The following is a 54,453-nucleotide window of genomic DNA, read 5'->3' as shown; positions in this document are numbered from 1 at the left end:
TCGATTAAGATAAGGAGAAGTTGGGAAGATGAAATCAGAGTTGCCTCGCTGGATTTATTATAAACAAGTGTTTTATTCAAAATTTCAGGCGGGTTGTCTAAAAGCAAAGATTGAAGATAATTGGCATAACGGCTATGAAATAGGTCCGCTCGTAGAGATCAAGAAACTCAAATCAAATAAGTATGTGGTTCGTTACACGTATGATGAAACGATTTAGCGCTTCCTTTTACACGCAAGCTGTCTATACTTTTGAAAAACTAATAAACTCTCTTTTAAGTATTCCATTTCTTCTGAACTGACAGCTAACGTTTGTTCATTTTCAGTGGTAATTGTCGATTTATGATTCGGTTGACTAATATCTGTTCTTCCAAGAAGGTAGTCAACAGAAATATCAAACGTATCAGCGATTAAGTACAAAATACCAATATCGGGCTTTCGAATGCCATTCTCGTAGCCTGATATGGTTGAAGCGGCTAGATTGACTCTCACTCCAAGTTCTTTCATCGTTAAATTATGCTTTAATCGTTGTTCTCTAAGGCGAGATGAAAACATAGGGAAAGATCTCTCCATTTCATTGTTGTGTCACTTTATTATACTTTGCAAAACGCAAAGTGCCAATTATTATTAATTTACTATTCGTAATGAATTGACGATTATGCAAAATGAATTATAATCATGTAAGGTATATAACAATGATGTGAGGGTCAGGGTGTGAACGAGATGAGCTTAGTAAAAAAAGCTAGACAAAACCTTGGATACAGTTTGGAAGTTTCTGCTCAGGAAATAGGGATTTCTGCTGGATATTTGTCACAAATTGAAAGTGGAAAACGACAAATTAGTGCTGAAAGGGCAAAGCGTATTGCCAAAGTGTATAACGTAGATTTAGAAGATATTTTTACGCCAACAAGGTATGGAAGAAAAGAATTGACGAGTCAAGATGAAGTAGACATACAAAAGACAGGCGGGAACTAATTCCCAGCCTGTCTTTTGTACGTTAAAGCCTTTATTTCGGATGGATCATGTTCTCAGGACGCACGGCTGCTTCGAATTCTTCTTCCGTTAATAAACCTGAGCTAATTGCTGCTTCTTTTAATGTTGTACGCTCAGCGTGTGCTTGTTTAGCGATTTTCGCTGCATTTTCATACCCAATGTGAGGGTTGAGGGCCGTAACAAGCATAAGTGATTCATTTAAATACTGAGTCATCTTTTCTTCATCAGGCTCAAGTCCAACTAAACATTTGTCATTAAAGTTTTGTAGACCGTCTGAGAGGAGACGAAGAGATTGAAGTACGTTAAAGATAATAACAGGTTTAAATACATTCAGTTGGAAATGACCTTGGCTTGCAGCAAACCCAACGGATGCATCATTTCCAAATACTTGAGTAGCTACCATCGTAAGTGCCTCACTTTGAGTAGGGTTCACCTTACCTGGCATAATAGAGCTTCCTGGCTCATTTGCAGGGATGATTACCTCTCCAATACCGCAACGCGGGCCACTTGCTAGCAGACGAATGTCATTGGCGATCTTGAATGCATCTGCAGCCAATGCTTTTAAAGCACTATGAAGATGGACAAGCTCATCATGACTTGTTAACGCGTGGAACTTGTTTGCTGCGGATTTAAACGTCGCACCTGTTTGTTTAGAAATTTGTGCAGATACTTGCTCAGAGAATTCTGGAGGTGCGTTAAGTCCTGTTCCTACTGCGGTACCGCCAATGGCTAATTCTCTTACATGATCAGTGCTTTGCTCGATCATTACCTTGCACTTCTCAAGCATACGCTTCCAGCCACTAATTTCTTGACCGAATGTTAAAGGCGTTGCATCTTGAAGATGAGTGCGACCAATTTTAATCACATGCTCAAATGCTTTTTCTTTTTCTGCAAGTGTTTCTGTAAATGTTTTTACTGCTGGCAGAAGATGCTGTTCTACATATAGAACCGTTGCTACGTGCATCGCCGTAGGAAATGTATCATTTGAACTTTGAGAACGGTTTACGTCATCATTTGGGTGAACCTTAAGGTCGTGACCGTTTTCCGTCAGCCATTGGTTTGCTATGTAGGCAATCACTTCGTTCACATTCATATTGGACTGTGTTCCACTACCTGTTTGCCAAACGACTAATGGGAAGTGATCATCATGCTTTCCATCAAGGATTTGGTCAGCAGCGTATGTAATGGCGTCTACTTTTTCTTTTTCTAATCCTTTTAATGAACCGTTTACAATAGCGGCTGCTTTTTTTAGATGAACAAAGGCGTAGACTACTTCTAATGGAATTTTCTCTTCACCGATTTTAAAGTTCTCTAAACTGCGTTGTGTTTGAGCTCCCCAAAAACGGTCTGCAGGTACTTGAATTTCACCAATCGTGTCTTTTTCTGTTCGTGTTTGCAACATGCCTCACCCTTTTTCACTTATTTTCAACACTCATATCATAACAGATAATTAAATTTCCTTAAATGAAAACGTTATATTTAAAAATATAAGACACTAATTTACGATCCGATAAAAAAGACGAATGCCTGTATAAGAGGACATTCGTCTTTATCGAAATGATTTATTCATCAAAAAGTTTAAGGTAAAGCTCGTATCCTTCATTTTTCAATTCGCTTTTTGGAACAAAACGGAGAGCGGCAGAGTTAATGCAATATCTTAATCCGTTTGGTCCTGGTCCGTCATTAAACACGTGACCAAGGTGAGAATCGGCATCCTTACTACGAACTTCGGTACGTACCATGAAGTGGCTGCGATCTTCTTTTTCAAGAATTTCTTCTTCTACAATTGGCTTGGTAAAGCTTGGCCAACCGCATCCAGCGTCATATTTATCTGTTGAGCTGAAGAGAGGTTTACCTGAGACAATATCAACGTAAATGCCTTCCTCTACGTGGTCATGGTATTCATTACGAAAAGGCTGCTCTGTTCCATTGTTTTGAGTAACATCATATTGAATTGGAGTCAGCTTCGCTTTTAATTCCTCTTTTGAAGGTTTTTGTGACATTATTTATTCCCCCAGGTTGACTTAGTAAATGCTTCTCGCCCAGATCCTTTTTGATACATCTTATAGCGGATTGGGTTCTTTTTATAATAATCTTGATGATACTCTTCAGCAGGATAAAAGGGACTCGCAGGAAGAATATCCGTCACAATCGGCTTCTCAAATCGTCCACTTGCCTGAAGGCGTTCTTTTGATGCGAACGCAGCTTCTTTTTGAGCGTCATTGTGGTAAAAGATGGCTGTTTTGTATGAATGTCCACGATCATAGAATTGTCCACCTGGATCTGTAGGATCAATCTGTTGCCAGAATACATCTAACAACAGTTCATAGGAAAATTCATCTGGATTAAATGTAATTTGAACAGCTTCATAGTGGCCAGTTGATTCACTACAAACTTCCTCATACGTAGGATTTACCGTTGTTCCACCTGTATAGCCAGATACGACAGACTCAATACCTTTGTACGAATCAAACGGTTTAACCATACACCAGAAGCAACCTCCAGCGAACGTAGCTTGTTGAAATGCGGATTCGGTCAATGGATACTCATCCCTTTCTTGACTTATCATGTAGTGGAAAGTCTACTATATCATATTGTGTACAAATCTCAGAAGAATACGCTTAAAACCCTCTCCCGGTTCTAGGGAGAGGGTCAAACTCAGTTGGAGCTTATGATAGCTTGGTTGGCAAGGCCTCAACGGCTTCAGTCACTTTATCTAACTTTCTCTCTAAACGATTAAGTAGATAAAGGGTAACCATAATCGGGAAACCATATTCACTAATGAGAGGCACCCAGAGTTCAACTCCGTTCATGATTAGCTTCCTAATGGAATAGATGTGACTTCATTATGGACCAATCTAGCCCCTTTAATCGCGGTTAGTTTTCCACCTGAGGCCAGAAACACATCTTCAGCGAGAATGGTTTCCATCACTGATTGAACAAGCTGCGCATCCACCGGTTCAATTGGATGATCAACAGATACAATGACTTGTTTACCCATCTGGTCTTCAAATAATAAGTCGAGTTTTTTGCTCATTGTCTTCCTCCTTTTTGTTTTTGTTAATTATGTCTTAGTCAAGGATGTACGTGTTCTGACGAGAGACAGTGAGAAGTGGGTATTGCTGCAAACTGACGAGTGCGTGAGCAGTTGTTGTCATTGCTTCATCACTGGCTTCCCCATCAATATTTTGAAAGGATTTTGAAGTCAGTAGGTCCTTTCCATCATTCCCTCGACCAATAACAAACTGAAGAATTAGTCTTGTACGTTGATTCATCTTATCACCTCCTATATGTTATAAATCGCAAATCATCTTATAAAAAGGGGGAAGGAATTTATAAATTATTTCGTAAGTAGTTTTATTCCATAGTTGAGAGGGGAAAGGAATATAGATTAGATCTTTTAAAAAAGGAGAGGATTTGTATATATGGAAGAATCGAAACAATCAACATCATTGTCTAAAAATGTGTTATACATCTCTACGAGTATAATTGTTTTGTTAATTTTATGGGGAGCTCTTTCACCAAGTTCGCTCGGAAACGCCTCTGGTGTAGCACTAGATTGGATTATTGAAACCTTCGGATGGTTTTACATGCTCTTATTATCAGCATTTGTTTTAATTGGACTTGGATTAGCGGTGTCGCCCTTTGGAAAGATTCGTCTAGGAAAAGAAGGGGAGAGACCAGAGCATTCATGGTTGTCCTGGATTGGAATGCTTTTTGCATCTGGGCTTGGAGTTGGATTTGTATTTTTTGGAGTGGCAGAACCACTTCTTTATTACCTGGATACGCCAGTTGGGATAGAGCCATCAACAGTTGACTCAGCTGAGGCAGGCATTCGGTATGGTGTGTTTCACTGGGGTCTACATGCTTGGGGAGCATTTTCGATTGTCGGCTTAACGCTTGCATACGTTCAATTTCGAAAGGGACGTCCAGCTTTAATCAGTTCAGCATTTTATCCTTTAATCGGGAACAAGGTGAATGGATGGATCGGACAGCTTATTGATACCCTTGCTGTTATTGCAACGTGCGCAGGAGTGGCAACAACATTTGGTCTTAGCGCTATGCAAATTAGTGGTGGACTTTCATATGTAACCTCTTTACCTAACACAATTTACATACAACTTGCCGTTATCTTGATTGTGACCATTTTATTTATTTTTTCCGCCGTTAAAGGAATTGATAAAGGGATTAAACGCTTAAGTAATATCAATCTAGTTCTTGCAGGTTTACTTTTACTGTTTGTTCTTTTCTCAGGACCGACTTTATTCATGTTGGAGAACATGGTAAATACGTTTGGTGGGTATCTCTCAAATATTATATCAATGTCATTTACAATGACTCCTTATAGTGAAAGTGAATGGTTAGGAACGAACACCATCTTTTTCTGGGCCTGGCATGTATCTTGGTCTCCTTTTGTTGGATTGTTCATAGCGCGAATTTCTAAAGGAAGAACTGTTCGTGAGTTTATGGCAGGTGTGTTAGTCGTCCCAACCGTTCTAGCAATTATATGGTTCAGTATCTTTGGTGGGGGAGGCTTATTCTTCGAAATGTATCAAGGCGCTGGCTTGGCAGATGTAGTATCGAACAATGTCGAGGATGCGATGTTTGTGTTATTAGAACAACTACCACTTACTGCCTTTATAAGTGGGGTAGCGATTTTGCTTATTCTAATCTTCTTTATTACGTCAGCTGATTCCGCTTCATTTGTACTTGGGTCTATGACTTCAAACGGTCATTTAAATCCATCAATAAAACTAAAAGTCATCTGGGGTGTGTTGATTGCTGGTACCGCATCCGTATTATTAATAAGTGGGGACGGCGGACTAGACGCCTTACAAACCGCTGCACTTACAGCAGCCTTGCCATTTGCCTGTATTCTTATCTTAATGATTGTCTCCGTGTTTATTATGATGGGGCGAGATCTAGGCTATGAAAAACGAAAAAAACGTTCAGAGCAGCTTGAGGTCATTAAGTCTGAGGTGAAAGACGAAATCAAAGAGGATCTATACGAGGAATTAAAAGAGGAAGTGTACGATGAAGTAAGACAGGAATTACAAGAATCAGAACGAAAAAAAGAAGATTAGATTATCCAATCAAAAAGTAAGCGAAGACGAAGGAACTAGTAGTTGATCCTTCGTCTTCGCTTCGTTTTTGTTTAGTTTAAGGAACGTTGATTGAGAGCAAAGTGTTTTAATTCATCAATCACGTCATTTTTTTCTTTGTCAGTAAGTAAAAGCTCAAGTCCATACTGATACTCACCCGCTACCGGTTTCATCCACTGGACTGATCCTTTTAGACAAAGAGGTTGATCCTCCAAAGTAAATCGAACCTCTAACAGAATTGAATAAGAAGTTGGATCCGGTAACTTGTACTTCGATTTAATGCGAATGCCCCCTGGACTAAGGTTAAGAATAGAAAGCTCACCTTCTGCTATTTGAACCTCTTGCTCATTCAATGTATTGATGTGAAATGTTCCACTTATTGATGGCTCAAACGTATATCGAAAGCTTTCATCACGCTTATAACGCACAGTGTGACTCCTCCTCCATCAACCATATAGTTTCATTATCGGTAATGGTTTCTAGGAAATCAAGTAGTATAATTGAATTCCGAAATGAATAGAGAAAAAAGCAAGCATCGTTGCAGCAACAATGTTTAACCCTTTTAATACCTTTGCCTTCATTAAAAATGAAGAGAAATGAGTTAGAAAAGACAGATTTAGATTCCACAGTAAAATCCCGAAGAAAATGAGCAAACTGTACCATAAAATAAACAACCCGTTTGATTTTTCTACAATCTCACTTAGCACGGAGCCATAAATTCCAAACCAAAACATGATATTAATTGGATTGATGAGGGCAATAATTAACCCAGTATAAAAACAATTCCAAAAGATTGATTTTTTGGGGCGAATCAAGTGTCGATCCTTCCATAAAGATTGAGGAGCCTTCTTAAAGGTTCGAATACTTAAATAAGCCAGAAATAAACATCCGCACAAATAAAGGATCGCTTGCGTTGTGACATGGGTCAGTAAAGAGCCTAAACCAAAGTAAATCGTAGTCATAAACAGGGCGTCTGCTGTCATCCCACCGATTCCAACAGCGATTCCACCTAAAAAACCATTCCGAAGCGTTCGATTAATAATTTCCAAACAAATTGGGCCAACAGGAGCAGCAAGAGAAATCCCCAAAACGATAGCTGAAATCGCAGTGATCAAAGAACTCCTTCCTTTCCATCCGTTCATTTTGTCTTTTACTAATACATGTCCAAGTTTGTGAAAATAGACATGTTATTTTTTGGGTACTTTGTAGAAATGTAAAGAGATCTATAAATTCGATGTGAAAGCGATTACGAAACAGTGAGGCGGGAAAAGAAGAGTAAGCAAGAGAACATAACAAAATCACTGAAGGAGGAAATCATAATGAGCAAAAAATTGATGTATAGTATGATGGCGGGTATCTTTTCAGTAGGGATGTTAGCGGCTTGCGGAGATGGTGAGACGGATGGTACAGATCCGATGGAACCGGCTGATCCGGGTCAAGATGAAATGCAAGATGATGGAATGAATGATGGTATGGGTGACGACTCAGATATGTAATCGTCGAATAATAAGATAGGTTTAAAAAGAAAGTGGGTAATCCTGTTTAACAGGATGCCTTTTTTCTTTGGTAAGAAACGACAGAATTAAGCCTTGTTCTATGTTTATTTCATCTTCAGGCATGTTAAAATAAGACCGATGACAAGGAGATGAAGGAACGTATGAGATTTAAAATTGGCTATCGCACAATTAAAACAGCAATTGGCGTTTTAGTTGCAACAGCCATTTCACAAGCATTACAGCTAGATTCATTTGGATCGGCTGCCGTCATTACGATATTATGTATTTCGGTTACAAGAAAGAATTCATTAAGAGTATCCTGGCACCGCTTTGCTGCCTGTCTTTTAGGAATGATTCTTAGTATGGGTATCTTTGAATTACTTGGTTATACGCCTCTTGTTCTCGGATTATTTATGTTGTTATTTATACCATTTGTTGTGGCACTTCGTTTAAGTTTAGGGATCGTTACAAGTTCGGTCATCGTGCTTCATATTTATACCCATGCGAATGCAACAGTGGATTTGTTTATGAATGAACTTCTTTTAGTCGTCATTGGGATTGGAACGGCCTTACTTATGAACTTGTATATGCCAAGCAGTGAACGTCAGTTACGAATCTTTAAAAAACAAATCGAGCAAAACTTTAGCTTAATCCTTTATGAATTTTCTACTTATATTCGTAAAGGAGACAGTGAATGGACTGGCGCTGAAATTTCAGACACGGTTCGATTATTAGATGAGAGTAAGAACTTGGCAATTCGTGAGAGAAATAACCAAATCCTTAAAGAAGAGGATCAGTACTTTCATTATTTTCAAATGAGGGAAAAACAATTTGAAATTCTTGAACGCTTGATGCCATTTATTACCACGATTCATGGGTCCGTTTCGCAAAGTGAAAACCTTGCAGACTTTCTTGAAGAGCTAAGCAAGGCAGTGAGTCCGACCAATCATGTGCCTTATTTTTTAGGTCAACTAGAAAAGATGCGTGAAACCTTTAAAGAAATGGAGCTTCCGACATCGAGAGAAGAGTTTGAAGTTCGATCTGCACTTGCATATATTATGCATGAGCTACAACAGTACTTATTAATTAAAGACTCTTTATGGAATGAAAAAAAGGATACAAACGTTAAAAAAAGAGCATTCTAACACTAGAAAAGGAGGGGTTTCTAGTGTTTAACATGCTTATTGCGATTCTCATGATTGTGGCTTCTCCCATTTGGCCGATTGGGGAGAATCCAATAAGTGGGGATCCTTTTTTAATTGTGAACGTTTCTACACATCAACTTGCTTTTATTCATGACAATGTAGTAAAAGACGTACTGCCTGCTGCAACGGGCAAGCAGGAAAGTCAGACACCACTTGGTTTGTTTACGGTTACGGTTAAGGCGAATAATCCATATTATCGCAAGAAGAATATCTCAGGTGGAGACAAAAATAACCCTTTAGGAAGTAGATGGATTGGTTTTGATGCACTAGATACAGAAGGAAGAACGTACGGGGTGCATGGAACAAACAGACCTCATTCTGTTGGCTATCCTGTAACTGCTGGCTGCATTCGATTAACAAACGAAACCATTGAACAGCTGTATGATCAGGTTCCACTTGGAACAAAGATTCTCATTACGAATCAAACAGATTCATTTGAGAAAATTGGATTGCAGTACGGGGCATTAACGAATTAAGGAAACAAAAAAAGAAACACCAGGATCGGCGTTTCTTTTTCCTCTATATTACAAGCCACCCATACCTGCAACTCCCATGAATACACCGCTTAAGACAATTGCAACAAGCATGATATAAATCACAACTTTTTGTAGTCCTTTTCTTTGCATGGAATCAACACACTCCTATAAACAAAATCTTCTATGTCCTATTTTACTTGCTCAAACGCAATCGGACAAGAGCATCAACTAAAAAAGGAGAAAGAAATGACAATCCAATGGCAAGATAACGGAGCTCATATAGCCATCGCCGTACACTCCATTCAGCAAGCAAGGAAGTTTTATGAACAAACGCTCGGCTTGAATTTCATTAAAGAAGAAACGGTTGTAGATCAACAAGTGAACGTAGCATTCTTTTCTTCCGGTTCCATGATGATTGAATTACTTGAACCACTGACAAAAGCGAGTCCAGTCGCAGCATTCCTTGAAAAACGCGGTGAGGGCATTCATCATCTTGCACTAGGAACGAGACACATTGAGCAAACGATGCACACGCTCAGTGGAAGAGGCATTCAATTCACAAATGAAACAAGCACCAAAGGAGCAAATGGAGCAGACATTGCTTTCATTTCTCCTACTCAGACGCACGGCGTATTGTTAGAAGTTTGCGAGAAGCAGTAGGTCATACGTGAATCAGAAGTGATTTTCCTGTAGGATTAAAGGGAAACGGAGGCGTAACATACATATGATAAATGAAACAAGAATGAAAGAAGAATTTATTGAACTAGTGAAAATTGATTCAGAAACAGGCAATGAAGGTGAGATTGCCAAGCATTTAAAACAATCATTTACTGCACTTGGTTTAGACGTATATGAAGATGATGCAGCGGCTAAGACAGGACATGGGGCAGGAAATTTAATAGCTACGCTTGCGGCAACTGATAAGGGAAGTAATCGCACTCCTATCTACTTTACCTCCCATATGGATACCGTGGATCCGGGTAAACAAATTAAACCAAGAGAAGAGAACGGATATATTGTAACGGATGGAACAACCATTCTAGGAGCGGATGACAAAGCTGGACTTGCAGCAATGTTCGAAGCGATACGAGTGTTAAAAGAAGAGAAACTGGAGCATGGAACCATTCAATTTATCATTACGGTTGGTGAAGAGTCTGGATTAGTTGGAGCAAGAGTGCTTGAGGCGGACCGGATCTCTGCTGAATTTGGATATGCACTCGATAGTGATGGACCAGTAGGGGATATTATTGTAGCTGCTCCAACCCAAGCAAAGATTCATGCTAAGATTTTTGGGCGTACTGCACATGCAGGAGTAGAGCCAGAGAAAGGGATCTCTGCTATTACTGTAGCAGCTAAAGCCGTATCCAAAATGCCTTTAGGAAGAATTGATCATGAAACAACAGCTAATATTGGTCGATTTGAAGGTGGTAGTCAAACAAACATTGTATGTGATTATGTTGAGGTTCTTGCTGAGGCGCGTTCGCTCGAAGAAGAGAAACTTCATAAGCAAGTAGGGAAAATGAAACAGGCATTTGAAGAAGCGGCTGAGATGATGGGTACTTCTGCTGAAGTACATATTGAAATTACGTATCCAGGTTATAAGAAATCTGATGCAGACCAAGTGGTACAGATTGCACAAGCTGCTATGAAGAAAATAGGGAGAAAATCAAGATTGCTTGAAAGTGGGGGCGGTAGTGATGCAAACATTATTGCTGGTCTAGGCATTCCTACTGTAAACCTAGCAATTGGATATGAGAATATCCATACAACAGATGAAAAAATGCCACTAACAGAATTAGTGAAATCTGCAGAGGCAATTATAGCCATTACTCAAGAAGTATAGACATATAAAAAAGGACAATTGCTTAAAAAGCATGTCCTTTTTTTCATGTTTCATGTTATTAATGAAGGAATGTCATAGAGAGGTTGTTCGTTTGACCAAATTCTAAACTTTCTAAGATCATTTCTTCAGTATCTCCAATTTGTTCAGATATTTCAGTAATGGTAGGTGTAAATCCTGTCGTTTGTTTGTGCAGGCGGAGATAAGTAAATACCTTTCGTAAAGTGATGTCGTACTCTGATATCGTATGGTTCACTGTAAAGGTCATGTTCTGCCGCACCTCCCGTATACATAGTGGGAATTTTTTAATAACCTAGTATAATACCACCTTATACCATTCGTTATCAAGTAGCAAGTAAACTTTCTTTTAAAAACGAACATTCTTTCGTATAATAAGGTGTATAGAAGGAGGGTTTTCCATGCGAATCTTATTTCATGTCGATATGAATAGCTTCTTTGCTTCGGTTGAACTATCGTTTAGACCGGAATTAAGAGGCAAACCAGTTGCAGTAGCTGGTAGTGTGGAGGATCGCCGTGGCATTATTGTTACTAGTACATATGAAGCACGTGCAAAAGGTGTAAAAACCGCCATGCCTGTCTGGCAGGCGAAGAAAGCGTGTCCTGAGCTTATCTTATTAAAATCAAACTTTGATCGCTATCGCACAGCGTCAAGAAACATGTTCGAAATCTTACGCTCATATACATCGTTAGTTGAACCCGTTTCAATTGATGAAGGGTATATGGAGGTGACGCAATATCATGGACAGGTTCATCCTTATGCATTAGCTGAGCAAATCCAAGAGCACCTTCTAAGAGACATGAATTTGCCGTGTAGCATTGGAATTGCACCCAACAAGTTTCTTGCAAAGATGGCGAGTGATATGAAAAAGCCAAATGGAATTACGATCTTACGTAAAAGAGAATTACCCCAAAAGCTTTGGCCACTTCCAATCCATGAAATGCAAGGGATTGGTAATAAGACGGTAAGCAAGTGGGAAAAAGCAAATATTCTCACCATCGGAGATCTTGCTCAGGCAGATCCTCTTTTTATTGCCGAGAAGTTTGGCTCTACAGCACTTAAGCTCCAAAAAAAAGCCCAGGGTAGTGATGATCGACCAGTAAATCCAGACTCCATTCACGAATTCAAAAGCATAGGCAACTCTACAACTTTACCTAGAGACACATCAAACGAACAAAAGATTGAAACTATTTTAAAGCAGCTATCGGATTCAGTCAGCGACCGATTAGCAAAAAAGAATGTTGTGGCATATGGTATTCAACTTACGATTAAATATCACGACTGGAAAATCACAAATAAAAGTGAGAAGGTCTCAGATGCGTTTCATACAACAGACGAAATCTATCTTCGTGCTAAGGCATTATTTAAGCGCGCTTGGAGCAATAAGCCTGTTCGACTTCTAGGTATTAGTACGTATGATCTTGTTGATAGGCAAGGTGCGTTTAAACAACTAAACCTATTCACCCAAGAAAAAGATCAAAAGGATTATCAATTACAACAAACGATGCAAACCATACAAGATAAGTTTGGTCAGCATTCTCTTATAAAAGGAGCGAACGGATATGAAGCAAGAAAAAAATGGATGGAACAACGTTCGTTGCGCGGGACAAGCCTTGAAAAACCAGATCAGCAGGAATAACTAGAATAAGTATCTATTAACTAGAAGAACAAAACAACCGATATGATATGTAACAGATCGCAGGGCGGGAGTGTATGGAATGCAGGTGAATTCTCTAACTAGTGGGAATGTGGTTCCCAGTGAAAAACCATTGAAGCAGGGAGAAGTGTTGCGCGGAGCAACACTTAAGCCGATATCGGACACAGAAGCAATGATAAACGTTCGTGGAAAAGAAACAACAGTCAAAGTAGATGGTAAGATGCCTACATCAAATCAAGCTACCTTCATTGTTACTTCAGTAGACGAAGATGGGATTCGTGTTCAAGAATGGAATCCTAAAGGGTCAGGCAACTCATCCAAGCTTGGAACTGGGTCTCAAGCTCCTCTTGATCCTAATGATTCCTTATCAAATGAGGCCGTCCGTAATACGAGGGGCTCTCTAATGGAAGCAGCCATTAAGTCAGGCATCAGCCGTCCGTCTGCATTATTACTTGACGCCATGTCACTCGTTCAAGAAAGTGGAAGACCTCTTTCAGAAGAGACCATTCGCGAACTTTCAAATTTCTTAAAATCATCATCTGACAAACCAAAACTCCAAACGGTTGAAGTGTTACTTTCGAAAGATCTACCTGTTCGAGAATCTCATTTGCAAGCCATCCACGAGACCCAAACGGGAAAACCGCTAAATGAGATTGTAAGAGGTCTTGAACAACAGCTTCAACCAAAAGATCAGAATGTAACTAGTTTAAAAGATCGGCTGTTTCAACAAATCATCCAATTAACATCAGGTAAACAGTTATCAAATGTTCAACAGGCTCTAGTAAGAGAATTTCAGTCTCAACTTAGTCAAGCTCTTACGGTAGATAAGATTGATCAGCTTTCTCAATTAATCTCTAAAACCCTACAATCGGATCCGGAATTACAAGGTAAAGCAGAACAACCGAAGCCAGATGAACCTAGTGATATGCATCAATTTAAAAAAGAAAATGTACAAGCTGCTTCAAAACATAAAGAATCATTACATCAGGTCGCAGGTACCTTAGAGATGGATGAAGCGATTCAAACACATATGAAAACAAATAAAGAAGACGCAGCTGTTGTTGAGCGCTCTAGAAACGTAACAGACAAATTTATAGACTCAATAAAAACGTCGGAAATACAAAGTCAAGCGTCTCATACTGAAGGTCATTCTTCTCAATCACAGAAACATCCCTTACTACAAGTGGAGCGTTCAACCGAAGTGAAACAAACATCACAAATTGAACCCAAAATGGCTGTTCAGCAACGAGACCAGTTGCAACAATTCGTTCAAACGATTGAACTAGAAGAAAACCCGTATAAAGCACTAGAATCCATTAATTCAGTCTTACAAGAACAACCGGTTCTAGAAGAAAACCAAGTAAGTAGACTGAAAGATCAGCTTGAGGTGGCGAGCGTACGTTTAGAGGCTGGAAGAGAATTAGCTGCAAGAACCGTTCTTTCCGCAGCCTTAGAGAATGAGCTTTCTACTCTCCACAATCAAATACAACAGCTACCAACTGATGAAGCAAATGAACGGTTTATGCAGAATGATCAAATGGTACCAATGAAAACAAAACAGATCGCTGTAACAACTGTCTCTGAAAAAATGGCTCAATTGACCAATGATTTTAAGGATTTTCAACGAGAGACAGTCCGAACGCTTAGACAGATCCAGGTTGATTTAACTACACCTAATCGTTCAGATACACATGCATCTAAAAATCAACTAGACTCGATCATACGTAAATTAGATCACTCCATCCTGCGCGGTGAAGCGATGCTATTTGCTAACATGAAAACGGAAAAACAATTAATGCTGGCAAGTAGCAAGCTAGCTGAAGCAAGGCAACATCTCACTGCCGGAAGAAGTCAACAAGCGGCAAATATTGTTGCCGAGGTGCAAAAGCAGGTTGAAGCCATTACATACAAACCATCTGAGACTAAGGTAGTGACTGATAGCGCGCTACAGCAACTAAATCAAGAGCAGAGAAAGCCTCAAACCACTCCGCTTTTCCAAATGGAAGAGGCAGCTGTTAAAGCGAAAACAGGTACGGCAAGAGGTGCCTTTGAAGCTGTGAAACAATTAGGGCTTAATCATGAGGCTGATGTCGCACAGAAATTCAGCCAAAGAGAGCCTGAAAAAGACGTGCCACTAGAACGTAATTTAAAGCAGTCTTTAATCCAATTAGTAAAAAGTCAGGATGAGAGTGGTAAAACATCACAACTTGCTAGTCAGGCTCTTCAACATGTAACAGGCCAACAGCTACTAAGTAAACAGGATGCTCAGCCATTACAGAGCTTATTCTTTCAACTACCATTAGTCCTTGAACAAAAAGTAGAACAGCTTCAATGCTACATTCAATCGAAAAAAGAAGGCGAACAAGTCGATTGGCAAAATTGCAGTTTATATTTTCTAATGGAAACACCAAAGCTTGGAGAAATTGGAATTTCAATTAAAGCGGTTCAAAGACAGTTATCCGTTACTCTCACGAATGACCAAAAGGATTTCAAATTAAAAATGGAGCCACTTGTGGAAAAGGCTATAGCAAAGGTAGAGGAAGTTGGTTATTCAATCTCTTCGGTGTCATTCTCACCTTTCTCAAAGAATCAAAACCCGGAATCCATTCAGACGCCTAAAAACCAAGTTTATTCCAGTGATAAAGGATTTGATTTTAAGATATGAATCAATTTCAATACGTGAACCTTAAACAAAAAAAGCAAACAAGCGGTCCGTCTGCAGCTGTCATTCGTTACGAAGATGAATCGGCTGCGCCAAAAGTTGTAGCTCAAGGAAGAGGAAGAGTCGCCAAACAAATGGTGGAGCTCGCTAAGGAACATGATGTACATCTACAAGAAGATTCATCCTTACTTACAAGCTTATTAGACATGGACCTGGGAGATAATATTCCTCCACAATTATATTCAGTCATGGCAGAAATCTTATTATTAATCGAAGAGATGGAAGAAAGCTATTAAGATTGAGCGAAGGATGCCGATATAATAGTTGAGATAAAGGAGTGATCTTGTGCCATTAATTTCTCAAGAGACTTTGCACAAAAAGACGTCTCAAGAACTCACACTGCTTTTATATGAGGCAGCACTTAATAATCTTGAATCGGCAGAGAACCATATTGAACATGATAACTATGAACAAGCAAATAAGCACTTACAGAAAACAAATGATATTCTTGAACGCCTTGGCGTCGGTATAAATTACGAGGCCGGCATCCTTGCCGATCAGCTTGAACAGCTGTATAACTATCTGGCAGATGAAGTAGTCACTGCTAACTTATTAAAAGACAGGGTGCGCATCCAACACGTACATGAAATCATATTAGCCTTATTTAGTGCCATGATCGAAGCTGTTAAAGACAAACGTGTCGCGAATGACCGGATAAATCATAAGCAAACAAATGCATACGAAAAAATGGCTTCATATGAATAAGAAGAGGGAGCGAAATTCGTGAAAATTAACAATAATATTCAAGCTTTAAATGCTTACCGAAACCTAAGCCAAAACCAAATTCACACATCCAAAAACCTTGAAAAGCTATCATCTGGTCTCCGGATTAACCGCGCAGCAGATGATGCAGCAGGTCTTGCCATCTCCGAAAAAATGCGTTCACAAATCCGTGGACTTGATATGGCAGAACGCAATGCGTTAGACGGCGTATCACTCATGCAAACAGCAGAAGGCGCAATGCAGGAAGTGCACTCCATGCTTCAACGTATGCGAGAGCTTGCTGTGCAGGCGGCGAATGATACGAATGATGAGTTTGATCGGGATCAGATACAGGATGAAATAGATCAACTAGTTAAAGAAATTGATTCAATTTCAACAAAAACTGAATTCAACTCTAAAAAATTATTAAATGGAGATTTAGGTACAATTAAATTTCAAATTGGACCGAATGCCGAACAATCTGTAGATTTTACTATTCCAGAAATGAATGCAGAAAAGCTTGGAATTGATGAAATAAGTGTAAAAGACAGTGAAGGAACATCTGGAAACGCAGCTGCTGAAGATGCAATTGAAAAATTAGACGTAGCAATTGCAAACGTCTCTAAGAACCGCTCCACACTCGGCGCCATCCAAAACCGATTAGAGCACACAATCAACAATCTCCAAGTCACAAAAGAAAACTTAACATCATCAGAATCTCGAATCCGAGATGCAGATATGGCTCTAGAAATGACGGAATTCACCCGTAACAATATCTTAAACCAATCAGCGACAGCAATGCTGGCACAAGCAAATCAGCTTCCACAAGGTGTCCTGCAGCTGTTACAATAATCAGTAGACGAGAAGGCATTGTCCTTTTCGTCTTTTTCAGAATGGAAAATGATCTAAGAAAGGCGTGAACCAAATGGACGTAGAGCGGATTATGAGAACCGGTGTCCATAAAGTGGAACGGAAAAAGGCTGAGGTTCAACCTTCTACCACGTTTTCAGAAGTGATGAACAAACAGCGTACAGATAAAGCAGTTGAGCAGTTAACAAAGCTTATGCACAAAGTAGAGGAACAAGGAAAGGTCCTTGCTGAGACAAGAACGATTGACGAATTACATACGTATAAAAAGCTTGTAAAGGAATTCATGGATGATGCAGTAAAGCATGGGTTAAGCTTAGAGGAACGTCGCGGGTTTAACAGAAGAGGCCGCACCAAAATCTACAAGCTTGTTGAAGAGGTTGATCGTAAGCTAATCGACCTTACAAACGATGTACTAGATAAGCAAAAAAGTAGCTTAGATATTTTAAGCAAGGTTGGAGAAATCAAAGGCCTCTTAGTCAATATCTACGCTTAATGTAACCTCCTATTGGCACTAACGTGTGCGTCTTTTTGTTTATTTATTTGGATTCGTGATATACTGCGAAAAAAGGTCAGACAGGATAAAAGGGGCAAAGACTATGGATAGACTCATCTATACCTACAAAACAACAATCGATGCACCCATGAAGCAGGTTTGGGACTTTTTTCAAGATCCACGCAATCTCGCGAAAATTCAACGATTTCCTAAGGTTCAAATTAAAGAAGCGGAAGAACAGTCGGTTGAAGGAAGCGAAATTAACATGAAGATCGGTCTATGGGGTGTTGGATTAAGCTGGAAGGCGACAATTGAGACTGTGAAAAAGCCATATTACTTTGTTGATATCGCTGAGAAACCACCGTTTCCATTCACATATTGGCGTCATACTCACCGTTTCACACGTGAGGATGGTAAAAGCGTCATGACGGATGAGCTTGAGTTTGCTGCAAACGTGCCGAGCGCTGTATCCCATCGAATACTTACGTACATGTTTAAAACAAGAGAAAAACAAATACAACAAGCTTTTCAACAAACAAAAAAAGATGATCGCTAACATGCGGTCATCTTTTTTTGTTACATATGCAAATATTTACTGACTAAGGCAAGAATGGAACGCCTTGTTAAGATACTAACAAACAGACCGTTTTCATCGACCACACACATAAATGGATGATTAATAGAAAGGGTTAAAGCTCGTGCGAATGTAGCATTTTGTTGAATGGTTGGTACATCTGTTTCCATGATATCAGCGACAATTTTGTTTTGAAGTTTGTCGACTTCAATAAATTCGAGTCCAAGCAAGGAATCTAGAATGATGGATTTACTAATCAATCCATGAAGTTTATCTTTCGTATCTAAAACGGGTATTGCTGTATATCCTGATTTCACTAAAACAAGTAACGCATGTTCAAGTGGATTGTTCAACTGAACATGAGCGACTTTTTCTGCGGGAATTAGTAATTCTTCAATCTCTTTATCCATGAGCTGTTGATTTTTTAAAATATCGAACAAGGAAATCACTTCTTTTTTAAGTATTTTTGAACAGCAATTTAATTTTGGGGGTACTCGAGGTTTGAGGCTAAGTGCATCATACCAGTTCTTTCTCTTATCGTACTAAGAGATTTAGCTTTTTGTCAAGAAAACTAAAACGCTTCCAACTTAGCCCATTCAGCTGAATAATCCATCTAATCAAAGGTGATCCTTAAAGATGGAGGTGCTTTAATGCATACAAAACAGACCGTTAAATATATTTGTGAAATCTTTCCCTCAGGAAATTCATATTATTATAAACAAGAAATCATTACGCATGAATGTTGGGATAATCCCGAGTCGCTAGCTTGGTCGAAACCGAGACCCATTTCTAAAAAAACATTCGATAAACGTGTAAAAGAAAAATATCGTGCAGAGTTCATCCAAAAACAGTCAGCTGAAATCCTAGATTTTAACAAGTTTCGAGTGAAACTTTAAACTGATTTTTTTGAATGTTCATTGACATCACTATTCTTAACCGATAGAATACTATTAAACTAATAAAACATATGAAATTACAAGGAATTATGTTTGGCTAAATGAAAAAGGAGGCCACATATGGATCCCTCAAGTAAGCAGGTTTATGATAAGTTGTCAGATCTTTTAGAAAATCTCAAATTTGGATCGGTGACTATTTTTGTTCAGGATGGAAAAGTAGTTCAAATGGAGAAGAACGAAAAAGTTAGAGTGGAAAAAGCAAAATAAAAAGGAGGAGAAAATGTCTAAACTCGTACTCTATGAAAATACCGATGTAGAAGCGTTTAAGCAGCTTAATCAATCATTAGCTCGTTTAGACACCCTGGACATATTGCGTTGGGCTTTTGACATGTATGGGGATGAGCTTGTGTATGCCTGTAGTTTCGGAGCGGAAAGTATGGTGCTAATTGATCTCATTAGTAAAATACGACCAAACGCACACATCTTATTTTTAGATACAGATTTTCACTTTTTAGAGACCTATTCACTCATTAAAGAGGTTCAAGAGAAATATCCAGATCTGCGAATTGAATTAGAGAAACCTGGACTCACTCCTGATGAGCAAGCGGAGATTCATGGAGAGAAGCTTTGGGAAACAAATCCTGATCTATGCTGTAAAATCCGTAAGCTTGATCCGTTAGATAGCAAGCTGAGTCAAAAAGCTGCCTGGATATCGGGCTTAAGAAGAGAACAATCACCTACAAGGGCGAATACCGAATTCGTGAACCAAGATAATCGATTTAAATCAGTAAAGGTTTGCCCTTTAATTCATTGGAAGGAAGACGAGATCTGGATGTACATTAAGCTTCATAAGCTTCCTTACAACTCGTTACATGATCATAACTACCCAAGTATCGGCTGTACTTATTGTACAAAGCCTGTTGCAAAGGGCGCAGACAGTCGTAGTGGAAGATGGTCAAGCACTGATAAAACAGAATGCGGATTGCATCAATAAAGGAGAGGGTTTACATGACGTCAATTTCAGCCCACGGGGGAGAACTGGTTAATAGGTATCAACCAAATTACGATTTATCAAAGGCAAAAGTGGAAATTGAGCTAGACTCATTTGCCTTATCTGATTTGGAATTAATTGCAATTGGTGGATTCAGTCCTTTAACAGGGTTTTTGAATGAAGCTGATTATCATTCAGTCGTATCTTCAATGAGACTAACGGACGGAACGGTTTGGAGTATTCCGATTACGCTGCCTGTTACGGAGGAAACAGCTGCTACGCTCGCTGTTGGAGAAGAAGCGAAATTGGTTTATAATGGAGAAGTATACGGGACGATTACCATTTCAGAATGGTATACACCTGATAAAGAATTGGAAGCGAAACAGGTCTATCTTACAAGTGATTCAGCTCATCCAGGTGTGAAGAAGCTATATGACCGTCCTTCTGTGTATGTTGCAGGATCAATCATTTTAACGAAACGACTTGATAAAGGAAGATTTGAAAGCTATCATATAGACCCTGCTGACACAAGAGCCAGGTTCCTGGAGAACGGTTGGAGTACAATTGTCGGCTTCCAAACGCGTAATCCTGTTCATAGGGCTCATGAGTATATTCAGAAGTCAGCTCTTGAGATAGTTGATGGGCTGCTATTAAACCCACTTGTTGGTGAAACAAAGTCAGATGATATCCCTGCCGATGTCAGAATGGAGAGCTATGAAGTTCTCCTGGATCATTATTATCCAAAAGACCGAGTATCCCTAGCTGTTTTTCCGGCTGCGATGAGGTATGCAGGACCTAGAGAAGCCATTTTCCATGCGTTGGTTCGAAAAAATTATGGATGCACTCATTTTATCGTCGGTAGAGACCATGCTGGTGTGGGTGATTATTATGGAACGTATGATGCTCAACGGATTTTTGATCAGTTTTCAGAAGAAGATCTTGGGATTCGTCCATTATTCTTCGAGCATAGCTTTTATTGCAAGGCTTGTGGAAACATGGCTTCTACAAAAACATGCCCGCATGGTGCGGATGATCGCGTCATCCTATCTGGCACAAAGGTTAGAGAAATGCTTACAAATGGAGAAGTTCCACCTGTAGAGTTTAGTCGGAAAGAAGTAGTGGAAGTCCTCATTCGGGGCATGCAAAAGGTGACTGTATCATGACGAACACGACCTCGAATTTATACTGGCATCAAGCAGAGGTTACAAAAGAAAAACGTCAAGCACTTAAAGGACATAAGAGTGCAGTCATTTGGTTTACTGGTTTATCTGGAGCAGGTAAATCAACCATTGCTAATGCGTTAGAGCAGCGGCTAATCCAAGAAAAAAAGCATTCATATCTTCTGGATGGAGACAATATCCGTTTAGGCTTAAATAAAGGATTAGGCTTTTCAGATGAGGATCGTAAAGAGAATATTCGGAGGATTGGCGAGGTAGCCAAACTATTTGTTGATGCGGGAGTGCTTGTTTCAACTGCCTTTATTTCCCCTTTTAAAGAAGACCGTCAAGCTGTACGCTCACTGCTTGGGGAAGGTGAATTCATTGAAGTGTTTGTACGCTGTTCACTTGAAGAATGTGAGAAAAGAGATCCAAAGGGATTATATAAAAAAGCGAGAGAGGGTGTCATTCCTGAGTTCACAGGAATTAGTTCGCCTTATGAAGAACCAAGTCATCCAGAGCTTATTTTAGATTCAGACAAAGAAGCGGTAGAAGACCTCGTTGAGAAGGTTATCGAGTATCTTAAGTCGAGTGATTTAATATAAAAAGAGGAGAGGGGGGTTCTCTCCTCTTCTTTGCTATTGTTTTGCTTGATTGATGGCTGCATTGGCATTTATTTCTCCGTAGCCGTAATACTGATCGACTCCAGGAGCGCCTAAGTCGGTAGCCGTATCCCGTACAATGTCATAGACTTCATCGTTTGACAAAGAGGGGTTAACGGAGCGAATAAGTGCACACAATCCAGCAACATGAGGACTTGCCATGGAGGTACCAGACATCACTACGTATTGATCATCGAGAAACAAACTCGGGATGCTTGTTCCAGGAGCTGCAATATCGACATGGTCACCGTAGTTAGAATAAAAAGCTCGTTCTTTTGATTCATCTAAAGCAGCAACGGTTAAGACCTCAGGATAAGCAGCAGGATACATGGCATCTCCAACATTGTCATTCCCTGAAGCTGTCACAATGACTACGTCTTTTTCGTAGGCATAACGAATGGCATCATAGAGAACTTTAGAATCATGATAATCACCGAGGCTCATATTCACCACATCTGCCCCGTTATCAACTGCCCAATAAAGACCTTTGGCTACGGCGTAAGAAGACCCTTCGCCATTTTCGTCAAGTACTTTAATCGGTAGGATTTTACTGTTCCAAGACACGCCGGCAATCCCGTCCTGGTTATCCGTTACAGCTGCAGCGATTCCTGATACATGAGTACCATGACCATGTTGATCGGTTGCATCTTCAGTGTCATCAATTGCGTTGTAGCCTGTTTCTGATTTATTCTTAAGTTCAATATGATTTGGATCAATACCTGTATCAATGATAGCGATGGTTACACCAGAACCGTCTGTGTCATTCCATGCTTTTTCAAGATCAAGCTGTTTCAAATTCCATTGATAAGGTTCAAAAAATTCATCGTTAGGAATGGCGTCTTGTTTAGCAAAACGATAATCAGGCTCAGCATAGATTACATAAGGACTGCCCTCTAGCTGATTCAACAACTCTTTGGAGCTTGTATCTTTTTTCTCAACTAAATAGAAGGGTTCGTTGGTTTCAATGATCGTAAGCTGATCATTTGCTTCAAAGAACTTCTTAGCATCACTCGCAGACTTTAGCTTAACGACTGCACGGCTCTCATGGAAATGTTCTGTTGCGTTCATTGGTCTTTGATCCTCTGAATGAACAACGATTTTCCAGCCAAGCTCGGATACCGTCTCGATATGTTGACCTGATGGTACATCGTCCATCGTTTTCCATTCAACATTGGTGTTTTCGTTTGAAGCAAAGAAATTTCCACCTGCATCAGCTACAGATGCAATATCCTTTATAAAGGACTTCACAAACGTTAGATCTACTTCACCGATAATAGTCGAGCCGTCTTCAAGTGTTTTACCTAGAAGCATATACTGGCTACCATTTCGTTCATATGGATCTGAGTACTGATGATCTCCTTTAGCTTGGTCTAGGTTGCTTAGATTTGGTTCTCCTTGAAAACCAGCGCTTTCAAGAACTTGATGATCCTTCATTCGGGCATATCCTGTAATATGAGGATGTTCCTTCAGTTCTTCCTGAAAAGATGCAGTCGACATGGAGGAAGAATCGGCCCAGGCTTCAAGCTGTTGATTGATTTGTTGGATAAAGAGTGAGGTTGTTTGTTTTAAGTCACTCGCTAACAATCGATCCATTGAATGGACGTCGTATTGTTGCTTGACTGAGACCCCTTGATCATCTGCTGCTTGATCTGTAGGAAACGTATAACTTGCTGCAACAACGACAAGGGCGCATGCCGCAATAATTAGAAGAGGTTTGATAAAACGTTTAAGATTCATGTGATTACAGACTCCTTTGTCCTGCCAAAAATTGAGTAGACCTTAATAATTGGTAGTATGACTCGAAGTGAACATTAAAATCATGGAATAAATAGCCACACAAAAAAACAGGAAGCGCAATGCTCCCTGCTTTCAATGTACTTTATTTACGGATATTAAATGCAGCGTTAATTTGGCCTCGAAGCATCCGTTCACGTACTTCTTGTTTCTTAATGGCTTTTTGTTCCATTTTTCTGATTTCGAACGTTTGCATTCCATCTTCCATCTTGTTAGCAATATCAATTAAACGTTCAACATCAAGAAAAGAGTATTTACGAGTTCCGCCCTTTGAACGTTCGGGAAACAATAACTTTCGCTCTTCATAATAACGAATTTTCCGTTCAGATAACCCAGTAAGTTCGCTTACTATCCCAATGGTGATGACTTTTTTATCTTTATAAGACAACTGTTCCACCTCACTAAAAATCACTGCAACCAGTTTCTTTGTAATAATATATCACAATCAATTTTAGTTGTCTGACACTATGGAAGATAATCTTACATTTTTAATGGGAATACTTTCCCAATAGAAAGAGCGTGCATAAAAAGGAGAGACTCTCATGCAAAATAAAAGTTTTGTTTCATTTGTTGGCGCAGGTCCAGGAGATGCTGGTCTTTTAACGGTAAAGGCTTTAGAACGATTAAAAGAAGCAGATGTCATTTTGTATGATCGGCTTGTAAATCCAATATTGCTTGAACATTGCCATCCCCGTGCTCAATTAGTGTATTGCGGAAAGCTTCCCGATAGACATTTAATTAGACAGGAATCCATTAATGAGTTACTTGTTACCTATGCAAGTGAAGGGAACAAGGTTGTCAGATTAAAAGGCGGAGATCCTGGGGTATTTGGACGAGTGGGGGAGGAAGCACAAGCGCTCGATCCTTATCAGATCCCATATGAAATCATTCCAGGCATCACTTCCGGCATTGGAGCCCCGTTATACGCAGGAATACCGGTTACCTATCGAAACGTCAGTACGTCCTTTGCGGTTGTTACAGGACACAACCAAACGGGAACATCAACCATCGACTGGCAGGCTCTAGCCAATGGAGTGGATACCCTTGCTTTTTATATGGGAGTAAAGAAATTAGATGAAATTACGTCGAATCTGATTTTGTATGGACGAAGCGCTGATCAACCTGTAAAAGTAATCCAATGGGGAACGCTTGGAAAGCAGCGAACAGTCACGGGTACGCTCTCAACCATTGTTCGAAAAGTAAAAGAAGCGCAGATTTCAAACCCGGCTATTACATTAGTAGGAGATGTAGCAGGGATTGGAGAAGGGACATCAAGCTGGTTTGAATCTCAACCTTTATTTAATACACATGTTTTACTCGCGCGCAGTTCACATCAAGAAAGCATTGGCGCCGAGAAGTTGCGGACGCTTGGAGCGGAAGTGTTTGAATATCCGAGGTGGCAGATCAAACAGAACCATTTTCCTGATGGGATTAATCTTTCTTCCTTTCAACAAATTCAGCTTGAGGCCGTAGAAGATGTAGAATGGTTTTTTGACTGGTTGTTTAGTTTAAAGATGGATATACGAGAAATTCGAGCAGACGTAGTTGCGAAAACAAAAGCAGGTAGAGTGGCGTTGGCCAAGCGAGGGATTCAAGCGAGTCAAAAGGAATGGAGTTCTGATCGTACTTCCCTCATCCTTGGTCAAACGGAGCCAGTTGAGGTAAACTTATCTCATCAATTTATTTGCACGCATCAACTATTGCCATTCTTGCAATCCAATCAAACACTCCTTCGTTTATATGATGAAGAAAGAATTGAAGTGGTAGTGGTACCAAATGCAAAATCAGTGGAAAGTCTCATACAAGGTGCGTTTGAACTTGGGTTAACTCCCGAAGAATGGAGTACGAAGGTTCGAGTTGTCTGCTTTGGACAAGCATCAGAAGCAGCGGCTAAAAAGGCTGGTTTTTCAATTACACATACGTTAAGAGAGCCAAGTTGGGACGTGTTAACAGATTGGTTATTGGAACAAAAAAGGAGCTGGACAACGTGAAAATGGCTATCTTATATGTGGGCCACGGAAGCAGAGTAGAAGCAGGGAATCAGGAGCTTTTATCCTTCATTGAAAAAACAAAAACACAGTTTCCTGATGTGCCGATTCAAGAAACAGGATTCATAGAACTTACCTCTCCAACGATTGTTGAGGCTGCCCGTGCCTGTGTGGAGCAAGGAGCCACACATATTGCGGTGGTCCCTGTATTATTGCTTACAGCCATGCATGCTAAAGAAGACATTCCTGAAGAAATCGAGAAAGCGCAAAAGCAGTTCCCTCATGTTCGCTTTGCATATGGAAGACCGTTCGGAATTGAACCAATCATTGTTGATTTAATTAAACAAAGAGCTGAAGAGGCAGGATTAAAGTCTATTGATCACCGTCCAACCTTTGAAGATCGTGAAGCCGTTACGCTCGTTCTTGTGGGACGAGGGAGTAGTGATCCTGAACAAACAAGTGATCTTTTTAAAATTGCTCGTTTGGCCTGGGAACAGACACCTATTAAAGATGTAGAGGTGTGCTTCATTGCTGCCACGCATCCAACTGTAGATGAAGGACTAGAAAAAGCAGCTCGTCTTGAAGCCGACACCATTTATGTTATTCCTTATTTGCTTTTTACAGGCGTGTTAATGAAAGGTTTAGAAAAGCAACTAGCGGAGTTAAATCAACGATCCGATAAGACGTTTATCTTAGGTGATTATTTAGGGTTTGACGATCAACTCATACATGTACTAAAGAAACGTACAAATGAGGTACTGGCGAAACTGGGGTGAGGTAAATGCCGGATCGAATTCCTTTAATGGTAAATGTAAACGAAAGGACCGTTACGTGTGTTGGTGGTGGTAAGGTAGCAGCCAAACGAATTCCCATTCTCGTTCAGGCTGGAGCGATTGTAACGATCATTTCTCCAACACTTGACGACGAACTAGTTAGCTTGATTCCTGACCTATGTTGGGAGAAGCGAAAACTGACTCGTGCAGAGACATTTACAAGCGATATTCTGTTTATTTCAACAAATAATTCGTTGTTGAATGATGAACTTATCGCGAAAGCAGCTAAAGGACAGTGGATTTACGCAGCGCATAATGCGAAGGTGAGCGACTTTCATTTTCCAGCTGTGTTAGAAGAACCTCCTGTTTCATTAGCCATACACACAGGAGGTACGTACCCGGCGTATCTTCCTAAACTAAAGTCCATCCTCAGTGATGCGTTAGAAGAAGCAAATGTACAGGAAGAGCTTAAGATGTTAGCGGAAGTTCGCGAAACTGTTTTGAATCATCCAACGCTTTCCAAGGAGAAACGAACGGAGCTTTTACGAGCATGTGTATCGGATGCATTTTTAAAACATCCGGAAAAGGATCAGCTTCTCAGGCAATGGATCCATGAAAAAAGCGTTTAGGCTTCTGCCCAAACGCTTTTTATTATGCATCTTTATTATAATGTAGCTTAGCTACAGCGTCGTGCTGGTGGATGGACTCTTCGTTTCTGCAATGAATTGTGAATTCGCGCACTTCCTCATGCTCATACAAGTCAGCTGCTACAAGTCGTGCCAGATCTTCAACAAAGCGAGGATTTTCATATGCTCGTTCGGTAACGGCTTTTTCATCAGGTCGTTTCAGTACTGGGTATAGAATTGAGCTGGCATTAGATTCAGCAGCTTCAACTAAAGCCGTTTTCCAGTCCGTCTGTGAATCTTCCGTTGTACGAATGGACATGGTCACAAAGCTGCGTTGGTTATGAGCGCTGTACTCACTAATTTCCTTTGAGCAAGGGCATAGCGTAGTCACTGCTGCTTCAAGACTAATCTCTGTTTTGTAACCTGTAGCCTCATCAAATTCAACTTTGTATGTTAACTCAGCGTGTGCTAAGCCCTCTTTATCCGTCTCAGGTGCTTTTTTCACAAAGAACCAAGGGAATGTAACTTCGATTTGAGCTCCTGTTTGATTCATTTCACGAGCCAGAATAGCTGCTAACTCACGAAGAGTTTCAGGCGAAAGTAGATGAACCTGATAAAAGGAATGTAATTGCTCCGTTAAACGGCTCATGTTAATGCCTTTAAAGTCCGCACCTAAATTCGTTGTCAAACGAAACTCAGCAGTAGCAGTTTGCGTTTCAGGCGCCCAAACCGATTCAACCATAACTGGATACTTCACTTTAGAAATACCTACTTGTTGGATGGGGAAAAAGTAATCTGAAGGCTTGTTTTGTAAGTCAGGCATGTCTTCCTTTGTTTTGGGTTTTGTACCCTCTATTGGTTCAACTGAGCCAAACATACGATGGCGTTCAGCTTTTGGTGGTAATACACGTGTCATCTGCGTTCACTCCGGTCTCTCTAGTATTCCAAGTGTGCTTGGTCTCTATTTAACGTACTTGTATTTTACAACATCTTAAGGAGGACAAACAACAAAATACGATTAGAATCGATACAATTCTAAAATTTTCCTAAATTAAACTGGAAACAGCTATTTATTTTTAAAAGCCAATGTAAAATGAATGTAAGATTAAGGAGGGATGGATAAAGTGAAGCAACAACTAGTTCTTGGCTTGAGCTTCTTGTTATTTACGCTCACTGCCTGTCAGGCTGTGAACGCAGAAGTGGAACAAAACGAAATAAAACCTAAGCAGCTTTCAGAAAATGAGTATGAGCTATTAGAAGTCATTACAGATTACGGAGTCTGGATCGATGTTGGCCAATTAAATCAAAGCAAGCAAGTGAAAATCGGAATGGACTATTATATAGATGGTGAACGTGTGGAAGAAGGATTTGAAATGACGCCTGATCCGAATCACCCGATTCAATCAATCCTTATTGCCCTAAATATTAATGGAGAGAATAATGATCAGTTAGATGGAATCGTTCAAGTGAATGACGACGAAGGAATGGTCCGCACTAATTTTAATCAAGTATTACCAGTATTTGAGCATATGGGGCATGCAAGTATCGAGTTGTATGGTGAAGGAGTATTGATTAATGAGGTTGAAAAAACCTTTATTGGATCATATCAAATTGGAGAGGACATCACTCCGATTGAACTTAATGACATTGAATCTATGCAAAGCCCGGGTCACTTACTTGCATTTTATATTGAATATGAATAAAGGAGTACACATTTGAAACATTTAATAAAATATATATATATCTTAAGTCTAGGCATACTTCTAATGGGGTGTTCACAGACGGAACTAACGATTAAAGAAGCAGAATTAACTGATAATGAAGAAATATTATTTGATTCGATCGGAAAAGAAACCTATTTATTTGATTTGGAAGGTGAACTTAAAAAGGGTAAAGCAATGAGTGTGGGTGTAGAGGAATATATCTATGGGGAATTAAAAGATGATCGAGTCCTCTTATCTCTTGGGAAAAGTGCAAACGAAGATGAAGAGCGTGTCGAGGAGAATTACAAAAAGTTATTTATCATGCTCAATGAAGATGATGATTCTCAGATGTCAGTGGATGTACGAGTCAGTTCTGAGAGTGGTTTTTATTCATTAGCCTCGGCTGAGATAGGATCGATTAATGTGGAGGAAAAAGCCTATTCATCTGATGAGAACATCGGGGAAGAAGCACTCAATCTAATGGGTGAAAACGAAGAAGATGAAAGAACCTATATAGCACATCTGGCTATTAGTCCTAATGGAGCCTTTAGAAGCTTTGATATTGAGCATGCTATTCAACCAAATGATGATTATGAATTTCTATACCTTTTTTATGTTGAAACACATGATTATGAAGAATAATTGTCTTTCATACAGTAACAATACCTCACATGTAGCTAAAGCCTTCTAACGCTTTCAAACTGGCTCTCTTTGTCTTCTTTCTAGCCTTAGCATCTTTGCGGAAAGTGCATAACTATGCTATATTTGGAATGTTAAGAATACGGAATAGAGAGATAAAAGTTAGGAGCTGGAGAGGGAATATGAAGGTTGCAAAGTTTGGGGGATCGTCTGTAGCGAGTGCGGAGCAAATCCGTAAGGTTGCAGCAATTATCGCAGAAGATACAGAAAGAAAAATTGTCGTCGTATCAGCTCCGGGAAAACGTGACAAACATGACTCAAAAGTAACGGATTTGTTAATTGAATTAGGTGAACTAAGTCTTTCAACGGGTGAGGCTGAGGAGCAACTACAAGCCGTTGTAGAACGCTATCGTTTGATTGCTGATGACTTGAAGGTTGATCGCGATGTTATTAGTGTAATAGAGGCAGACCTGCGCGAACGTCTTGAAACAAACCGAGATAAACCGGGTGTGTTTATGGATGCAATTAAAGCAAGTGGAGAAGACAATAATGCGAAGTTAATTGCAGCTTTCTTAAAGAGCGAGGGCATGAATGCAATTTATTTAAACCCTAAGGATGCAGGACTACTTGTGAGTGATGAGCCCGGGAACGCTCAAGTGTTACCGGAAGCATACGAGCATTTAATTAAATTACGTGATCGTGAAGAAGTGATTGTGTTTCCGGGGTTTTTTGGATATTCACCAGAAGGAACGCTTGTGACATTTCCGCGCGGAGGCTCAGATATTACAGGGGCTATTTTAGCAGCTGGAACTCAGGCTGAATTATATGAGAACTTTACGGATGTTGATTCTGTTTATGCTGCCAATCCAACGGTTGTGGAAAATCCAGTAGAAATTAAACGGATGACGTATCGTGAAATGCGCGAGCTTTCATATGCGGGATTTTCTGTTTTTCATGATGAAGCCTTAATTCCTGCTTTCCGAAATGGAATTCCTGTATGTGTGAAAAACACAAACAATCCCTCATCATCTGGAACAATGATTATTGCAGAAAGGGAGTATTTTTTCAATCCGGTAATTGGAATTGCTGCTGATGATGGGTTTTCTACAATTTACGTACGCAAATACTTAATGAACCGAGAAGTTGGATTTGGTCGTCGTCTTCTTCAAATTCTTGAAGATGATGGCTTGTCGTATGAACATATTCCATCTGGTATTGATGATACATCCGTTATCTTACGTGAACATCAGTTAACGCCAGATATAGAAGGACGAATCATTGAACGAATCAAGAATGAGCTTCACGCCGATGATGTTTACATTGAGAAGGATTTTTCAATGGTGATGATCGTTGGAGAAGGCATGCATAACACGGTAGGTGTATCAGCACGCGCAACCCAGGCGCTGGCTCGTGCGCATGTGAACATCGAAATGATTAACCAAGGTTCATCTGAGGTTAGTTTAGTATTAGGGGTTCATCAAGAAGACGCTGATCGTGCAGTGCAGGCCCTTTATGAAGAGTTCTTCGGAGCATCTGATGGGACGATCCAATAAATAAGAGAAAGTGGACCAACTAGTGAATCTAGTCGGTCTTTTTTTGAATAAATGATTAGTACCTGGTACTAAGACGATGTTATAATTTAAAGGTATATAACTATATGAAAGAGGAGCGTGGCGCTATGAATCAATCAAAAGCAAGAATTACAGCGATGGGGTCCTATGTACCGGATAAGGCATTAACAAATGATGACTTAGAAAAGATGGTTGATACAAGTGATGAATGGATTATCCAACGTACAGGGATTAAAGAGCGAAGAATAGCAAGCAAAGATGAATATACAAGTGATTTAAGTTTTCAAGCGATTCAAGACTTATTATATCGATCTCAAAAAAAATTAGATGATGTTGACATGATTATTGTTTGCACTTTGACTCCCGATTTCAAAACACCGAGTGTAGCCTCCTTGCTACAAGCAAAACTCGGAATTCAACACGCTGGAGCATTAGATCTAAACGCAGCATGTGCTGGTTTCACATATGGATTGCACTTGGCCAACGGCTTAATAACATCCGGGCTTCATAAAAAAGTTCTAGTTGTAGGTGCAGAAACATTATCAAAGATCACTGATTATGAGGATCGAACGACTTGTATTCTGTTTGGAGATGGCGCAGGTGTTGCCCTTGTAGAGTTTGACGAACAACATCCTAGCTTTATAGCGGCTCATGTAGGCTCAGAAGGAGAAAAAGGCAAACACTTGTATAGCTCTAACTTTTCAAATCAGTTGTTTGGTGAAGAGATTAAAGCGACATCCCACATCGTTCAAAATGGGAGAGAAGTCTACAAATGGGCGGTTACCTCGGTACCCAAAGGGATGAAATCACTGTTAGACAAAGCATCAATGACTTTAAAAGAGGTAAGTTGGTTTGTCCCGCATAGTGCAAACTTACGTATGATTGAATCGATTTGTGATAGAGCGGAGTTTCCGCTGGAGCAAACGTTATACAGCTTAGTCGATTATGGCAACACATCGTCTGCAACTATCCCGTTAGCACTTACCAAAGCACATGTAGAAGGTAAATTAAAGGAAGGAGACACCATTTTACTTTATGGTTTTGGGGGAGGATTGTCTTTTGCAGGCTTAGTCATTGAATGGGGAATATAAGAACAAACCCAGGTCCATAGTCAGACCTGGGTTTGTTCTTATGATCGTTCTTTCAACAAACGCTTAATCTCATCAAGCTCTTGCTTTAATTCAGCCATGGTTGGCTGTACGCCATTTTCATTTTCGTCATCTTGTTCATTTGCCTTTTCTACATTGTTAACAATGACACCAATAAATAAGTTGAAAATAATAAAGGTACCTAGTAACACAAAGGATACGAAGTAAATCCATGCCCATGGATTGATATTGAAGATTGGCCACATAATCCCACTAGCCCAGGATTCTAATGTCACCACTTGAAATAATGAGAGTAATGATAGTGGTAAACTTCCAAAGTATTCAGGTGCAATCGATGAAAAGAGCATGGTGCCGATCACTGCATAAATGTAGAAGAAAATCGACATTAGGACAAAGATATTCCCCATTGATGGGATGGTTAGAATTAACGCATCCACTAACCGGCGAAGGGATGGAATGACCGAGATTGCTCGCAAAACACGAAGCACACGAAGGATTCGCAGAACCGTAACAAAGTGTGCACCAGCAAAAAGATGGCCCATACCAACAATAATGAAATCAAACCAGTTCCATCCCTTTGAGAAAAATGTTTTAGGAGGGACAGCTAAAAAGCGCAGGACAATTTCAATGGTGAACAGATAAAGTAATACCCGATCTGCTATTGAGAAAAAGGATTGATACGATGTGTAAATAGTTGGAGAGGTTTCAAACCCTACAATTATAGCATTTATGATAATTAGAGTAATAATGGTTCCGGTAAACCATTTATTTTCGACGAGTTGATTCAGACGAGATTGATAGAGTTTGAGTGTAGTCATATATGTATAATTCTCCTTTTAAAATAAGTCCACAGTTTATTTTACTAAAACTTTAATTGGAAATATACGTTTTGCCTACATTTGAGTTAGATGTGTGAAGATTCTCTGACTTTATTTAAATGAAAAAGGCGTGGCTTCTCTAATGGAAGCTCCGCCTTTTCATCTAGATCAATTTGTTGGTGTATACGCTGAACCAAGTTCTGTTGAACGCTTAACAGCTTTACCAATCGCTTTTTGTAAGATTTCCTGTGTAGCGTGAGCAGATAATTCATTAATGCCTGCTTCCGTTGTACCACCAGGACTCATGACTTCTTTATATAATTGTTTAGGTGTTTTACTTGTTTGTTGAAGTCGTTTGCCAACCCCAACGACTGTTTGAGTAATTAAGTCTCGTGATTGTTGTTCAGAGAGTCCAGCCTCTTGAGCTGCTTTTTCCATTGCTTCTACCATGTAATAGAAGTAAGCAGGTCCACTACCAGCAACACCTGTGACTGCATCCATTTGTGCCTCCTCAACAATAGAGACTGTACCGATCGCTTTAAATAATGCTTCTACTGTTACAAGGTCTCCGTCTGTTGCATGTGCACCTGGACAAATAGCAGACGCGGACTCACCAACTTTTGCACTTGTGTTTGGCATTGTCCGAATAACTGGATTTGTTGATCCGAGTTCTTCTTCGATTAATGTTGTAGGTATCCCTGCAATCACCGAAACAATGAGCTGCGAACCAGTCACATGCTCCTTAATGTGTGAAATTGCGTCATGCACATTCTTTGGCTTCATTGCAAGCACGATAATGTCCGCTTCTTTAATGGCCTGTAATCGATCAGATTCTGTTTCAACCGAGTAAGTAGCTTTCATGTAGTCAAGTCGGTCCTGATCCTGCAAATTCGCTACAGTAATGAAGCGCGGAGAAACAATTCGACGTGTAATTAAGCCGCCAATAATTGCTTCTGCCATTGAACCGGCACCTAAAAATGTAATGTTCTTATTGATATTCATGAGGCAATCATTCCTTATGGTTTAATCTGACCTTCACCAAAGATCATAAATTTTGTTGAAGTTAATGCTTCAAGTCCCATTGGGCCTCGTGCATGAAGCTTCTGCGTGCTAATCCCGATCTCAGCACCGAACCCAAATTCAAAGCCATCTGTAAAACGAGTGGATGCATTATGATAAACAGCCGCTGCATCGACGCCGTTTAGGAAATGTTGCACATGCTCTTCAGACTCACTTACGATCGCCTCGGAATGCTTTGTACCGTACGTACGAATGTGGGCCATTGCATCCTCCGTTGTATCAACGAATTTAACCGCTAGTTTTAAATCAAGATATTCATCAGCCCAATCGTGTTCATTGGCGATCGTAGCTTGTGAATCCCATTTCAGAAGCTCTTCCTCACCAAACAGTTCCACACCATGTTCATGCAAGTCAGTAAGAAGGCTAGGTAAATGGTTGTCTGCCCACTTACGATGAATCAGTAGTGTTTCGGCTGCATTACACACAGAAGGACGTTGTGTTTTGGCATTAATAGCGATGGAGCGAGCCATCTCTACATTTGCCGATTCATCAATAAATACGTGACAGTTTCCGACTCCTGTTTCAAGAACGGGAACGGATGCTTTTTCGACCACTGTTTTAATTAATGATGCGCCACCTCTAGGGATTAGAACATCAAGGTATTCATTAAGTATAAATAATTCAGAGGCTGCTTCCCGGCTTGTATCTTCAATTAGTTGAATGGCTTCCTGTGGGAGACCTACTTGATTGAGTGCAGCTTGTAGGCATTGAACAATTTTCCGATTCGAATGAATGGCTGTACTGCTCCCACGCAGGATGACAGCATTACCGGTTTTTAAGCAAAGACCTGCTGCATCAACTGTAACGTTAGGACGTGCTTCATAAATAATGCCGATCACACCAAGAGGGACACGTTTTTTTTCAATACGTAATCCATTTGGACGATCGATTGTTTGAATCGTTTCTCCAATTGGATCTGTAAGCTCAGCAACTTGTCTAAGTCCGTCTGCCATATCACGGATTCGAATCTCGGTTAATGTGAGTCGGTCAAGTAAGGTTTTCGTTTGACCAGCAGACCGCCCGTTCGCTACGTCTACCACATTTTCCGTAAGAATCGCAGCGCTCTCTGATTCAAGCGCGGAGGCCATCGCATGTAATGCTTCATTTTTCTGTTTCGTAGATAGACTTGCTAATTGATACGTAATGTCCTTTGCACGTTTAGCCTTCCCTATGATTTCACTCATAATGACACGACTCCTTCCAATTAGAAGCTACCCATTGATCGCGATGGATAATTTCTTTTCTCGTTTTTTTAGTGATTTCTTGTGCGCGTGCGCTATCTAGTCCAAGCACTTGTGAAAGCTCGCTTGAAGATACATTTGTACGTCCTTTCCCAATAACCGTTCCTTGCTGATTATAGACATGAATGACCTCGTCAGAAGAGAAAGCCCCGTGGACGGAAAGAACACCTGCAGGCAAAAGACTTTTTCCTTTTATAAGAAGAGCTTGCTCGGCACCCTGATCAATCACAATGGAGCCATTCGCATGCGAGTGCAAGGAGATCCATTGCTTTGTTGTAGGCATGACAGAGTGATTGGAAAAGTTCCCAAGATACGTTCCATCTCCACCCCCATCAAGAATCATCAAGAGCTTTTCGTGACCCTCACCTTTTCCAATAAACGTATTCACTCCTAAAGAGAGGGCAGTCTGTGCTGCTGTAATCTTAGATTTCATACCCCCAGTGCCAACATTCGTTCCTGATTCACCTGACAAGTCGAGAAGTTCATCGGTTACCTCAGGTAGATGGTCAAACCTTGTTGCGTTTGGGTTCTTATTTGGATTATCTGAATAAATGCCATTTACATCCGTTAAAATGATCAGCATATCTGCATGAACAAAACCCGCAACAAGTGCAGAGAGCATATCGTTGTCACCAAAGGTCAGTTCTTCTACACTCGTTGAATCATTTTCATTAATAATTGGGATGCAGCCTCTTTTTAATAATTCTGTAATCGTTCGGTTGGCATTACCGAACCTTACATGATTGGAAAAATCATCACGTGTAAGTAACAACTGAGCGGGGGTCAAGCCATATGGTGCAAACTGTTCAGTGTACCCTTGCATCAAGAGTCCTTGACCAACGGCTGCAGCTGCTTGCTTTCCTGATAAGGTCACGGGTCGGACCGGATAGCCAAGAGACGGGAAACCTGCTGCGACGGCACCTGATGAGATGAGAATGACATCATGGCCCGCGTTTTTTAATGCAGCGAGTGCTCCTACATGCTCTGTCAGCTTCAGCGTGCTGAGAGAGCCATTTGTTTCAGTTAATGAACTACTTCCAATCTTTACAACGATTCGTTGCCGACCCATGATTAATCCCTCTTTCCGAATATAAATAAAAAAACACTCCTGTCCTCATAAAAAGGACGGAGTGTTATCCGCGGTACCACCTTGTTTGACATGTATCATGTCCACTTTAGCTCTTGTAACGTAAGAGTGACGTCCATGTTTATGGATGCTCAAAGGCAGGTTCTCCTAATGAAGCGGTGATGGGTCTTTCAGCCGGTGAACCCACTCTCTACTCACGTTCGTTAGAATACTAATCCTTCTCCATGCAGTGTCATATAATGTGCTAAGTATAATTCGGCGCTTTAAAGAAGTCAAGTGGGTAAATGTGTATTTTTTATTTAGTTGGATTATTCTGATTAATTGGTATAAATACTCAAAAAACGCTATGCATAAGGGTTCTGGGCGATTCCATCATATATGGGTAAATTCAAATGGCACTCTTGCCTAAGCCAATGAATAGCATAGGTTATGTACAAACGAAGTGCACAAGAGCGGAATGGTAATTAAAGAACCCAAAAGGGGCTGATTATGGATGTGCGGCATTACAGGGTGGATAGATTGGCGGAAAGATATGCGAAAAGAGACAGCTGCCCTTCATAAGATGGCAACAACTCTAAATCGCAGAGGTCCTGATGATTTGAATATATGGACTTCAACTCATGCTGGATTTGGTCATGCGCGGTTAGTTGTAGTGGATCCAGCAGGTGGTATTCAACCGATGACAAGAACCGTAAAAAATAAAGAGTATACACTTGTTTATAACGGAGAGCTTTATAACACAGAAGAGATTCGTAGCGAGCTACTTAGGCAGGGTCATACCTTTTTAGGGCACTCTGATACCGAGGTTCTTCTTAAATCGTATATTGAATGGGGAAGCGGATGTCTGGAGAAGTTTAACGGCATCTTTGCTTTTGCCATTTGGAATGAGCAAGATCAAAGCTTGTTTATGGCAAGAGATCGCTTAGGGGTGAAGCCTTTATTTTATTCCGTCCTACATGGCGCATTAATCTTTGGTTCAGAGCTGAAAGCATTACTTGCGAATCCAAAGCTTGATGCAGTCGTTGATCGTGAGGGTCTTGCTGATGTGATGGGGCTTGCACCATCACGTACACCAGGGCAAGGCATCTACAAAAACATCTCCGAGCTCAGACCGGGTCATATGTTGATTTATGACCGGAACGGGGCAAAAGTGAGTCGTTACTGGTCTCTTAAAAGCACCGAGCACAAAGAGGATACAGAAGAGACAGCGGCTCATATTCGTGAGCTTTTAACCGATACGGTAAAAAGACAATTATTTGCTGATGTTCCTGTAGGGATGTTCCTTTCAGGAGGACTTGATTCAAGCGCACTAACAGCACTTGCTGCGGAGATTTATAAACAAGAAGGAAGAGGATCGATCCGAAGCTATTCCATCGATTACGATGAAAATGATAAATACTTTAAATCAAGCGCATTCCAACCAAACTCAGATGCCCCATGGATTAAGAAAGTTTCAGAAGTCCTGCAAACGGATCATACGAATGCCATCATTTCAATAGATACATTAGCGGAGCAGTTAAAAGAAGCCGTAAAGGTTCGTGACCTGCCAGGAATGGCTGATGTGGATTCCTCCTTACTTTGGTTCTGTAAAGAAATCAAAAAGGATGTAACCGTCGGCCTATCAGGAGAATGTGCGGATGAAATCTTTGGCGGATATCCGTGGTTTCACCAACCAGAAATTATGAATATCGATGGTTTCCCTTGGATGCGGTCTATTGACGAACGAGAAGATCTGCTTAACGATTCGTGGAAGTCTAAATTAAAGCTGAAAGATTATGTTCAGAGCCAATACCGCAAAACCATTAACGAAACCCCACGATTCGCCGGTGACTCAAAGGAAGAAGCAAGACGACGAGAGATCTCATACTTAAATATTATTTGGTTTATGACAAATTTATTAGATCGTAAAGATCGTATGAGCATGGGAGCAAGCCTTGAGGTACGTGTACCTTTCTCAGATCACCGACTCGTTGAATACGTCTGGAACATCCCTTGGGAGATGAAGCGTTACGGAGGAAAAGAAAAAGGAATTCTTCGTAAAGCAATGGAAGGGGTTCTCCCAGATGAAGTTCTATATCGTAAGAAAAGCCCTTATCCAAAAACGCACCATCCAAAGTACGCAGAAACGGTCAAACACCTGATGGATGACGTTCTAAAGCAAAAAGACGCTCCATTGTTTGAGTTTGTAAACAAAGACAAACTCAAAGCCATTAACGAAACAGGTGGCTTTGATACAGGGACGCCATACTTCGGGCAGCTCATGGCCGGACCACAGCTTCTCGCACACTTTGTGCAGATGGATTATTGGTTGAATGAATACAATGTGAAAATAGAAGATAAATAGGTTGGAGACCTTTCTGGTGAGTGTGCTGGGAAGGTTTTTTGGTGTGTAATTTATCACTATATAAAATAATAAGCGATTGATCTGACAGTGTAATAGGCCGCTAAGAAGATGACTAAAGGTCTTAAAAACCTCTTATTATCTTTTTTTAAAACAACGATGATAGAAATGGCATATACAAGTGGTAACCATATGAACCAAAACAAAAAATAGTCAAACATAAATTCTAGGATTTTAATCATTCCCTTAACACATTGGATTATCTTTAGACACCAAGTTTTCTATCTTGTAAAAATATAAATTAGCTATGATAATAAGAATAAATGAGATGGTTAATATAGTAAATTGTAATTATTATATCAAGAAAGAATTTATGACAGTTTCATCGTATCTAGCTTGATTGCTGAGCCAGATATACTCACAATCGTTATGTCAACACTACCTGAAAAGGGGCAACCCGATGGAGTATTTGTATGTATTTGTTATGATTTTTATTGTGGTTTTTATTTTGAGTGGAGTACTTAACTTAATATTAAAGTCAGGAACTACCATAAAGCATTGGCTCCTAATTTCTTTTATCATTTCTATTCTTTCTACGTTCTTTACCTTGTTGATCTCGTAAGTTGCTTGAATGAAACACATTGCACTATCGAAGATGAACGCATTATCAAACAGGAGATGAATAATATGACTCATCAACAATATTTAGATCTTCAAAAACTAATAGATATTGGTGAAGAACTTAATTTTGAATATAAAGGAAATGAATATTGGATAAGTAATACTCCTGATAACAAACACCATTTAACGAGAGTAAGTGATGCTTATACTCAAACTTTCGATAATCCGAAGACTTTGTTTAAAAAAGGCAAGATAGACGGTCAACATTTGGGTGATATTTATCACGATATTCCTTGGATTGATTAATTAATCATTTCAGAAGCTTAGGATTTTCAATTCACACATCACCCTATCAATTACTTCTTTTTAAACAGAGTTGATAGGGTTAAAGCCAATGCTATAAAGATCAGAATATATATGGGAGTCATCCAAATAAAATAGTAAGAGTCTGATGAATTTTCCATAAAACCTGTATCAATTCGTATGCTATTCCAATCAAGCTTTACTGGATTTTCTGCGTGGAACGAGAATTTCTTTAAATACAGATTCTCTTGTGTCACTTTATGGATAACATAGATAAAGCTTGTGAGTAACAATAAAATTGCTAGATATAATCTTTTCATTCTAACCCTCTTTCATTTTTAATGTTATTCCTCTTATATATTATACCTGTTCAGTGACCGGCCTTCTCAGTTCCTTCCATTCTTTATATGTTTGTACAATGGAAATGAGTAGAACAATTAGAAGCGCAGGAGATATGAATTCAGACTGTGACTGAATGCCCTGAAGAGCCATGCTTACACAGAAAATAATGATCAAAAGCAATGCTATGATGTTTATATAAAAGTGTTCTTTATTTGTATTTATCTTTGTCCATTTACTAATCGTTGCCTCTAGAACACCCAAGATAATAATAGTAGTAACAAATATAGGTGTGGTAAGTACGTTCAGTAAGGGCAGGCTTGGAAAAAAGTCTTTGATAATAAAGAGTAGAAAAGTGGCATTAAAGCAGATTTGTAGTGTAATGATTACTTTTTTCATTTTAATGACTCCCTTCTGTTTTTGTTACTAAATGCTCAATTTAACTGAATAAAATGGTATGATTATCCTATATCGTTATTAGAACCTTGAGGTGAAAAATGGAGCTTAACAACTTTCTGAATACACATTACCCCGATCTAACTCTCAAGCCACCACTTTTCTACAATTGGTCAGTGGGCATTCGGTTTGAGGTTGGGGTATCTATGGATGTTGATTATACCATTCCACATAATCCTTACATACAAGGATGTTACAGACGGGCCATTACACTTTTTGAATCGTTACATCAAAAAGATGATGACATCATTGTTGTCATTGATGTAGATAATGTGTTCGGCTTTAATCATTTAAAAAGAAGATTAAAGCATTTTTATCGATATGTAGATAAAAGTCTCTTGTACTCGTTAAAGCATGAGGTTCTTTCTCTTTATCCAGAAGAGGAAGACTATCATATAGAGACACATCGTTTTTCGTTATCATGTAAAGCTAGAGAATTTCATCATGTGAACCTGTTAAAAGCGATTTGTAACCAAGATTTTGGGCTAACACCAAAGCAGATAAATAATGTATATTTTATTAACCAAAGAACCAAGACCATCTTTCACGTATATGACGATCGAGGCTGTGATCTAATTGCAGCATCTGCCCTAGATATCAAGGACATATACAAAAGATTTAATGACTGGATTTTAGATTATGACCGAGAAGAAATTGACGAAGTTTTTAATGGTGTATAACTTTATCTAATCTACGGATCGAGTGCCTAAAAGGGTGCTCTTTTTTTATGAATTCACTCGAACTTCACAAATAGATGGTAGAACCATTTGGTATACTACTATGTACAATGTACGTGAGTTTGGAGGTGCCATGTGAAACGTAAGTGGTTCGGTTTATCAATAATCTTCAGCGTACTTCTATTTGCAGGCTGTAACGATCAAGCCATTGACGTACCTGATTCAGAGAATCCTGTTATGTATATTACACACGCGAAGGAAGCAACCCTTTCTTTTTTAAATACTGAGCAAAATAAAGAGATTGGTTCAACGGAACTGCCTTATGTTCTAACGGATCTAATCAAGCTTTCAGACCAATCATTTGTTGGGATTAACTCGAGTGACACTCGAATTCAAGAGCTGGACCTGAAGTCGGGCAAGGCACAAACATTTATGGAGCTTGACGCAGGCATGAGTAAACTTGCGTATGACTCTTCATCAGACATCCTGTATATTTCAAACCTTAAGGAGAATCGCATCGATGTCGTTGATGTAAAGGCGGAAAGTAAGAAATCCACTCTTCATCTGGATTCTGCTCCTAAAGAGCTAAAGCTAGGAGAAAACGGGCTCCTCTATGTGTTAACAACGGAAGAAGATGAGGTCATTATTTATAATCCCATTACGGATCAGATTGAATCTCATTTTTCTGTAAATTCGAGTCCAGCAGGCATGTATAAAAGCACAAAAGATGTTTGGCTGGGTGGACACGGTTCGAATGGTGAATTGAATCGAAATGTATATGTGTATGATCCAATGACTGGTGAACAAACAGCGGAGGTTGAGGTAGGGCTCATGCCGATAGCGATCACAGACGGCGAGCAACCAAACGAGCTTTTTGTTTTATGTCATGGCGACCACTCGTTATACAAAATCAATACAGAAACGCAAGAGGTTGTGGGTAAAGTAGAAGTGGGTCAGAACCCAAATGATGTGAAACGGGTTGGGAACACGCTCTATGTTGCTAATTTTGATAGTGATAGCATTTCAATTATAGATGCGAATGATTTAACATTAATGAAGACTGTGCTTGTTGCCGAGGGGCCGTATTTTCTGTTATCGGAGGTAGATTCATAATGCAACAAACACGAGTTTTAGTGGTTGATGATGAAAAGGATCTTCTGCAGCTTGTCGCCACGTATTTAGTTAATGAATCTTACGAAGTGCTTATGGCAAGTGATGGGTATGAGGCGCTTCATCTTCTTGAGACAGAATCCATTGATCTCGTTATTCTAGATATTATGATGGAGGGAATGGACGGGTTTGAATTATGTAAGCGAATCAGAGCGACATCCAGTATTCCCGTAGTAATGCTAACAGCTAAAAGTAGTGAAGAGGATCGCATTCGCGGGTTAAAATTGGGCGCAGATGATTACGTGGTTAAGCCCTTTAGTCCGAGAGAGTTGATGGCTAGAGTAGAGGCTGTTTTAAGACGGATGAAAGTGGGGCAACCTGATGAACAGCGAATCCAAATCAGTGAACTCTTAATAGAAAAGAGTGGTCGCAAGGTCTTTGTTGAGGATGAACCAATCACGTTGACAAAAAAGGAATATGATCTTCTCGTTTTCTTATACGAATCAAGAGGCAAGGTCTTTACGCGTGATCATCTGTTAATGAGGCTTTGGGATGCGGACCATAACAAAACCGCACGAACCGTAGATACTCACATAAAGACGTTGCGTTTGAAGTTAAAATCAGCCGGCCGCTTTATCCAGACAGTCTGGGGCGTAGGATATAAATTTGAGGAACCATCATGAATCATTGGTCTATTAAGCGAAAAGTTTGGGTGACGATTGCTGCCGTTATTTTCATTGTTGTGGCAGCTACAACATCTTTAATTTACTTTTTATACAATGAACTATACGTAGATAAACAGATTAATACGTTAACCATGCAGGGTGAGAAGCTAACAACAGTCTACTCGGAACGCGGAAGTGACGAGTACTTTTTGGAACGAATCGACTGGGCCAATCAAAGTATGGAGGCTGATGTATTATTCACGGATGATCCAATGCTTTTGGCTAGTGGAGATCCGCTTGATCCAAACTCTGAGTACAATTTAATTACATTTGAAGAGCGACAACTCCTATTAAATGGCGAAACTGTGATTATGCAACGTGCTCATCCAAGATTTAATCAGGAAATTGTGGGAGTTGTCATTCCGCTGTTTGAAGGAGCTAACTTGGCTGGTGCTGTATTTCTTTCGCAGCCATTGTCAACGATCCATGAGCCTTTTCAAGAGGTACAATGGTTATTAATCATAGTTATCCTTACACTCGTTGTCCTGATCTTATTTTTAGGATCAAAAATGATTCGTGACGTTGTGAATCCGTTGATTTCAATGAATGATGTTGCTACAAAGATGGAGCAAGGGGATTTTAAACAAACCATTACTCTTCCAAAACGACACGATGAAATGAGTCAATTAGCTGACTCGTTTAACCGTCTGGCCAACTCACTTGATGAAGTGGAACAGAATCGCAACGAATTTTTGGCTAATGTTGCGCACGAGCTACGTACCCCTTTAAGTTATATGAAAGGCTATGCTGAAGGTGTTGAAGAAGGCGTAATCTCAAAGGAAAAGGGTCTAGGCATTATTCAAAAGGAAGCCAATCGATTAGATCGTTTGGTGAACGATTTACTAGATCTTGCCCAGCTTGAAGGAGAACAATATGAAATTCGTTCGGAGCCGATTGCACTCGCTGAGCTTGTTGATGAAGTCATTGATCAATTTATTCTTGTGGCAAATAAAAAGAACATTAAACTACGGCGTCACTTAAATGATGAGTGTATTGTGTATGGCGATGCTGATCGACTTGAGCAGGTTGTTAGGAATCTCTTAGATAACGCCCTTACGTATACACCAGAAGGCAAACAAGTCGAGGTAAGGCTTGATCAACAAGGAGAGGATGTTACCTTACTCGTTCGCGATGAAGGCATCGGTATTCCGAGTAAAGAGATTGATGCTGTGAAGCAACGATTTTATCGTGTGAAAAAGGCCAGGGAGCGTAAGGATGGTGGGACGGGACTTGGGCTTTCAATCGTCTCACAGATCATTGCGAAGCATGGGGGTACTTTTTCATTGGAATCGATTGAGAATGAGGGTACGATTGCAAGCATCCAGTTAAAAGGGATACATTAGAATTAGTGAACAATTTATGTCATATCAAAACTTCACGACAATTTCACTTTTATCTAGTACGATTCAATGGAACAAAATAATGATTTATTAAGTAGGAGAGGTTTAAATGAAAAAGAAAGTCGTTAGTCTCGCATTAGTAGTTGGTTTATTAATCGGAGTTACACCAAATGTTACATATGCTCACTCCCACATGGATTCCTCGGTACCAGAAGAAGGACAAACGGTTGAGGAAGCTGTGGAAACAATTGAGTTATCATTTGATGGGGGCATTGAGCAAGCGAGTACTGTTCAAGTGTTCACAGTAGATGGAGAAGAAATGGAGACTGCTGCCGTAAATATAGATAGTCCAAACATTGAAATAGAGCTAGCTGAACCTCTTGCAAATGGCGATTATCGAGTAACATATAATGTCTTGAGCTCAGATACACATCCAATTGAAGGAGAGTTTACTTTTAGCGTAAATGCAGAAGAAGCTGTTGCTGAAGAAGAAACAGAAGACGAAGCTACGGCTGAAGAAGAGGTAGCTGAGACTGATGAATCAGCTGAAACCGAAGAACAAGATACAAATGTAGCGGATGAGCAGCAGGAAGAAGAAACAGAAGAGAGCAGCAATTCGATCATCTGGATTGTGGGTGGCGTACTTGTAGTTGGGGTCATTCTAGGAGCACTCGCTGGCTTTAGAAGAAAACGATAATGGTTTAATAGGCAGGCTTTCCGTAATGGAAAGCCTGTTTATTTTTTTGAAATTAACACTACCATACTTGTATGGTAGTATGGTAGTATAGAAATCGTAAAGGAGGAACGCTCGTTGAATTCATCTGTGAATCGCCTATCATCTTCAAGTTCATCAAGAGTATTTGTTTACGAAACATTACGTCAGAGCATTACAACGTTAAATTTAAAGCCTGGTGTTGCGATCTCCGAAAAAGAAATTGCAGCTGAACTAAATGTTAGTCGGACTCCAGTCAGAGAAGCGTTCTTACAGTTAGCTCATGATCAATTATTAGAAGTTAGACCACAACGAGGATCGTTTATTACATTGATTGACTTAGATCAAGTGGAAGACGCCCGGTTTATTAGGGAGCAGCTTGAAGTAGGAATTGTGCGCTTAGCCTGTTCTACGTTCTCAGACGACGATCAACAAAAAATGGAAACCAATCTAATTCTTCAAGAGCAAATGATGAAGAACCAGAAGTACGATGATTTATTCCAACTGGACGGTGAATTTCATCGATTGATTGCCTTAAGCTGTGGAAAAGTGAAGGTAGCTGAAATGATTCAACATATGAATGTTCATTTTGATCGATTGCGTATGCTTAGCTTATCTTCCAATCTTAACTGGGAAGCCATATACAAGCATCATCAAAACATTTTAAATGCCATCGTTAATAAAGATGCAAATCAAGCTGAAAAAGTCATGAAAGAACATCTTTCACTTATCACAGTTGACCAAATCGCTTTAAAGGAGCAATTTCCGATTTACTTCAAATAGCTTGTCTATTTGAACATCAAATGTAAACGCATACGTAGCAAGGAGTGTTCGCCATGTTTAAGAAATGTATGATCTTGACGTCTTTTCTTTTATTAGCAGGATGTTCACAGCAAGCCGTAAGTGAGAATGATGTGACCCATTGGAAGATGACACATGTTTCAGATGCAAGTCATTTATGGCATAAGACGGCTCTTGAGTTTTCAGAGCGGGTAGAAGAAAAAACAGATGGTAAAGTTCAGATTGAGGTGTTTCCTAATAGTCAGTTAGGCAATGAAGTTGATAGTATCAACAGTATTAAGTTTGGGGCAACGGACTTAACAATTACCGGAGAAACACTTGAGGTTTGGACACCAAACGCAATATTGTTAGCGGTTCCATACGCGTTTGAAGATGAAGAGCATATGAGGAATGTGATCGAAGGAGACATTGGTCAAACAATTGAAAACGATATCAAAGAGGATGTTGGGCTAACTCCTTTATTCTACATGGAACGTGCTCCGCGAAACCTGACGTCAAACTCTCCAATCTCAACACCGGAAGACTTAAGAGGGTTTAGCATGAGGGTACCAAATGTGCCGTTGTTTCTTGATACATGGTCCGCTGCAGGCGCTAAGCCTCAAGTCATTAACTTGAGTGAGGTGTTTACCGGACTTCAACAGGGTGTCATTGCAGGACAAGAGAATCCGAATGATTTAATTTACAGTAATGGATTTTATGAGGTGCAGGACTATTTGAATCTGACAGAGCATGTGCGATCTTGGATTTATGTAGTCGTTGGAAATGAGCAGCTTGAGAGTTTACCTGAGGATCAACGTCTAGCTGTGGAAGAAGCAGCATTAGAAGCACAAGAATACGCAAGAGATCTTCAAGAGGCTGAACAAGAAGCTCTTTCAGACTTATTAAAGGAGCGTGGGATGACCTTTAATGAGGATGTTGACCAACAAGCGTTTCGTGAAGCCATGTTACCGGCTTTAGAAGAAAATCTTGGGGATGAGCAATACGAACTATATTTAGAAATGGTTGAAAAAGGATCAGGAATAGAGGTGGATCGTTAATGAAAAAAGCTGCTAAGTTAGATCAACTATTAAACTACTTAACGATCATCTTATTCAGTAGTTTGCTCCTTGTTGTGGTCATTCAAATTATGAGTCGTTATCTTCCTTACAGTGCGATTTGGACGGAAGAGCTTTCAAGGTACTTGTTTGTTTATTCCATTACGGTTGCTGCTCCACTTGCCATTAGAAAGAATGAATTCATTAAAGTAGATATGCTTTTAACAATCTTACCTGCGCATATAAGAAGAATTTATGAATGTGTGACATATGCAATTGTCGGTGTGTTTGGAATCGTTTTATTTGTGACTGGGATTCGATTCTTTCAATTAGGAACCGAGTTTTCGTCGCCAACTATTGGCTTTCAGATGAGTTATGTTTACATTTCTGTGCCGATTCTTGCTTTCTTGATTGTTCTGTACTCTATTCTATTTATTATTGATCAAATTACTTTACCAAAGTCAGAAGGTGAACAACCATGATGTCGATTCTTTTAGTCGGATCTTTCTTAGTATTTATCATGATAGGCATACCAATTGCATTTAGTTTAGGGCTTGCTTCGCTATTATATCTTTTATTAGCTGGTATTCCATTAACGATTATTCCGCAAACCATGTTTTCTGGCATTAACTCATTTGTTCTACTAGCCATTCCGGCTTTTATTCTAGCTGGTAATCTAATGAATGCGGGTGGAATTACCGAACGAATTATCAATTTTGCAAATGCAGTCGTTGGACATATAAGAGGTGGATTGGCTCTTACAAATGTGGCGTCTTCACTTGGTTTTGCAGGCATCTCGGGTACTGCTTTGTCAGATACAGCGAGTATCGGGTCTGTTATGATTCCAGCCATGAAAAAGCAAGGATATGGACCAGGATTCTCGGCTGCCGTTACATCGATCTCATCAACAGTAGGTCCAATGCTTCCACCTTCGTTACCGATGATTATTATTGGAACCCTTGCAAGCGTCTCCATTGGGGATCTCTTTCTAGCAGGTGCCATTCCAGGGATTTTGCTTGCTATAGGATTTCTAATTGTGACTTACATTATTTCTGTGAAAAGGGGTTATCCAAAAGGAGAACGTCAACCATTGTCTGTGGTAGGTAAATCATTCTTAGGTGCATTTTGGGCTTTAATTATGGTTGTGATTATCCTTTGGGGAATTTTGGGTGGTTACTTCACACCTACGGAAGCTGCCGTTGTCTGTGTGATCTATGCTTTCATAATTGGTGGTTTTGTATATAGAGAGCTAAAGCTAAAAGATATTCCTGCATTACTTACAAACACGCTGAGCTCAACAGCATCTATCTTGCTGTTAGTTGGATTTGCAAATTTATTTGGATGGATTTTGGTAAGTGAAGGTGTTCCAATTTTAATTGCGGATGGCATTTTATCGATAACTGAAAATCCATTTTTCGTTATTCTTCTCATCGTTATTTTGCTTCTAACGATTGGAATGTTTATGGAAACCATTGCAGCACTCGTGATTTTGTTTCCTGTTCTATTGCCAGTAGCTGTTAGTATAGGCATGGATCCAGTTCACTTTGGAGTATTAATGGTATTGTGCTTAATGGTTGGATTATCAACACCACCTGTTGGCGTATGTTTATTTGTTGCCTCAGGATTTGCGAAAGTTCCGATTGGAAAAACAGTGAAAGAGCTCATGCCATTCTTTGCTGTAGCATTCATTGTTATTTTGTTAGTGAGCTACATTCCGTCATTATCACTATTTTTACCAAGTTTATTTGAGTAAGGAGATGTTGTAAATGCAAGCCATAACCGTAAAAGAACCAGGGGATTTGCTGATAGAAACAGTTCATAAACCCGAGCTTATAGAAAAAACAGATGTATTAGTAAAAATAAAAGCTGCAGGTATTTGTGGTTCAGACATGCATATCTACCATGGCAGTAATCCATTCACGGTGTATCCTCGAGTCATTGGTCACGAAGTAGCAGGTGTCGTTGAAGAGGTTGGCGATGATGTACAAGATCTAGCAGTTGGGGACACGGTTGCGTTAGAACCGATCTCTTATTGTGGCGAATGTTATGCGTGCCGAAAAGGCCGTCAGAATGTTTGTGAGAAATTAGAAGTGTTTGGTGTTCATCAAGATGGCGGTATGCGAGAATGGATGGTAGCTCCTGCGTCTAAATGGCACAAACTAAACAAATCGATCTCTTATGAAGCTGCTGCACTGGTTGAACCGTTAACCATAGGCGCTCAGGCAACCTCCCGTGGTGGAGTTGAAGCTGGTGACACCGTCTTTATTATGGGTGCCGGACCTACAGGATTAAGCTGTTTAATTCTAGCTAAGCAAAAAGGAGCTAAAGTCTTTATTTCAGATTTTAATCAATCGAGATTAGATTACGCAAAAGAGATCGGAGCAGATGTTCTACTTAATGCTGGGACAGTTGACGTCCACGAAGTAATTAATAAGGAAACGAATGGTGAATTGATCAACGTTGTCATTGATGCAGTAGGTACAGCTGAAACCTTTGCTCAAGCGGTAACCCTTACATCGGTTGCAGGAACGGTTGTAGCTCTTGGTTTTAATGAGAAACCGTCACCAATTGCTTCATTATTTATAACGAAAAAGGAATTAACAATTGTTGGGTCTAGGCTGCAAGCGAATAAGTTTAAGGACATGGTGCAATTGGTCAACGAAGGAGTATTAAAGCCAGAAGAAATGATTTCTCATAGATATGAGATGACCGATGTGCAGAAGGCTTTTGATACTCTGGAAAAAGAACCTGATCAAATCCGAAAAATCGTACTTACTTTTTAATTCTAAGAAAGGGTGAATCATCATGAGAATGACATTTAGATGGTATGGAGAAGGTAACGATTCTGTTACACTTGAGCAAATTAAACAAATCCCTGGAGTTGAAGGACTTGTCTGGGCATTACATGATTTGCCTGCAGGTGTTGTATGGCCAGTAAAGAAAATCCAAGAAATTAAGGATCAAGCAGATAAATATGGATTTCATCTAGACGTTGTAGAAAGCGTAAATGTCCATGAAGACATTAAACTAGGACTTCCTTCAAGAGATCAATACATTGAGAATTATAAAGAAACGATTAAAAATTTAGCAATGTTTGATGTGAAAGTCATCTGCTATAACTTTATGCCGATTTTCGACTGGACAAGAACGGATCTCTTTAAAGAGATGGAGGATGGATCAACGGCTTTATTCTATGAAAAAGCTAAAGTAGATTCTATGAATCCACAAGATTTAATTAAGCAAACAACAAGCTCAAGCTTCACGATGCCAGGCTGGGAACCAGAGAGATTAGCTGGAATTGAAAAGTCGTTTGAAGCGTACAAAGGGATGTCTGAGGATCAATTATGGGATAACTTGCAGTACTTCTTAGAACAGATTCTACCGATTTGTGAGCAGCATGATATTAAAATGGCGATTCACCCGGATGATCCACCATGGTCTGTGTTTGGATTACCACGCATTATCACAAGTGAGGAGAATGTAGAGAGACTTCTTTCGTTATCTGATAGTCCGTCTCATAATATTACGTTATGCAGTGGATCACTTGGAGCAAACCCAGCAAATGATATTCCTAAAATCATCCGCCGTTTCCACGACCGCATACCATTTGCCCATATCCGTAACGTAAAGATTTATGAGAACGGAGATTTTATTGAATCCTCTCATCGTACGCAAGATGGATCGGTTGATATCGCTGATGTCGTAAAGGCTTATCATGAAAATGGGTTCACAGGATATGCACGCCCTGACCACGGAAGACATATTTGGAATGAAGAATGTCGTCCTGGCTATGGCTTGTATGATCGTGCTCTTGGTATAATGCATTTGTGGGGATTATGGGACGCATATGAGAATGTAAAAAAAGGGGGCAACTCAGATGCTATCAACTCATAATTCGTTAGCTGGAAAAGTAGCAGTCATCACTGGTGGAAGCGGTGTCTTATGCAGCCAAATGGCAAAAGAACTTGCTAGACAAGGGATGAAAGTCGCTATCTTAAATCGTTCAAAAGAAAAAGGGAAAGCACTTGAAGAGGAAATCGCGCATTCAGGTGGAATGGCATTAGCTGTATCCTGCGACGTATTGAATGAGGAAAGTGTTCAACAAGCGAGTGAAGAAATCTTATCGAAGCTTGGACCATGTCATGTGTTAATAAATGGAGCGGGAGGAAATCACCCTGACGCTATTACATCGAAGGAGACATTCTCTGAATCAGACATATCGGATCCAGAGATTAAAAGCTTTTTTGACATGACTATGATGGGCTTTGATCACGTATTTAAATTAAACTTACTTGGAACCGTTCTACCGACTCAAGTCTTTGCAAAACAGATGATCGACCAAGAGGGAACAACCATTATTAATATTTCATCGATGAGTGCTCCATCACCGATGACAAAAGTACCTGCATATAGCGCAGCAAAAGCAGGAATTGATAACTTTACCCAATGGTTAGCCGTTCATTTTGCAAGCGCAGGCATTCGTGTAAATGCGATTGCTCCTGGCTTTTTCCTAACAGATCAAAATCGGAATCTCTTAACTAATTCAGACGGAAGTTTAACAGAACGTGCTGAGAAGATCATTTCCCACACACCAGCTGGCCGTTTTGGTAAACCTGAAGATTTATTAGGTACTCTTTTATGGCTTGCCGATTCAGAGTACTCAAGGTTTGTAACAGGGATCATTGTACCAGTTGATGGAGGATTTATGTCGTATTCAGGTGTTTAGAAGGGAGAGAGACGAATGGGTGCAGACGTTATAACGTTTGGAGAAACAATGGTTTTACTAGAAGCAGGCAGTAGTGGTCCTCTTCGTTACGTGGAATCATTCACAAAGCGATATGGCGGAGCAGAATCAAATGTGTCAATTGGATTGTCTAAGCTAGGACACCAGTCACTATGGATGAGCAAGGTCGGAAAAGATGAATTTGGTGAATTCCTGATCCAAAAGATAAGAGGAGAAGGCGTTAACACAGATTTTGTGAAGACCTACCCAAGTGCACCAACTGGCATGTACTTAAAAGAGATGCGTAGACCGGGGGACCAGCGTGTGGTTTATTACCGCGCTGGTTCAGCGGCCAGTTTCTTTAATGAGAATGATCTAGATGCGGAACAGATTTCACAGGCTCGTATTCTTCATTTAACTGGCATCACTGCTCTATTAAGCGAGTCGTGTCGTCAGGCGATGTTCAAAGCGATTGAGATTGCTAAAGAGAATAATGTATACGTTTCCTTTGATCCGAATCTTCGCTTTACGTTAATGGGTGAGCTTGGTGAAGATGGTGCTCGTCAAGTGATTCGACAATTAGCAGAGAAAGCAGACCTTGTCATGCCGGGGCTGGATGAAGCTGAATGGCTATTTGGGTCATCTGACGAACAAGAAGTGGCTAATCTGTTATTCGAATCTGGCGTAAAGCAAGTGGTTATTAAAAATGGTGGAGAGTACTCCTTCTATGCAGAAGCAGGCGGAGAATCAGGACGAATTCCAAGCTTTAAAGTCAAACAAATCGTTGATGCCATTGGAGCAGGCGATGGATTTGCGGCAGGTGTCCTATCAGGACTGCTCGATAAGAAAAGTCTAGGTGACGCCGTTCAGTTTGCAGCTGCAGTCGGGGCGCTTGTTGTCAGCTCACCAGGTGATATCGAAGGTTTACCAACACGTGATGAAGTACTTGATTACATTGAACAAAAAGAAGGCAATGCAGGAGGCGTATTACGATGAGTAGATTTGAAACGTTAATTAGTTCAGGTGTAGTAGCCGTTATCCGGAAACAACCTAGAGAACACATTATTCCACTAGCAAAGGCACTTGTTAACGGTGGCGTGTCTGGTCTCGAAGTCACAATGGATTCAGAAGACGCGCTAGGGGCCATAGCAGAACTTCGAACTCAGTTTGGGGATGAGGTAGTGATTGGAGCGGGAACCGTACTCGATGCGGAGCAAGCTGTTGCTGCGATCCAGGCAGGTGCTGAATTTATCTTTGCTCCGATCTTAAACGAACCAACCATTCTCGCAGCTAAACGCCATGGAAAGATTATGATTCCAGGCATCTTTACACCAACAGAAGCACAACAGGCGATCGAATGGGGAGCCGATATGGTAAAAGCCTTCCCTGCAGACGTACTGGGACCTGCATTCATCAAAGCGGTGAAAGGACCTCTATCCCACATTAAAATCATGCCAACGGGTGGAGTGGACTTAGAAACCATTGATGGATTTATTAAAGCCGGTGCATCAGCAGTTGGTGCCGGTGGACCACTTCTACGCAAAGACTTAATTGAAGCTGGGGACTGGTCAGGACTAGAGCAGCACGCCGCTGCATTTGTCGGACAGGCGAAGAAAAGTTTAGCAGGAAACTAATAACATTTGAATCTCTTATCTACTTTATGTGGATAAGAGATTTTTTTGTGAAAAAAATGAACTATTTTCTCCACCCAATTGTATATCAAGTATAAGCTGAAAAAAGGAGTTGGTCAGATATGCAATTTCCATGGGGCTACGTTCTATCAGGAATCATCTTAATGATCATTATGGGTATAATGATCAAAGCCAATCGAACGATCGAAAAAAAGTATATCAAACGAAAATGGAATCATGAAGTTGATTATAAGGAGACGACTATCTACCTTCATTGGAATGTTCTTGATTCAATAAACGTAATTCTTGGAATATATACATCTATTTGTGTATTTGGACTTAGTTTTCTTGTGATGGGGGGACTCACGATTGAGAGTCCGGTTGTACAATTTTTGGCGTGTCAATCTGTAGGATTTGTCTTTGCCTCGATCTTTAACTTATCATTGCGCATTTCTAAAACAATCAAATCTATTCAATGTCGTTTGGAAGGGTAGGCCTATGTATGAAGACAACGAATTAATGACTGCATATCAAAACGGTGATGAACGGGCTCTTGAACGCATTTTTGAGCGATACCGTAACTCAATCTACCGTTTTTTGTATAGATATTCTAGAGATGAACAGTTAAGTATAGATTTAGTTCAAGATACATTCGTCGCATTACAAACGAAAAAAAGACAATTTGATCACACTAAAGGACAATTAAAAGCCTATCTGTTTCAAATTGCATATCGACTTATGATCACGAAACTAAATCGAAGAAAAAAATGGAACTATATTTTGCCGTTTCTTGTTCCTGTAGAGAGACAAGAAGTATCAATCGCAGATCGGTTAACAATTCAGGCAGCAATCGATACATTACCAGAGTTGCAGAGAGCGGTCATCCTACTTGTCTATTATCATGATTTAAAACAAGACGAGGTTGCTACTATCTTAATGATTCCTGTAGGTACGGTTAAATCTAGATTACATAAGGCTATAAAAAATTTAAAGCAAAGATTGGAGGAAGATTACTATGAAGCAGAACGATTTTAAAGAGATTCATTCAAAGTTAGATGAGTATCATGTCTATCAACCAGACATTCAACTAAAAACGAGTAATTGGGACCGGTTTGTAAGATACTTAGTCTCCCCAACCAAAGATCCACAACTTTTTTTGGTATCTCATTCTAATGGTATCGCTGTTATAAGTTCTTCGGTATTCCTCTTGCCTTTGTTGCTTTTTCTTCTCCTATTACTTACGTAAAAAAGCTGTCCAATGAGGACAGCTTCTAATTGCTATTTCTTTCTACACTCACATGAGTCGCCACAGAAATCGCGTTTTTCACAATGCTTAGGTTTCTCATCGTGTTTGTTGCA

At 40.0% G+C, this 54,453-nt stretch carries 67 protein-coding genes and 1 other annotated feature; of the genes, 46 read left to right on the top strand and 21 right to left on the bottom strand.

The genetic code is table 11. The features are described 5' to 3' along the window. Positions 1-28 precede the first annotated feature (28 nt). Positions 29-217, top strand: coding sequence for a hypothetical protein (locus tag ACQKKO_RS10120; protein WP_203086503.1), 189 nt, complete (start codon positions 29-31; stop codon positions 215-217). On the opposite strand, the gene ACQKKO_RS10115 is transcribed toward ACQKKO_RS10120, so the two are convergent. Further along, the gene (locus ACQKKO_RS10115; protein WP_498646772.1) at positions 214-552 is read right to left on the bottom strand and encodes a helix-turn-helix domain-containing protein; all 339 of its coding nucleotides are present in this window, start codon (positions 550-552) and stop codon (positions 214-216) included. The two genes, ACQKKO_RS10120 and ACQKKO_RS10115, sit on opposite strands and share 4 nt — an antisense overlap. A gap of 168 nt (positions 553-720) precedes the next feature. Between ACQKKO_RS10115 and ACQKKO_RS10110 the strand changes: the two genes are divergently transcribed. Next, positions 721-972, top strand: coding sequence for a helix-turn-helix domain-containing protein (locus ACQKKO_RS10110; protein WP_498646771.1), 252 nt, complete (start codon positions 721-723; stop codon positions 970-972). Between the two features lie 31 nt (positions 973-1,003). On the opposite strand, the gene fumC is transcribed toward ACQKKO_RS10110, so the two are convergent. From fumC to ACQKKO_RS10080, 6 genes are all read right to left on the bottom strand, one after another. Beyond that, positions 1,004-2,389 (bottom strand): class II fumarate hydratase, encoded by a 1,386-nt coding sequence (gene fumC, locus ACQKKO_RS10105; RefSeq protein WP_498646770.1) that lies wholly within the window; start codon positions 2,387-2,389, stop codon positions 1,004-1,006. Positions 2,390-2,552: 163 nt separating this feature from the next. Next, on the bottom strand, positions 2,553-2,993 hold the full coding sequence (gene msrB, locus ACQKKO_RS10100; protein ID WP_498646768.1) for a peptide-methionine (R)-S-oxide reductase MsrB: 441 nt from the start codon (positions 2,991-2,993) through the stop codon (positions 2,553-2,555). After that, on the bottom strand, positions 2,993-3,559 hold the full coding sequence (gene msrA, locus ACQKKO_RS10095) for a peptide-methionine (S)-S-oxide reductase MsrA (protein WP_498646766.1): 567 nt from the start codon (positions 3,557-3,559) through the stop codon (positions 2,993-2,995). The genes msrB and msrA overlap by 1 nt, the downstream gene beginning before the upstream one ends. Positions 3,560-3,659: 100 nt before the next feature. After that, positions 3,660-3,803: a YvrJ family protein gene (locus ACQKKO_RS10090; protein WP_203086508.1), complete on the bottom strand. Its 144-nt coding sequence runs from the start codon at positions 3,801-3,803 to the stop codon at positions 3,660-3,662. Positions 3,804-3,805: 2 nt separating this feature from the next. Next, positions 3,806-4,027, bottom strand: coding sequence for a DUF2922 domain-containing protein (locus tag ACQKKO_RS10085; protein WP_498646762.1), 222 nt, complete (start codon positions 4,025-4,027; stop codon positions 3,806-3,808). A gap of 34 nt (positions 4,028-4,061) precedes the next feature. Beyond that, entirely contained in the window at positions 4,062-4,265 is a 204-nt protein-coding gene (locus ACQKKO_RS10080; RefSeq protein WP_498646759.1) for a DUF1659 domain-containing protein, read from the bottom strand. A gap of 150 nt (positions 4,266-4,415) precedes the next feature. On the opposite strand from ACQKKO_RS10080, the gene ACQKKO_RS10075 reads away from it, so the two are divergent. Further along, positions 4,416-6,074, top strand: a complete 1,659-nt coding sequence (locus ACQKKO_RS10075) for a BCCT family transporter (protein ID WP_498646757.1) — start codon at positions 4,416-4,418, stop codon at positions 6,072-6,074. 71 nt (positions 6,075-6,145) lie between these two features. Here ACQKKO_RS10075 and ACQKKO_RS10070 read toward each other — a convergent pair whose 3' ends face one another. Together ACQKKO_RS10070 and ACQKKO_RS10065 are read right to left on the bottom strand one after the other, a co-directional pair. Next, positions 6,146-6,520 carry a PilZ domain-containing protein gene (locus ACQKKO_RS10070; protein WP_498646755.1) on the bottom strand — a complete coding sequence of 125 codons (375 nt, stop codon included), beginning with the start codon at positions 6,518-6,520 and terminating at the stop codon, positions 6,146-6,148. Positions 6,521-6,571: 51 nt separating this feature from the next. Then, entirely contained in the window at positions 6,572-7,207 is a 636-nt protein-coding gene (locus ACQKKO_RS10065) for a LysE family translocator (protein WP_498646754.1), read from the bottom strand. Positions 7,208-7,411: 204 nt separating this feature from the next. Here ACQKKO_RS10065 and ACQKKO_RS10060 point away from each other — a divergent pair, with 204 nt between their 5' ends. From ACQKKO_RS10060 to ACQKKO_RS10050, 3 genes are all read left to right on the top strand, one after another. Then, on the top strand, positions 7,412-7,588 hold the full coding sequence (locus ACQKKO_RS10060) for a hypothetical protein (RefSeq protein ID WP_203086514.1): 177 nt from the start codon (positions 7,412-7,414) through the stop codon (positions 7,586-7,588). 161 nt (positions 7,589-7,749) lie between these two features. Next, positions 7,750-8,733: an aromatic acid exporter family protein gene (locus ACQKKO_RS10055; protein ID WP_498646751.1), complete on the top strand. Its 984-nt coding sequence runs from the start codon at positions 7,750-7,752 to the stop codon at positions 8,731-8,733. Between the two features lie 32 nt (positions 8,734-8,765). Beyond that, a complete protein-coding gene (locus ACQKKO_RS10050) occupies positions 8,766-9,269 on the top strand; it encodes a L,D-transpeptidase (protein WP_498646921.1) in 504 nt (167 codons plus the stop codon). A 48-nt stretch (positions 9,270-9,317) separates the two neighbouring features. On the opposite strand, the gene prli42 is transcribed toward ACQKKO_RS10050, so the two are convergent. Beyond that, positions 9,318-9,419, bottom strand: a complete 102-nt coding sequence (gene prli42 / locus ACQKKO_RS10045) for a stressosome-associated protein Prli42 (RefSeq protein ID WP_498646748.1) — start codon at positions 9,417-9,419, stop codon at positions 9,318-9,320. Between the two features lie 96 nt (positions 9,420-9,515). Between prli42 and mce the strand changes: the two genes are divergently transcribed. Together mce and ACQKKO_RS10035 are read left to right on the top strand one after the other, a co-directional pair. Then, positions 9,516-9,929, top strand: coding sequence for a methylmalonyl-CoA epimerase (gene mce / locus ACQKKO_RS10040; protein ID WP_498646747.1), 414 nt, complete (start codon positions 9,516-9,518; stop codon positions 9,927-9,929). Positions 9,930-9,993: 64 nt separating this feature from the next. Continuing rightward, the gene (locus ACQKKO_RS10035; protein WP_498646745.1) at positions 9,994-11,112 is read left to right on the top strand and encodes a M20/M25/M40 family metallo-hydrolase; all 1,119 of its coding nucleotides are present in this window, start codon (positions 9,994-9,996) and stop codon (positions 11,110-11,112) included. Positions 11,113-11,170: 58 nt separating this feature from the next. On the opposite strand, the gene ACQKKO_RS10030 is transcribed toward ACQKKO_RS10035, so the two are convergent. Next, positions 11,171-11,377, bottom strand: coding sequence for a hypothetical protein (locus ACQKKO_RS10030; RefSeq protein WP_498646744.1), 207 nt, complete (start codon positions 11,375-11,377; stop codon positions 11,171-11,173). Between the two features lie 151 nt (positions 11,378-11,528). Here ACQKKO_RS10030 and ACQKKO_RS10025 point away from each other — a divergent pair, with 151 nt between their 5' ends. From ACQKKO_RS10025 to ACQKKO_RS09995, 7 genes are all read left to right on the top strand, one after another. Next, positions 11,529-12,767 (top strand): DNA polymerase IV, encoded by a 1,239-nt coding sequence (locus ACQKKO_RS10025; protein WP_498646742.1) that lies wholly within the window; start codon positions 11,529-11,531, stop codon positions 12,765-12,767. Between the two features lie 79 nt (positions 12,768-12,846). Further along, positions 12,847-15,450: a hypothetical protein gene (locus tag ACQKKO_RS10020; protein ID WP_498646740.1), complete on the top strand. Its 2,604-nt coding sequence runs from the start codon at positions 12,847-12,849 to the stop codon at positions 15,448-15,450. Continuing rightward, complete coding sequence (locus tag ACQKKO_RS10015) at positions 15,447-15,743, top strand: EscU/YscU/HrcU family type III secretion system export apparatus switch protein (RefSeq protein ID WP_498646738.1); 297 nt, start codon at positions 15,447-15,449, stop codon at positions 15,741-15,743. The genes ACQKKO_RS10020 and ACQKKO_RS10015 overlap by 4 nt, the downstream gene beginning before the upstream one ends. A 49-nt stretch (positions 15,744-15,792) precedes the next feature. Then, entirely contained in the window at positions 15,793-16,212 is a 420-nt protein-coding gene (locus tag ACQKKO_RS10010; protein WP_498646736.1) for a flagellar export chaperone FliS, read from the top strand. An 18-nt stretch (positions 16,213-16,230) separates the two neighbouring features. Next, entirely contained in the window at positions 16,231-17,061 is an 831-nt protein-coding gene (locus tag ACQKKO_RS10005; protein ID WP_498646734.1) for a flagellin N-terminal helical domain-containing protein, read from the top strand. Positions 17,062-17,134: 73 nt separating this feature from the next. Further along, a complete protein-coding gene (locus ACQKKO_RS10000) occupies positions 17,135-17,572 on the top strand; it encodes a YaaR family protein (RefSeq protein WP_479822883.1) in 438 nt (145 codons plus the stop codon). 103 nt (positions 17,573-17,675) lie between these two features. Beyond that, positions 17,676-18,128, top strand: a complete 453-nt coding sequence (locus ACQKKO_RS09995) for an SRPBCC family protein (protein ID WP_498646732.1) — start codon at positions 17,676-17,678, stop codon at positions 18,126-18,128. Between the two features lie 20 nt (positions 18,129-18,148). On the opposite strand, the gene cbpB is transcribed toward ACQKKO_RS09995, so the two are convergent. Further along, entirely contained in the window at positions 18,149-18,586 is a 438-nt protein-coding gene (cbpB, locus tag ACQKKO_RS09990; protein WP_498646730.1) for a cyclic-di-AMP-binding protein CbpB, read from the bottom strand. A 210-nt stretch (positions 18,587-18,796) separates the two neighbouring features. On the opposite strand from cbpB, the gene ACQKKO_RS09985 reads away from it, so the two are divergent. From ACQKKO_RS09985 to cysC, 5 genes are all read left to right on the top strand, one after another. Beyond that, positions 18,797-19,042 (top strand): hypothetical protein, encoded by a 246-nt coding sequence (locus ACQKKO_RS09985; protein ID WP_498646728.1) that lies wholly within the window; start codon positions 18,797-18,799, stop codon positions 19,040-19,042. A gap of 120 nt (positions 19,043-19,162) precedes the next feature. Continuing rightward, a complete protein-coding gene (locus tag ACQKKO_RS09980) occupies positions 19,163-19,309 on the top strand; it encodes a YezD family protein (RefSeq protein ID WP_203086528.1) in 147 nt (48 codons plus the stop codon). Positions 19,310-19,322: 13 nt separating this feature from the next. Beyond that, positions 19,323-20,036 (top strand): phosphoadenylyl-sulfate reductase, encoded by a 714-nt coding sequence (locus ACQKKO_RS09975; protein ID WP_498646725.1) that lies wholly within the window; start codon positions 19,323-19,325, stop codon positions 20,034-20,036. Between the two features lie 14 nt (positions 20,037-20,050). Then, positions 20,051-21,196: a sulfate adenylyltransferase gene (sat, locus tag ACQKKO_RS09970; protein ID WP_498646723.1), complete on the top strand. Its 1,146-nt coding sequence runs from the start codon at positions 20,051-20,053 to the stop codon at positions 21,194-21,196. Further along, positions 21,193-21,795, top strand: a complete 603-nt coding sequence (gene cysC, locus ACQKKO_RS09965) for an adenylyl-sulfate kinase (RefSeq protein ID WP_498646721.1) — start codon at positions 21,193-21,195, stop codon at positions 21,793-21,795. Before sat ends, cysC begins: the two co-directional genes overlap by 4 nt. A gap of 33 nt (positions 21,796-21,828) precedes the next feature. Here the strand turns inward: cysC and ACQKKO_RS09960 are convergent, their stop codons facing one another. Then, a complete protein-coding gene (locus tag ACQKKO_RS09960; RefSeq protein ID WP_498646720.1) occupies positions 21,829-23,589 on the bottom strand; it encodes a S8 family peptidase in 1,761 nt (586 codons plus the stop codon). A gap of 142 nt (positions 23,590-23,731) precedes the next feature. Then, complete coding sequence (locus ACQKKO_RS09955; protein ID WP_143848559.1) at positions 23,732-24,034, bottom strand: MerR family transcriptional regulator; 303 nt, start codon at positions 24,032-24,034, stop codon at positions 23,732-23,734. A 154-nt stretch (positions 24,035-24,188) separates the two neighbouring features. Between ACQKKO_RS09955 and cobA the strand changes: the two genes are divergently transcribed. From cobA to ACQKKO_RS09940, 3 genes are read left to right on the top strand one after another with little or no spacing between them, the layout of a single operon-like run. After that, complete coding sequence (gene cobA, locus ACQKKO_RS09950) at positions 24,189-25,637, top strand: uroporphyrinogen-III C-methyltransferase (RefSeq protein WP_498646718.1); 1,449 nt, start codon at positions 24,189-24,191, stop codon at positions 25,635-25,637. A 2-nt stretch (positions 25,638-25,639) separates the two neighbouring features. After that, positions 25,640-26,410 (top strand): sirohydrochlorin chelatase, encoded by a 771-nt coding sequence (locus tag ACQKKO_RS09945; protein WP_498646920.1) that lies wholly within the window; start codon positions 25,640-25,642, stop codon positions 26,408-26,410. A 5-nt stretch (positions 26,411-26,415) separates the two neighbouring features. Further along, positions 26,416-27,036 (top strand): precorrin-2 dehydrogenase/sirohydrochlorin ferrochelatase family protein, encoded by a 621-nt coding sequence (locus tag ACQKKO_RS09940; protein WP_498646716.1) that lies wholly within the window; start codon positions 26,416-26,418, stop codon positions 27,034-27,036. A gap of 22 nt (positions 27,037-27,058) precedes the next feature. Here the strand turns inward: ACQKKO_RS09940 and folE2 are convergent, their stop codons facing one another. Further along, a complete protein-coding gene (gene folE2 / locus ACQKKO_RS09935) occupies positions 27,059-27,949 on the bottom strand; it encodes a GTP cyclohydrolase FolE2 (protein WP_498646714.1) in 891 nt (296 codons plus the stop codon). Between the two features lie 208 nt (positions 27,950-28,157). On the opposite strand from folE2, the gene ACQKKO_RS09930 reads away from it, so the two are divergent. The 4 genes from ACQKKO_RS09930 (at position 28,158) to ACQKKO_RS09915 (ending at position 32,037) form a co-directional block, all read left to right on the top strand. Beyond that, a complete protein-coding gene (locus tag ACQKKO_RS09930; protein WP_498646713.1) occupies positions 28,158-28,736 on the top strand; it encodes a YgaN family protein in 579 nt (192 codons plus the stop codon). A gap of 12 nt (positions 28,737-28,748) precedes the next feature. Then, entirely contained in the window at positions 28,749-29,378 is a 630-nt protein-coding gene (locus ACQKKO_RS09925; protein ID WP_498646711.1) for a YgaN family protein, read from the top strand. Between the two features lie 179 nt (positions 29,379-29,557). Continuing rightward, a complete protein-coding gene (locus ACQKKO_RS09920) occupies positions 29,558-30,928 on the top strand; it encodes an aspartate kinase (RefSeq protein WP_498646710.1) in 1,371 nt (456 codons plus the stop codon). A gap of 125 nt (positions 30,929-31,053) precedes the next feature. Beyond that, the gene (locus tag ACQKKO_RS09915) at positions 31,054-32,037 is read left to right on the top strand and encodes a ketoacyl-ACP synthase III (protein ID WP_498646709.1); all 984 of its coding nucleotides are present in this window, start codon (positions 31,054-31,056) and stop codon (positions 32,035-32,037) included. A gap of 38 nt (positions 32,038-32,075) precedes the next feature. On the opposite strand, the gene ACQKKO_RS09910 is transcribed toward ACQKKO_RS09915, so the two are convergent. The 4 genes from ACQKKO_RS09910 to proB form a co-directional block, all read right to left on the bottom strand. Beyond that, positions 32,076-32,873: an ion transporter gene (locus ACQKKO_RS09910; RefSeq protein ID WP_498646707.1), complete on the bottom strand. Its 798-nt coding sequence runs from the start codon at positions 32,871-32,873 to the stop codon at positions 32,076-32,078. Between the two features lie 168 nt (positions 32,874-33,041). Further along, positions 33,042-33,875: a pyrroline-5-carboxylate reductase gene (proC, locus tag ACQKKO_RS09905; protein ID WP_498646705.1), complete on the bottom strand. Its 834-nt coding sequence runs from the start codon at positions 33,873-33,875 to the stop codon at positions 33,042-33,044. Between the two features lie 14 nt (positions 33,876-33,889). Further along, on the bottom strand, positions 33,890-35,137 hold the full coding sequence (locus tag ACQKKO_RS09900) for a glutamate-5-semialdehyde dehydrogenase (RefSeq protein ID WP_498646703.1): 1,248 nt from the start codon (positions 35,135-35,137) through the stop codon (positions 33,890-33,892). Continuing rightward, positions 35,130-36,263, bottom strand: a complete 1,134-nt coding sequence (gene proB, locus ACQKKO_RS09895) for a glutamate 5-kinase (protein WP_498646701.1) — start codon at positions 36,261-36,263, stop codon at positions 35,130-35,132. The genes ACQKKO_RS09900 and proB overlap by 8 nt, the downstream gene beginning before the upstream one ends. Positions 36,264-36,312: 49 nt before the next feature. After that, positions 36,313-36,515 (bottom strand) — a binding site (T-box leader). A gap of 259 nt (positions 36,516-36,774) precedes the next feature. Between proB and asnB the strand changes: the two genes are divergently transcribed. Both asnB and ACQKKO_RS09885 read left to right on the top strand, forming a co-directional pair. Beyond that, entirely contained in the window at positions 36,775-38,625 is a 1,851-nt protein-coding gene (gene asnB / locus ACQKKO_RS09890; protein ID WP_498646699.1) for an asparagine synthase (glutamine-hydrolyzing), read from the top strand. A 684-nt stretch (positions 38,626-39,309) separates the two neighbouring features. After that, positions 39,310-39,549: a hypothetical protein gene (locus ACQKKO_RS09885; RefSeq protein ID WP_498646698.1), complete on the top strand. Its 240-nt coding sequence runs from the start codon at positions 39,310-39,312 to the stop codon at positions 39,547-39,549. A gap of 50 nt (positions 39,550-39,599) precedes the next feature. On the opposite strand, the gene ACQKKO_RS09880 is transcribed toward ACQKKO_RS09885, so the two are convergent. Beyond that, a complete protein-coding gene (locus ACQKKO_RS09880) occupies positions 39,600-39,866 on the bottom strand; it encodes a hypothetical protein (RefSeq protein ID WP_498646696.1) in 267 nt (88 codons plus the stop codon). Between the two features lie 40 nt (positions 39,867-39,906). After that, positions 39,907-40,284 (bottom strand): hypothetical protein, encoded by a 378-nt coding sequence (locus tag ACQKKO_RS09875; protein WP_498646694.1) that lies wholly within the window; start codon positions 40,282-40,284, stop codon positions 39,907-39,909. A 98-nt stretch (positions 40,285-40,382) separates the two neighbouring features. Here ACQKKO_RS09875 and ACQKKO_RS09870 point away from each other — a divergent pair, with 98 nt between their 5' ends. The 17 genes from ACQKKO_RS09870 to ACQKKO_RS09790 all read left to right on the top strand — a co-directional run bounded on the left by ACQKKO_RS09870 (position 40,383) and on the right by ACQKKO_RS09790 (position 54,340). Beyond that, complete coding sequence (locus ACQKKO_RS09870; protein WP_498646692.1) at positions 40,383-41,021, top strand: DUF3885 domain-containing protein; 639 nt, start codon at positions 40,383-40,385, stop codon at positions 41,019-41,021. A 132-nt stretch (positions 41,022-41,153) separates the two neighbouring features. Then, entirely contained in the window at positions 41,154-42,131 is a 978-nt protein-coding gene (locus tag ACQKKO_RS09865) for a YncE family protein (RefSeq protein WP_498646690.1), read from the top strand. Then, positions 42,131-42,811: a response regulator transcription factor gene (locus ACQKKO_RS09860; RefSeq protein WP_498646688.1), complete on the top strand. Its 681-nt coding sequence runs from the start codon at positions 42,131-42,133 to the stop codon at positions 42,809-42,811. Before ACQKKO_RS09865 ends, ACQKKO_RS09860 begins: the two co-directional genes overlap by 1 nt. After that, positions 42,808-44,196 carry a sensor histidine kinase gene (locus ACQKKO_RS09855; RefSeq protein WP_498646686.1) on the top strand — a complete coding sequence of 463 codons (1,389 nt, stop codon included), beginning with the start codon at positions 42,808-42,810 and terminating at the stop codon, positions 44,194-44,196. The genes ACQKKO_RS09860 and ACQKKO_RS09855 overlap by 4 nt, the downstream gene beginning before the upstream one ends. A gap of 106 nt (positions 44,197-44,302) precedes the next feature. After that, on the top strand, positions 44,303-44,890 hold the full coding sequence (locus ACQKKO_RS09850) for a copper resistance CopC family protein (RefSeq protein WP_498646684.1): 588 nt from the start codon (positions 44,303-44,305) through the stop codon (positions 44,888-44,890). 114 nt (positions 44,891-45,004) lie between these two features. After that, positions 45,005-45,688, top strand: coding sequence for a GntR family transcriptional regulator (locus ACQKKO_RS09845; protein ID WP_498646682.1), 684 nt, complete (start codon positions 45,005-45,007; stop codon positions 45,686-45,688). A gap of 53 nt (positions 45,689-45,741) precedes the next feature. Further along, positions 45,742-46,743, top strand: coding sequence for a TRAP transporter substrate-binding protein (locus ACQKKO_RS09840; protein ID WP_498646680.1), 1,002 nt, complete (start codon positions 45,742-45,744; stop codon positions 46,741-46,743). Next, positions 46,743-47,222 (top strand): TRAP transporter small permease, encoded by a 480-nt coding sequence (locus tag ACQKKO_RS09835; protein WP_498646678.1) that lies wholly within the window; start codon positions 46,743-46,745, stop codon positions 47,220-47,222. The genes ACQKKO_RS09840 and ACQKKO_RS09835 overlap by 1 nt, the downstream gene beginning before the upstream one ends. After that, positions 47,219-48,493 carry a TRAP transporter large permease gene (locus ACQKKO_RS09830; RefSeq protein WP_498646676.1) on the top strand — a complete coding sequence of 425 codons (1,275 nt, stop codon included), beginning with the start codon at positions 47,219-47,221 and terminating at the stop codon, positions 48,491-48,493. The genes ACQKKO_RS09835 and ACQKKO_RS09830 overlap by 4 nt, the downstream gene beginning before the upstream one ends. A 13-nt stretch (positions 48,494-48,506) precedes the next feature. Beyond that, positions 48,507-49,523 (top strand): zinc-binding alcohol dehydrogenase family protein, encoded by a 1,017-nt coding sequence (locus tag ACQKKO_RS09825; RefSeq protein ID WP_498646675.1) that lies wholly within the window; start codon positions 48,507-48,509, stop codon positions 49,521-49,523. A 22-nt stretch (positions 49,524-49,545) separates the two neighbouring features. Then, positions 49,546-50,634, top strand: a complete 1,089-nt coding sequence (uxuA, locus tag ACQKKO_RS09820) for a mannonate dehydratase (protein WP_498646673.1) — start codon at positions 49,546-49,548, stop codon at positions 50,632-50,634. Continuing rightward, positions 50,618-51,466 (top strand): SDR family oxidoreductase, encoded by an 849-nt coding sequence (locus tag ACQKKO_RS09815; protein ID WP_498646671.1) that lies wholly within the window; start codon positions 50,618-50,620, stop codon positions 51,464-51,466. The genes uxuA and ACQKKO_RS09815 overlap by 17 nt, the downstream gene beginning before the upstream one ends. Positions 51,467-51,481: 15 nt before the next feature. Beyond that, positions 51,482-52,459 (top strand): sugar kinase, encoded by a 978-nt coding sequence (locus ACQKKO_RS09810; RefSeq protein ID WP_498646669.1) that lies wholly within the window; start codon positions 51,482-51,484, stop codon positions 52,457-52,459. Further along, entirely contained in the window at positions 52,456-53,097 is a 642-nt protein-coding gene (locus ACQKKO_RS09805) for a bifunctional 4-hydroxy-2-oxoglutarate aldolase/2-dehydro-3-deoxy-phosphogluconate aldolase (protein ID WP_498646667.1), read from the top strand. Before ACQKKO_RS09810 ends, ACQKKO_RS09805 begins: the two co-directional genes overlap by 4 nt. A gap of 119 nt (positions 53,098-53,216) precedes the next feature. Beyond that, the gene (locus ACQKKO_RS09800; RefSeq protein WP_498646665.1) at positions 53,217-53,588 is read left to right on the top strand and encodes a hypothetical protein; all 372 of its coding nucleotides are present in this window, start codon (positions 53,217-53,219) and stop codon (positions 53,586-53,588) included. Between the two features lie 25 nt (positions 53,589-53,613). Beyond that, positions 53,614-54,129 carry an RNA polymerase sigma factor gene (locus ACQKKO_RS09795; RefSeq protein WP_498646918.1) on the top strand — a complete coding sequence of 172 codons (516 nt, stop codon included), beginning with the start codon at positions 53,614-53,616 and terminating at the stop codon, positions 54,127-54,129. Continuing rightward, positions 54,110-54,340: a hypothetical protein gene (locus ACQKKO_RS09790; RefSeq protein ID WP_498646663.1), complete on the top strand. Its 231-nt coding sequence runs from the start codon at positions 54,110-54,112 to the stop codon at positions 54,338-54,340. The genes ACQKKO_RS09795 and ACQKKO_RS09790 overlap by 20 nt, the downstream gene beginning before the upstream one ends. The last annotated feature ends 113 nt before the right edge of the window (positions 54,341-54,453 follow it).

It is taken from the genome of Alkalihalobacillus sp. NPDC127517, from assembly GCF_050276055.1.
GTDB lineage: Bacteria > Bacillota > Bacilli > Bacillales > Bacillaceae_D > Alkalicoccobacillus.
Note: the sequence above shows the minus strand (reverse complement) of the source record. Positions and strands in the feature narration are given on the sequence as shown.

Excerpts from the sequence above, each read along its gene's own strand:
- ACQKKO_RS10120 (WP_203086503.1), top strand. The coding sequence starts at position 29 with ATGAAATCAGAGTTGCCTCGCTGGATTTATTATAAACAAGTGTTTTAT.
- ACQKKO_RS10115 (WP_498646772.1), bottom strand. The coding sequence starts at position 552 with ATGTTTTCATCTCGCCTTAGAGAACAACGATTAAAGCATAATTTAACG.
- ACQKKO_RS10110 (WP_498646771.1), top strand. The coding sequence starts at position 721 with ATGAGCTTAGTAAAAAAAGCTAGACAAAACCTTGGATACAGTTTGGAA.
- msrB (WP_498646768.1), bottom strand. The coding sequence starts at position 2,993 with ATGTCACAAAAACCTTCAAAAGAGGAATTAAAAGCGAAGCTGACTCCA.
- msrA (WP_498646766.1), bottom strand. The coding sequence starts at position 3,559 with ATGATAAGTCAAGAAAGGGATGAGTATCCATTGACCGAATCCGCATTT.
- ACQKKO_RS10090 (WP_203086508.1), bottom strand. The coding sequence starts at position 3,803 with ATGAACGGAGTTGAACTCTGGGTGCCTCTCATTAGTGAATATGGTTTC.
- ACQKKO_RS10085 (WP_498646762.1), bottom strand. The coding sequence starts at position 4,027 with ATGAGCAAAAAACTCGACTTATTATTTGAAGACCAGATGGGTAAACAA.
- ACQKKO_RS10080 (WP_498646759.1), bottom strand. The coding sequence starts at position 4,265 with ATGAATCAACGTACAAGACTAATTCTTCAGTTTGTTATTGGTCGAGGG.
- ACQKKO_RS10075 (WP_498646757.1), top strand. The coding sequence starts at position 4,416 with ATGGAAGAATCGAAACAATCAACATCATTGTCTAAAAATGTGTTATAC.
- ACQKKO_RS10060 (WP_203086514.1), top strand. The coding sequence starts at position 7,412 with ATGAGCAAAAAATTGATGTATAGTATGATGGCGGGTATCTTTTCAGTA.
- ACQKKO_RS10055 (WP_498646751.1), top strand. The coding sequence starts at position 7,750 with ATGAGATTTAAAATTGGCTATCGCACAATTAAAACAGCAATTGGCGTT.
- ACQKKO_RS10050 (WP_498646921.1), top strand. The coding sequence starts at position 8,766 with ATGCTTATTGCGATTCTCATGATTGTGGCTTCTCCCATTTGGCCGATT.
- prli42 (WP_498646748.1), bottom strand. The coding sequence starts at position 9,419 with ATGCAAAGAAAAGGACTACAAAAAGTTGTGATTTATATCATGCTTGTT.
- mce (WP_498646747.1), top strand. The coding sequence starts at position 9,516 with ATGACAATCCAATGGCAAGATAACGGAGCTCATATAGCCATCGCCGTA.
- ACQKKO_RS10035 (WP_498646745.1), top strand. The coding sequence starts at position 9,994 with ATGATAAATGAAACAAGAATGAAAGAAGAATTTATTGAACTAGTGAAA.
- ACQKKO_RS10030 (WP_498646744.1), bottom strand. The coding sequence starts at position 11,377 with ATGACCTTTACAGTGAACCATACGATATCAGAGTACGACATCACTTTA.
- ACQKKO_RS10025 (WP_498646742.1), top strand. The coding sequence starts at position 11,529 with ATGCGAATCTTATTTCATGTCGATATGAATAGCTTCTTTGCTTCGGTT.
- ACQKKO_RS10020 (WP_498646740.1), top strand. The coding sequence starts at position 12,847 with ATGCAGGTGAATTCTCTAACTAGTGGGAATGTGGTTCCCAGTGAAAAA.
- ACQKKO_RS10015 (WP_498646738.1), top strand. The coding sequence starts at position 15,447 with ATGAATCAATTTCAATACGTGAACCTTAAACAAAAAAAGCAAACAAGC.
- ACQKKO_RS10000 (WP_479822883.1), top strand. The coding sequence starts at position 17,135 with ATGGACGTAGAGCGGATTATGAGAACCGGTGTCCATAAAGTGGAACGG.
- ACQKKO_RS09995 (WP_498646732.1), top strand. The coding sequence starts at position 17,676 with ATGGATAGACTCATCTATACCTACAAAACAACAATCGATGCACCCATG.
- ACQKKO_RS09985 (WP_498646728.1), top strand. The coding sequence starts at position 18,797 with ATGCATACAAAACAGACCGTTAAATATATTTGTGAAATCTTTCCCTCA.
- ACQKKO_RS09980 (WP_203086528.1), top strand. The coding sequence starts at position 19,163 with ATGGATCCCTCAAGTAAGCAGGTTTATGATAAGTTGTCAGATCTTTTA.
- ACQKKO_RS09975 (WP_498646725.1), top strand. The coding sequence starts at position 19,323 with ATGTCTAAACTCGTACTCTATGAAAATACCGATGTAGAAGCGTTTAAG.
- sat (WP_498646723.1), top strand. The coding sequence starts at position 20,051 with ATGACGTCAATTTCAGCCCACGGGGGAGAACTGGTTAATAGGTATCAA.
- cysC (WP_498646721.1), top strand. The coding sequence starts at position 21,193 with ATGACGAACACGACCTCGAATTTATACTGGCATCAAGCAGAGGTTACA.
- ACQKKO_RS09960 (WP_498646720.1), bottom strand. The coding sequence starts at position 23,589 with ATGAATCTTAAACGTTTTATCAAACCTCTTCTAATTATTGCGGCATGC.
- cobA (WP_498646718.1), top strand. The coding sequence starts at position 24,189 with ATGCAAAATAAAAGTTTTGTTTCATTTGTTGGCGCAGGTCCAGGAGAT.
- ACQKKO_RS09945 (WP_498646920.1), top strand. The coding sequence starts at position 25,640 with ATGGCTATCTTATATGTGGGCCACGGAAGCAGAGTAGAAGCAGGGAAT.
- ACQKKO_RS09940 (WP_498646716.1), top strand. The coding sequence starts at position 26,416 with ATGCCGGATCGAATTCCTTTAATGGTAAATGTAAACGAAAGGACCGTT.
- folE2 (WP_498646714.1), bottom strand. The coding sequence starts at position 27,949 with ATGACACGTGTATTACCACCAAAAGCTGAACGCCATCGTATGTTTGGC.
- ACQKKO_RS09920 (WP_498646710.1), top strand. The coding sequence starts at position 29,558 with ATGAAGGTTGCAAAGTTTGGGGGATCGTCTGTAGCGAGTGCGGAGCAA.
- ACQKKO_RS09915 (WP_498646709.1), top strand. The coding sequence starts at position 31,054 with ATGAATCAATCAAAAGCAAGAATTACAGCGATGGGGTCCTATGTACCG.
- ACQKKO_RS09910 (WP_498646707.1), bottom strand. The coding sequence starts at position 32,873 with ATGACTACACTCAAACTCTATCAATCTCGTCTGAATCAACTCGTCGAA.
- proC (WP_498646705.1), bottom strand. The coding sequence starts at position 33,875 with ATGAATATCAATAAGAACATTACATTTTTAGGTGCCGGTTCAATGGCA.
- ACQKKO_RS09900 (WP_498646703.1), bottom strand. The coding sequence starts at position 35,137 with ATGAGTGAAATCATAGGGAAGGCTAAACGTGCAAAGGACATTACGTAT.
- proB (WP_498646701.1), bottom strand. The coding sequence starts at position 36,263 with ATGGGTCGGCAACGAATCGTTGTAAAGATTGGAAGTAGTTCATTAACT.
- asnB (WP_498646699.1), top strand. The coding sequence starts at position 36,775 with ATGTGCGGCATTACAGGGTGGATAGATTGGCGGAAAGATATGCGAAAA.
- ACQKKO_RS09885 (WP_498646698.1), top strand. The coding sequence starts at position 39,310 with ATGACTCATCAACAATATTTAGATCTTCAAAAACTAATAGATATTGGT.
- ACQKKO_RS09880 (WP_498646696.1), bottom strand. The coding sequence starts at position 39,866 with ATGAAAAGATTATATCTAGCAATTTTATTGTTACTCACAAGCTTTATC.
- ACQKKO_RS09875 (WP_498646694.1), bottom strand. The coding sequence starts at position 40,284 with ATGAAAAAAGTAATCATTACACTACAAATCTGCTTTAATGCCACTTTT.
- ACQKKO_RS09870 (WP_498646692.1), top strand. The coding sequence starts at position 40,383 with ATGGAGCTTAACAACTTTCTGAATACACATTACCCCGATCTAACTCTC.
- ACQKKO_RS09860 (WP_498646688.1), top strand. The coding sequence starts at position 42,131 with ATGCAACAAACACGAGTTTTAGTGGTTGATGATGAAAAGGATCTTCTG.
- ACQKKO_RS09855 (WP_498646686.1), top strand. The coding sequence starts at position 42,808 with ATGAATCATTGGTCTATTAAGCGAAAAGTTTGGGTGACGATTGCTGCC.
- ACQKKO_RS09850 (WP_498646684.1), top strand. The coding sequence starts at position 44,303 with ATGAAAAAGAAAGTCGTTAGTCTCGCATTAGTAGTTGGTTTATTAATC.
- ACQKKO_RS09840 (WP_498646680.1), top strand. The coding sequence starts at position 45,742 with ATGTTTAAGAAATGTATGATCTTGACGTCTTTTCTTTTATTAGCAGGA.
- ACQKKO_RS09835 (WP_498646678.1), top strand. The coding sequence starts at position 46,743 with ATGAAAAAAGCTGCTAAGTTAGATCAACTATTAAACTACTTAACGATC.
- ACQKKO_RS09830 (WP_498646676.1), top strand. The coding sequence starts at position 47,219 with ATGATGTCGATTCTTTTAGTCGGATCTTTCTTAGTATTTATCATGATA.
- ACQKKO_RS09825 (WP_498646675.1), top strand. The coding sequence starts at position 48,507 with ATGCAAGCCATAACCGTAAAAGAACCAGGGGATTTGCTGATAGAAACA.
- uxuA (WP_498646673.1), top strand. The coding sequence starts at position 49,546 with ATGAGAATGACATTTAGATGGTATGGAGAAGGTAACGATTCTGTTACA.
- ACQKKO_RS09815 (WP_498646671.1), top strand. The coding sequence starts at position 50,618 with ATGCTATCAACTCATAATTCGTTAGCTGGAAAAGTAGCAGTCATCACT.
- ACQKKO_RS09810 (WP_498646669.1), top strand. The coding sequence starts at position 51,482 with ATGGGTGCAGACGTTATAACGTTTGGAGAAACAATGGTTTTACTAGAA.
- ACQKKO_RS09805 (WP_498646667.1), top strand. The coding sequence starts at position 52,456 with ATGAGTAGATTTGAAACGTTAATTAGTTCAGGTGTAGTAGCCGTTATC.
- ACQKKO_RS09800 (WP_498646665.1), top strand. The coding sequence starts at position 53,217 with ATGCAATTTCCATGGGGCTACGTTCTATCAGGAATCATCTTAATGATC.
- ACQKKO_RS09795 (WP_498646918.1), top strand. The coding sequence starts at position 53,614 with ATGACTGCATATCAAAACGGTGATGAACGGGCTCTTGAACGCATTTTT.
- ACQKKO_RS09790 (WP_498646663.1), top strand. The coding sequence starts at position 54,110 with ATGAAGCAGAACGATTTTAAAGAGATTCATTCAAAGTTAGATGAGTAT.